The organism is Streptomyces sp. HUAS TT7, from assembly GCF_051550175.1.
Taxonomy (GTDB): domain Bacteria; phylum Actinomycetota; class Actinomycetes; order Streptomycetales; family Streptomycetaceae; genus Streptomyces.
Genome location: NZ_CP196175.1, coordinates 5,548,920 through 5,606,590 on the forward strand (window position 1 = coordinate 5,548,920; position 57,671 = coordinate 5,606,590).

Here is a 57,671-nt window from a genome sequence, read left to right on the forward strand (position 1 = left end):
GACTCCCGACCCCTCCCGATGGTTACCTCAAAACCTCTGTGATCTAGATCTCTTTGTGGAGGTCAGGTGAAGGAACGCAACCGTAGGCTGTTGGTTACCACGAACACCGACGAGAACGCCATAGCCGCACCCGCGATCATCGGATTCAGCAGGCCCGCGGCGGCCAGGGGGACGGCGGCCACGTTGTAGCCGAATGCCCAGAAAAGGTTGCCTTTGATCGTGGCCAGGGTCCGGCGGGACAATCGGATCGCATCGGCGGCAACCCGCAGGTCACCGCGTACGAGGGTGAGATCGCCGGCCTCAATGGCGGCGTCCGTGCCGGTGCCCATGGCGAGACCCAGATCGGCGACGGCCAGAGCGGCCGCGTCGTTGACGCCGTCCCCCACCATGGCGACGGTGCGGCCCTGCGCCTGAAGGCGCCTGACGACGGCGGCCTTGTCCTCGGGGAGGACCTCCGCGTACACATCGGCCGCCTCGATACCGACTTCCGCGGCCACGGTTGTGGCGACGCCGTGGTGGTCGCCGGTGAGCAGGACCGGGGTGAGGCCCAGCGCCCGCAGCCGGGCGACGGCCTCGGCGCTGGTCTCCTTCACGGTGTCGGAGACGGTCAGCACGCCCCGGGCGACCCCGTCCCAGGCGACGGTGACGGCGGTACGCCCCTGGGCCTCGGCGGCGCCCTTGGCCGCGGCGAGCTCGGGCGGCAGCTCCAGGGCGCCGTCCCGGCCCACGTACACGCGACGGCCCTCGACGACGCCCTCCACGCCCCGGCCGGGCAGCGAGCGGAAGTCCTCGGCCGGTGGCAGCACCCCGGCCCGGTCCTGGGCGCCGGCCGCGATCGCGCGGGCGATGGGGTGCTCGGAGGCGTGCTCCAGGGCACCGGCCAGGCGCAGGAGTTGCTTCTCGTCGATGCCCTCGGCGACGTGGACCCCGTACAGGCTCATGCGTCCGGTGGTCACCGTGCCGGTCTTGTCGAGGACGACGGTGTCCACCCGGCGGGTCGACTCCAGGACCTCCGGGCCCTTGATCAGGATGCCGAGCTGGGCTCCCCGTCCCGTACCGACCATGAGGGCGGTCGGGGTGGCCAGGCCCAGCGCGCACGGGCAGGCGATGATCAGTACGGCCACGGCCGCGGTGAAGGCGGCGGTGGCGTCGCCGGTGACCAGGAGCCAGGCGGCCAGGGTGGCGAGCGCGATGGCGAACACCACCGGCACGAAGACGCCCGCGATGCGGTCGGCGAGGCGCTGCACCTGGGCCTTGCCGTTCTGGGCGTCCTCCACCAGGCGCGCCATGCGGGCGAGCTGGGTGTCCGCGCCGACGCGGGTCGCCTCGACGACGATCCGGCCCCCGGCGTTCACGGTCGCCCCGGTGACGGGGTCGCCCACGCCCACGTCCACCGGCACGGACTCGCCGGTCAGCATCGACGCGTCGACCGCCGAGGCGCCCTCGACGACGGTGCCGTCCGTGGCGACCTTCTCGCCGGGCCGTACGACGAAGCGGTCCCCGGTACGCAACTGGCTTACGGGGATGCGCACTTCGGCCCCGCCGCGCAGCACGGCGACGTCCTTCGCGCCCAGCTCCATCAGGGCACGCAGGGCGGCGCCGGACTTCCGCTTGGCGCGGGCCTCCAGATAGCGGCCGAGCAGGATGAACGTGACGACGCCCGCGGCGACTTCGAGGTAGATCGTTCCGGCGCCGTCCCCGCGGCTGGTGGTGAAGCTGAACCCGTGCCGCATGCCGGGCATGCCCGCGGTACCGAAGAAGAGCGCCCAGAGCGACCAGCCGAACGCGGAGAGCGTGCCGGTGGATACGAGGGTGTCCATCGTGGCGGAGCCGTGCTTGAGGTTGGCCCACGCGGCCCGGTGGAACGGGAGGCCGCCCCAGATGACGGCGGGGGCGGCGAGGGTGAGGCTGAGCCATTGCCAGTTGTCGAACTGGAGCGGGGGAATCATCGCCAGCGCGACGACGGGCGCGGAAAGGATGGCCGATACGATCAGCCGCCCTCTCAGCGCGGCCAGCCGCGTCGTGCTGCGGTCGTCTCCCGGGTGCGGCCGGGTGGTGCCCCCTGGGGGCTCCGCCCCCAGACCCCCGTTCGCGCCTGAACGGCGCTCGTCCTCAAACGCCGGACGGGCTGAAGTTGCCGTGACCAGCGCTGAATCAGGTGAGGTGGGCTCCTCCACCTCCTCACGCTGTGGGCAATCGTTCCGCAGGGCGATTGGGGTCTCCCCCGGTCGAGCGAAGTCGAGACCTTGGGGAAGGGTGGGCACAGCGGACCCGTGGCCCGCAGTCGAATCTGCGCCGGGGGCCGGGGCGGAGCCCCGGGGGTTCAGGGGCTCGGCGGTGTACCCCGTTTTCACCACCGTCGCCACGAGGTCGCCCACCCCCACCCCCTCGCCGCAGGCGACCCTCGCCTTTTCCGTGGCGTAGTTGACCGTGGCGGAAACCCCCTCCATCCGGTTCAGCTTCTTCTCGACGCGGGCCGCGCACGCCGCGCAGGTCATTCCGCCGATGGCGAGTTCGACCACGTGGGACGGGGTGGTGGTTGGCACGATGGGGCTCCAGAAAGCGGGCCGGGCCGCACGGTACCGGCGGGAAGCCGGCCGGGTGCGGCCCGACGGGGGAGAAGCGGAGGGGATGCCCTCCGGGTCAGGCGCGGCCGACCAGTTCGTAGCCCGCCTCGTCGACGGCCGCACGGACCGCCTCCTCGTCGAGCGGCGCCGCCGAGACGACGGTGACCTCGCCGGTCGCGGCGACGGCCTTCACCGAGCTGACGCCCTCGATCTCGGAGATCTCATCGGACACCGCGCCTTCGCAGTGGCCGCAGGTCATGCCGGAGACCTTGTAGACGGCGGTGACGGCGCCCACCTGGACGTCGGTCGCCCCGTCACCCTGGCAGCCTCCGGCGGGCGAGCAGCAGGAACCGGTCGCTACGGGGGTCTCGATCTCGGCGGTCATGGCGTTCTCCTCTTCGCGGGCGTACGGATCCATGGTGCATCAGGGGGCCAAGGGGGGACCGAGGCGCCCTCACACACTGCAGACTATACCCCTAGGGGGTATTAGGCGAGCCTACTCGGACGCGGTTGGGGTGATTCGGGGTGATAACGATGGAACCGCCCGCATCGGTGCGCCCGGGTCACTTCGCGCGGCGGCCCCTGTTGCCGGGCCGCTGGGCGACCCACGCCCGGATCGTGTCCGCGAACCAGTACGGCTTGCCGTTCTCCACCAGGTCCGGCCCCGGCAGGAGTCCGTGTTTGCGGTAGGAGCGCACCGTGTCCGGCTGTACCCGGATGTGCGCGGCGATTTCTTTGTAGGACCAGAGCCTTCGGTCGGTCATGCGGGGCACCTCCCTGCGTACGCCGCAGCGGCGACCGGAAGGCCGTCGGGGGAGCTGCGACGCGAACGCTTGGCGATCACTCAGCCTGTGCCCGTTCAACGACGGAGAGTGAGGCCGGGGGAGCCCCTGTCGACCGCCTGTGACGCAAGACCCGTGTAATCGAGACATGTGTGACGGGAGCCGGATGCTTGTAACGCATGCGATGAACAAGGGTGGTTGGGGCAGATGGGTGACATCCCCGGCCGGCGGCCGCTACTTGTACAAGGGCGGGCGCTCCGGCAGCTCCACCGCGACCCGCCCGCCCGACTCCTGTGCCCGCACCCCCGCCTCGCAGACCAGCGCCGCCGCACAGCCGTCCCAGGCGCTGGCTCCCTCGGTGCGGCCGTGCCTCGTCGCGTCCACCCAGGCCTGCACCTCGCGGTCGTACGCCTCGGCGAACCGGATCGTGAAGTCCTGCGGGACGTCGTGGGCCGCCCGGCCCGCCGCCCGCGTGACGAGCCCGCCGCTCTCGCCGATCGAGGCGGTCCCGCGCTCGCACACCGCCTCGCAGCGCACCTCGTACCCGAAGCCGCAGTTGACGAAGATCTCGACGTCCACGACCGCGCCGCCGGACGTCTCGAAGAGGACCAGCTGGGGATCGCCGAGGCCTTGCGGGGCGTACGAGGTGGGGCGCGGGCGCAGGACCTGAACGGCGGTGATCTCCTGGCCGAGCAGCCAGCGGGTGGCGTCCGCCTCGTGCACCACCGAGTCGCGGATCAGCATCTCGGTGGTGAAGAAGGAGGGCGATTGGGCGTTGCGGTGGCGGCAGTGCAGCATCAGCGGGCGGCCCAACTCGCCCTGTTCGAGGGTGAGTCGGAGTCGCTGGTACTCGGCGTCGTACCGGCGCATGAAGCCCACCGTGACCAGGCGGTGGCCCAGGCGCTGCTCGGCCTCCATGACGCGCAGGGTGCCGGCCGGGTCGGGGGTCAGCGGTTTCTCGCACAGGACCGGCAGGCCGCGCGCGAAGGCTTCGAGCAGGGCCGCCTCGTGGGCCGGGCCCGAGGAGGCGATGAGGACGGCGTCCACGCCGGGCGCGGCCATCGCGGCCGCCGGGTCGGTGTGGACGGCGCACCCCTCGATGCCCGCCGCCACCGCGCTGGCGCGCTCCAGGTCCAGGTCGGCGACGGCGGCCACGCGGGCGCCGCCGATGACGGAGTCGATCCGGCGCACATGGTCGGCGCCCATCCGGCCGGTGCCGATGACGGCGATGCCCAGGGCCATGTCAAGCCCCGCACGAGCGGAGGAACGCGCGGGTGCGCTCGGCGATCGGCAGGGGCTTGTCCGGATCGCAGGGGTACATGTCCTGCTCGACGATCGCGAACAGGTCGACGTCCAGGTCCTGGGCCGCGGCCAGTACCGGTTCGAGCGCGGGCACGCCGTGCGGCGGCTCGCACATCACGCCCTGCGCCACGGCCGGCCCGAACGGCGTTCCGGCGGCGCGGACTTGGGCAAGGACCCCGGGGTCCACCTGCTTGAGGTGGAGGTAGCCGATCCGCTCCCCGTACGTCTCGATCAGCTTGACGCTGTCGCCGCCGCAGTACGCGTAGTGCCCGGTGTCGAGACACAGCGAGACCAGGTCGGAGTCGGTGGCGTGCAGGAAGCGGGCCACGTTCTCCTCGCTGTCGATGTGGGTGTCGGCGTGCGGGTGCACGACGACGCGCAGGCCGTACCGGTCCCGCACCTCGCGGGCCAGGCGCTCGGTCTGACCGGCGAGATCGCGCCACTGCGCGGCGGTCAGCGTGCTGTCCTCCAGGACCTCGCCGCTCTTGTCGTCGCGCCAGAAGGAGGGGATGACGACCAGGTGCCGGGCGCCGGTGGCCTGTGCCAGCGCGGCCACGTCCGACACGTGCGCCCAGGTCTTCTCCCACACCGCCGGGCCGTGGTGCAGCCCCGTGAAGACGGTCCCGGCCGAGACCCGCAGATCGCGTGCGGCGGTCTCTTCGGCGAGGCGCGCCGGGTCGGTGGGGAGATAGCCGTACGGTCCGAGTTCGATCCATCGGTAGCCCGCGCCCGCGACCTCGTCCAGGAAGCGCTGCCAGGGGACTTGGCGAGGGTCGTCGGGAAACCAGACGCCCCAGGAGTCGGGGGCCGAACCGATCCGGATGCGGGTCTTCGCCGTCGTCATGGGGGCCAGCCTTCCGGGGGCGCGGGAGGAGTGTCAAGGCCACGTCCGAATGTAAGGACAAAAGATTGACAGGGGTGGTGGGCGACGGCTAGACCTGGGGTCATCGGCGACGCGGCGACCCGAGGGGACGTGCATGGACGAGGCTTCGTACGGCAGCGAGAACGGCCACGGGTACGACTCTGCGTACGGCGCCGAGCGCGACGCTGCCTACGACCTGATCACCATGGGGCGGATCGGCGTCGACCTCTACCCCCTGCAGACCGGGGTGCCGCTGGCGAAGGTCAGCTCGTTCGGGAAGTTCCTGGGCGGCTCGCCCTCCAACGTGGCCGTCGCCGCGGCCCGGCTCGGCCGCCGCACCGCCGTCGTCACCCGCACCGGGCGCGACCCCTTCGGCGAGTATCTCCGTACGGAACTGGGCGAGTTCGGGGTCGACGCGCGCTGGGCCACCCCTGTGGACGGGCTGCCCACGCCGGTCACCTTCTGCGAGGTGTTCCCTCCGGACGACTTCCCGCTGTACTTCTACCGACTGCCCAAGGCGCCCGATCTGGAGCTGCGGGAAGGGGAGTTGGACCTTGCGGCGATTGGGGCGGCGCGGATTTTCTGGGTGACGGGGACGGGGCTGTGCGCGGAGCCCAGTCGGAGCGCGACGCTGGCGGCGTTGGGGGTGCGGGTGGCCCCCGGGCGGGTGGCCACCGTGTTCGACCTCGACTGGCGGCCCATGTTTTGGGAAAACGCAGCCTGGGAAGCCCCCGAAGTCGCCCGCACCTACTACCGCGAGGCCCTGCGCCACGCCACCGTCGCCGTCGGCAACATCGACGAGTGCGAGGTTGCCACCGGCGAGCGGGAGCCCCGGGCCGCGGCTGACGCGCTGCTTGCCGCCGGGGTCGAGCTCGCCGTCGTCAAGCAGGGGCCCAAGGGTGTGCTCGCCGTGCACCGGGACGGGGCCGTCGCCGAGGTGCCGCCCGTGCCGGTCGACGTGGTCAACGGGCTCGGTGCGGGCGATGCCTTCGGCGGGGCGCTCTGTCATGGGCTGCTCGCCGGCTGGGACCTCCTCCGTGTAGTGCGGTACGCCAACGCCGCCGGGGCCATCGTCGCGTCCCGGCTCGCCTGCTCCTCCGCCATGCCGTACCCCGCCGAGGTCGAGCGCGTACTGGAAGGCGGCCGGGTGTGAGCGCCGACCTCGGGCCCGCCGGGCTCGCGCGGCTGCGGGCCCGCCACCCCGAAGCCGTCGCCGAGGCCGCCGCCCGCCGGGTGCGCAGACCGCTGCTCCGCGGCGACGGCGGGCGGCTGATGGTGATCGCCGCCGACCATCCGGCCCGGGGCGCGCTCGGCGTCGGCGCCAACGGGCTCGCCATGGCCGACCGGGGCGATCTGCTCGACCGGCTCCGGCTCGCCCTGTCGCGGCCCGGCGTCGACGGCGTGCTCGCCAGCGCCGACGTCCTGGAGGACCTGCTCCTGCTCGGCGCCCTGGAGGACAAGGTCGTCATCGGCTCCATGAACCGCGGCGGCCTCGCCGGAGCCGCCTTCGAACTCGACGACCGCTTCACCGGCCACCGCGCCCAGGACCTGGAGCGGCTCGGCTTCGACGCGGGCAAGCTCCTGCTCAGGATCGACTACGAGGACGCCGGTTCGCTCGACACGCTGCACGCCGCCGCCCGGGCCGTCGACGAGATGGCCGAGCGTCAACTCCCGGTGTTCGTCGAGCCGTTCATCTGCCAGCGGCGGGAAGGGCGGATTCGTCATGATCTCTCCGCCGGGGCGGTCACCCGGTCCATCGCCATCGCCTCGGGCCTGGCCGGCACCTCCGCCTACACCTGGCTGAAGGTGCCCGTCACCGAGAACCCGGACGACATGGCCGAGGTCATGGCCACCAGTACGCTGCCCGCGGTGCTGCTCGGCGGCGACATAGGGGACGACCAGGACGCCGCCTTCGAGAAGTGGCGCGGAGCGCTGCGCCTGCCCACCGTGCAGGGCCTGGTCGCCGGGCGCTCGCTGCTCTACCCGGCCGACGGCGATGTGGCGGCGGCCGTCGACACCGCCGTCGGACTGCTGTAGGGGATAGGAGCCGGACATGGATCACCAAGGACTGCTCGTACGGGCCGGGGACGCAGCCCGCGATGCGTACGCCGTCGACATCGACCCCGAGCGGGCGGGGTGGAGCTATTCCTCCCTGCGCGTGCTCACCCTGCCGCCCGGCGGCTCGCACCTGCTGGACGCCGGGGACAGCGAGTGGCTCGTGGTGCCGCTCAGCGGTGGTTGTACGGTGCGCACCGATGGCCTGTCTGCCGAACTGCACGGTCGCAAGGGCGTGTTCGACGGGCCGACCGACTTCGCCTATGTGCCGCGTGACGCGCACACCCAGATCACCTCCGGCGCGGGAGGCCGTTTCGCCCTGGCAGGAGCGCGGTGCGAGCGACGACTCCCCGCTCGCCGCGGCCCCGCGCCGGAGGTACCCGTCGAAGCCCGGGGCTCCGGAAACTGTTCCCGTACGGTGCGCAACTTCGCCGCCGCGGACGCCTTCGCCTGCGACCGGCTGATCGCCGTCGAGGTGATCACGCCCGGCGGCAACTGGTCCTCGTACCCGCCGCACAAGCACGACGAGCAACTGCCGGGCAAGGAGAGCGAGTTGGAGGAGATCTACTACTTCGAGTTCGAGCGGCCCGGCGGCTACGGCTACCAGCGGATCTCGCCGTCCCGCGACGGCGGTGCCGACCTCCTCGCCGAGGTGCGCACCGGCGACGCGGTGCTCGTTCCGGACGGCTGGCACGGGCCGTCCATCGCCCAGCCCGGCAACGCCATGTACTACCTGAACGTGATGGCGGGCCCGGGGCAGGAACGGGAGTGGAAGATCTCCTTCCACCCCGATCACGTGGAGGGATACCAGTGACCGGTACGACGCGCCGCCTCACCACCGCACAGGCGCTGATCGCCTTCCTGGCCCGCCAGTACACCGCCTGCGGCGGGGTCAACCACCGCCTGATCGCGGCCACTTGGGGCATCTTCGGACACGGCAACGTCGCCGGATTCGGGCAGGCGCTCCTCGAATCCGGGCCCGACGCCATGCCCTTCCACCAGGGCCGCAACGAGCAGGCCATGGTGCACGCCGCCGTCGGCTACGCCCGCCAGTCCGGCCGGCTCTCCGCCCATGCGGTGACCACCTCCATCGGGCCCGGTGCCACCAACCTCGTCACGGGCGCGGCCCTGGCCACCATCAACCACCTCCCGGTGCTGCTCCTGCCCGGCGACATCTTCGCCGGCCGCCCCGCCGACCCGGTGCTCCAACAGCTCGAAGTCCCGTACGCGGGCGACATGTCGGTCAACGACTGCCTGCGCCCGGTCTCCCGCTACTTCGACCGGATCACCCGCCCCGAGGCGCTGATCCCGGCCGCCCTGAACGCGATGAGCGTCCTCGCCGACCCCGCGAACACGGGCGCGGTCACGCTCGCCCTGCCGCAGGACGTCCAGGCGGAGGCGTACGACTGGCCGGAGGAGTTCTTCCGCGAGCGGGTGTGGCCGGTTCGGGCCCCGGTCGTCGACGCCGATGAACTGGCGGGCGCGGTAGGGGAGTTGAGGCGGGCCGAGCGGCCGCTCGTCGTCGTCGGCGGCGGGGTGCGGCACGCCCGCGCTCAGGACGTGCTCGGCGCGTTCGCCGAGGACACCGGCATCCCGGTCGCGAGCACCCAGGCCGGCAAGGGCGCGCTGCTCCACGACCACCCCCGCGATGTCGGCGGCATCGGCCACACCGGCACGGCCGCCGCCGACCAGCTGGCCCGCACCGCCGATGTGGTGCTCGGCGTCGGCACCCGCTGGACCGACTTCACGACCGCCTCCGCCACCCTCTTCCAGAACCCCGACGTCCGCTTCGTCAACCTCAACGTCCGCCCCGCCGACGCGCACAAGATGGGCGGCCGGCAACTCGTCGGCGACGCCCGCACCGGCCTCGCCGCGCTGCACGAGGCGCTGAAGGGATACCGAGTACCGGCCGCGTACGAGGCCGAGTGCGCGCGGTTGAAGGGGGAGTGGGAGGCGCGGGTGGACGCCGCCTACACCCCGGTGTCCGACGGTGCCCGCCCCACCCAGGCCCAAGTCCTCGGCGTACTCGACACCTTGGTCACCGGGGACGACATCCTGATCAACGCGGCTGGCTCGCTCCCCGGCGACCTCCACAAGCTGTGGCGGACCCGCTCACGCGACCAGTACCACGTCGAATACGGCTACTCCTGCATGGGCTACGAGATCCCCGCGGCCATCGGAGTCGCCCTCGCGGCACCCGGGCGGCCGGTGTGGGCGCTGGTCGGTGACGGTACGTATCTGATGAATCCGACCGAAATCGTCACCGCCGTGCAGGAGAACATCCCCATCAAGGTGGTGATCCTCCAGAACCATGGGTACGCCTCGATCGGCGGGCTCTCGGACGCGGTGGGAGGTGAGCGGTTCGGCACGGCGTACCGGTTCCGCGCGGCGGACGGGACGTACGGCGGCGATCCGCTGCCGGTCGACCTGGCGGCCAACGCGGGCTCGCTCGGGATGCGTGTACTTCGCGCCGAAACCGTGCGTGACCTGCGAGAAGCCCTCGCCGAAGCGCGCCGGGCCGACGTCCCCACATGTGTCTACGTGGAGACCGAAACGCCCGACACAGTGTCGGGCCCGCCCCCGGCCCAGGCGTGGTGGGATGTGCCCGTGGCCGAGACCGCGACCCGCACGTCGGCGGTCGCGGCCCGCGAGGAGTACGCACGGCACGTCACCGCCCGACGCCGTCATCTGTGAAGGAGCACTTGGACATGACGAAGACCGTCCACCACTGGATCGGTGGCAAGAGCGTCGAGGGCACGTCGGGAAGCTTCGGCCCGGTGACCGACCCGGCGACCGGCGCGGTCACGACGCAGGTCGCCTTCGCGTCGGTGGAGGAGGTGGACCAGGCCGTGGCCACCGCGAAGGCGGCGTACGCGACCTGGGGCACGTCCTCGCTGGCCCAGCGCACCACCGTCCTTTTCAAGTTCCGGGCGCTGCTCGACGCGAACCGGGACGCGATCGCCGAGCTGATCACCGCCGAGCACGGCAAGGTGCACTCGGACGCGCTCGGCGAGGTCGCCCGCGGTCTGGAGATCGTCGACCTGGCCTGCGGCATCACCACGCAACTGAAGGGTGAGCTGTCCACGCAGGTATCCAGCCGGGTGGACGTGGCCTCCATCCGCCAGCCGCTGGGCGTCGTCGCGGGCATCACGCCGTTCAACTTCCCGGCGATGGTGCCGATGTGGATGTTCCCGCTCGCCATCGCGTGCGGCAACACCTTCGTCCTGAAGCCCTCGGAGAAGGACCCGTCGGCGTCGATGAAGATCGCCGAACTGCTCGCCGAGGCGGGCCTGCCCGACGGCGTCTTCAACGTCCTGCACGGCGACAAGGTGGCCGTCGACGCGCTGCTCGCCCACCCGGACGTCGCCGCGGTCTCCTTCGTCGGCTCGACCCCGATCGCCCGCTACATCCACACCACCGCCTCCGCCAACGGCAAGCGGGTGCAGGCGCTCGGCGGCGCCAAGAACCACATGCTGGTGCTGCCGGACGCCGACCTGGACGCGGCGGCCGACGCCGCGGTCTCGGCCGCGTACGGCTCGGCGGGCGAGCGCTGCATGGCGATCTCCGCGGTCGTCGCGGTGGGTGCGATCGGTGACGAGCTGGTGGAGAAGATCCGCGAGCGCGCCGAGAAGATCAAGATCGGCCCCGGCAACGACCCGTCCTCCGAGATGGGCCCGCTGATCACCGCGGCCCACCGCGACAAGGTCGCCTCCTACGTCGCGGGCGCCGCCGCCCAGGGCTCCACCGTCGTCCTGGACGGCACCGGCTACACGGTCGAGGGCTTCGAGGGCGGCCACTGGATCGGCCTGTCCCTCCTGGACCACGTGCCGACCTCGGCGGACGCCTACCGCGACGAGATCTTCGGCCCGGTCCTGTGCGTGCTGCGCGCCGAGACGTACGAGGAGGGCCTGGCGCTGATCAACGCCTCGCCGTTCGGCAACGGCACCGCGATCTTCACCCGGGACGGCGGGGCGGCCCGCCGCTTCCAGCTGGAGGTCGAGGCCGGCATGGTCGGCGTGAACGTGCCGATCCCGGTGCCGGTGGGCTACCACTCCTTCGGCGGCTGGAAGGACTCGCTCTTCGGCGACCACCACATCTACGGCAACGACGGCACGCACTTCTACACCCGCGGCAAGGTCGTCACCACTCGCTGGCCGGACCCGTCCGAGGCCCCGGCGGGCGTGGACCTGGGGTTCCCGCGGAACCACTGATCGCCCGATCCGCCACGGCCGCCGTCCGCCCCCGAAGGAAGGGGTGCGGGCGGCGGCCGTCGCCGTACCCGGCCGAATCGAGCGGCCCCGGAGCCTCCGCACACGTCCGTACGCGTCCGTACCGCGGAAAGTTGCCGACGAACTTCGGCCCGCGCGCTGCGGTTCCCGTACCGGGCGAACTCCATGGCTTGACACGTCCTTAACGCCGAAAACCGGCGTACTCCCGCGCCGGATCTTCGGATTCCGCAGGTAACCCCCTATTGACCTGCGGTTCTCCGAAGGATTCCATGACGTCCACCCGGGAGCCGCCGCATCACTTTCACCACCCCGCCTCTGGAGGCGATACCGCTCCCGCGCTTCACAGCCGCACCAGTCGATCGGAACCGCACGATGACGGAAACGCTCAGCGCCCCTCAGGCGCTCGCCCCCGCGACCGGCCCCACCCCGCAGAAGCTCAAGCGTTCCATCGGCGTCGTGGGCGGCACCCTCCTCACGCTGTCCTGCGTGACGCCCGCCTCCACCCTGTTCGTCGTCGTGCCCGACCTCTTCGCCACCCTCGGCACCTACACCGCCCTCACCATCGCGATCGGCTCGCTGCTCTGTATCGGCGTCGCGTTCTGCTACTCGGAGCTGGGCACCCTCATCCCCAGCGCGGGCGGCGAGTACGCCATGGTGTCGACGATGGCGGGGCGGCTCGCGGGCTGGCTGGTGTTCGTGCTCTCGCTGCTCGTCGTGATGATCGTGCCGCCCGTCATCGCGATGGGCACCGCCGACTACCTCGCGCCGATCGTGCACATCCCGGCGCCGCTGGCCGGCGCCGGCGTCATGCTGCTCGCCACCCTGGCCGGCCTGCTCGACCTGCGCGCCAATGCCTGGATCACCGGAATCTTCCTCGTACTGGAGGTCGTCGCCGCCGGTGTAGTGGCCCTGCTCGGCTTCGCCCACAGCGAGCGCGGCGCCTCGGCCCTCGTACACGGCTCTGTCGCCACCGACAGCGGTACGCCCTCGACGGTCACCGCCATGATGGTGATCTCCGGACTCGCCATCGCCCTCTTCATCACCCAGGGCTTCTCGACCGCCGTGTACCTGTCGGAGGAGCTGGAGCACCCGCGGCGCAACGTCGCCCGCACCGTGCTCGCCACCCTCGCCATCTCGACCGCCGTGATCCTGGTGCCCGTCGTGGCCATCACGATGGGCGCCCCCGACCTCGCGGCCCTCACCAGCGGCAACCTCAGCGAGATGGTCACCGCGTGGTCGAACTCCGCGGTCGGCACCTTCGTCAGCCTCTGCGTCGCCCTCGCCATCATCAACGCGGGCATCGTCATGGTCATCCAGAACTCCCGCGTCCTGTTCGCCTCCGCCCGCGACAAGGCCTGGCCCGAGCCCGTCAACCGGGGCCTGTCCCGGCTCGGCCGGTTCGGCTCCCCGTGGGTGGCCACCCTCCTGGTCGGCGTCCCCGGCGCGGCCCTGTGCTTCGTCAAGCTCGACACCCTCTACGGCGTCACCGGCGTCTCCGTCACCGCCATGTACCTCCTGGTCGCCGTCGCCGCCCTGCTCTGCCGGCGCGGCTCGCACAAGGACGTCCCGGCCTGGCGGATGCCGCTGTGGCCCGCGGTGCCGGTCCTCCTCATCGCCGTACTCGCCTACATCCTGACCCAGCAGGAGACCGAGTACCTGCTGTGGACCGGCGGCATCACCGCGGTCGCCACCCTGTACTGGGCGCTGTACCTGCGGCCGCGCCGCGAGACCCGCTGGCTGGTCAGCATCCCCGAGGACGCGCAGGCCTGAGGCGGTGCACAGGGGTGTCCAGCGGGTCGTGACCGGGGTCCCCTAGGGTGGCTCCATGACCCTTGAACATGCGACGTACTGCGACGAACTCGTCCGCCAGACCGCCGAGTTGAGGTCCCACCTGTCCGGTGCGGACCTCTCGGCGAAGGTGCCGACCTGTCCCGACTGGACGCTGCGCGAACTCGCCACGCACGTAGGCGGGGCCCACCGCTGGGTCCACCACATCGTGAGCACCAAGGCCATGGAGCCCGTCTCGCCGAAGCAGGTGGCCGGCCGCGGGCCCGAGAGTGACGACCCGGCCGCCCTGGACGCCTGGCTCGCCGAGGGCGTCGGGCTCTGTGCCACCGCGCTGCGGGACGCCGGGCCCGACCTGGAGGTCTGGTCCTGGGCAGGCACGACGACCGCCTCGTTCTGGTCGCGCCGGATGGTCCACGAGACCGTCGTGCACCGCGCGGACGCGGCAGGCGCGGTGGGCGCGGCGTACACGCTGCCCGCCGACGTGGCGGCCGACGCCCTCGACGAATGGCTCGGCATCATCGACTTCGCCCGGGCGTTCAAGCGCTCCGAGACCCCGCTCGGCGAGCCCGGCCAGTCCCTGCACCTGCACGCCACGGACGCCCCCGGCGCCGAGTGGCTCATCGAGATCGGCGAGGCGGGCTTCACCTGGCGCCGGGCCCACGACAAGGCGACGGTCGCGCTGCGCGGCCCCCTCGCCGACGTCCTGCGTGTCTTCTACCGCCGGCTGCCCACCGACCACCCGACCGTCGAGGTCCTCGGCGAGGCGGCCGTGCTCGACCAGTGGCTGAGCGCGGCCTCGTTCGGCTGAGCCCGGCCCGTCAGCCGGCCAGGGTGCCCTGCTTCTTCACCGCGTCGGTCATGTCCGCGGTGTCCGAGGCGGCCGGCACCCGGACCGGCTTGGCGGCCCCGAACTGCTTGAAGTCCATGGCCACCCTGGCCTCGCCGAACTGCTCGTTCACGCGCACCGGAAGGTCGCGGCGCTCACCGCGACACCCCCCGGCCGGTCAGGCGAAGGGCCAGGTCAGCATCGCGAAGGGGCCGTCGTCCTGCGCGCCCGCCGCGCGGTACGCGGCGAGCGCCGCGTCGTTGTCGGTGTCCACGCCCACCCACATGTCGTAACAGCCGCGCCCCCGCGCGACGGCGGCCAGCGCGTCGACCAGGGCGCGCCCGATGCCCCGGCGGCGGTGCGCCTCGGCCACCGCCAGCTCGTACAGGCACATCTCGCTGCCCTTGTCCGGGTGCAGCATCTCGATGCCGGAGACGAAGCCGACCGGGGCGCCACCGGCGTACGCGATGAGCATCACATGGCCCGGCGCGGCCAGGAACCGGGCCGCCCACTCCTCGCGGGCGGGACCGTCGTACAGGTGCTGTGCGGCGGTCAACTCGGCCGTGGTGGTGGCGCGGTGGATCTCGTACGGACTCCCCATCACGGGTGCTCCCTTCTCGTGCGGCGTGTCCATGGCGGCCTCGTGCTTCTCGTGGGGTGGGTGCGGGACGGCCTCGTCCTTCTTGCGCGGCTGTCCCCGGCGGGCCCGCCCTTCTCCCGCGGTGTGCGTACGGCGGGCCCACTACTCCCGCTGCGGTACGGGACGGTGCGACCGTACTCCCCGGGTACAGCAGGCACTTCCACCCAGCGGCAGGCTCGGTTGTCGGTGCGGGCGCATACCGTTGGGGGATGGAGATCAGCATGCGCAGACGCCGATGGCGGGTGGCCGCGGGGGCGGCCGCCCTTGCCGCGCTCGCCGGGGCCGGTGTCTGGAGTGCCGCGGGCGCCTCGGGCGCCCCCGCCGTGCACCGTGAGGACCGGGTGCTCGACATGCCCGGAGCGAAGATCGACACCTCGTTCTTCACGGCGGGCAGCGCCCAGGACAAGCGGCCCGCCGTGCTGATCGGACACGGCTTCGGCGGCAGCAAGGACGAGGTGAAGGGCCAGGCCGAGCAGCTCGCGCGCGACGGGTACGCGGTGATGACCTGGTCCGCGCGCGGCTTCGGCAAGTCCACCGGCCAGATCGGGCTCAACGACCCGCAGTTCGAGGTCAAGGACGTGTCGCGGCTCATCGACTGGCTGGCCGAGCGGCCCGAGGTGCGGCTGGACGGCGCGGGCGACCCGCGCGTCGGCGTGACCGGGGTGTCGTACGGCGGGGCGATCTCGCTGCTCGCCGCCGGGTACGACAAGAGGGTCGACGTGATCGCCCCGGAGATGACGTACTGGAACCTGTCGGACGCTTTCTTCCCAGACGGGGTCTACAAGAAGCTCTGGGCGGGGATCTTCGTCTCCACGGCCGGAGGCTGCCAGAAGTTCGAGCCGGGGATCTGCGCGATGTACAAACGCGTCGCGACCGCCGGGCAGCCGGACGACGAGGCAGAGAAGCTCCTCGCATCCAAGAGCCCGTCCGCCGTGGGCGACCGGATCAAGGTGCCCGCGCTGATCATGCAGGGCCAGACCGACTCGCTGTTCCCGCTCGGCCAGGCCGACGCCATGGCGAAGCGGATCGCCGCCAACGGCGCCCCCGTCTCCGTCGACTGGATCGCGGGCGGCCACGACGGCGGCGACCGCGAGACCGGCCGCACCCGGGCCCGCGTCACCCGGTGGTTCGACCGGTATCTGAAGGACGACAAGGGCGCCGACACCGGGCCCGCCTTCCGTGTCACCCGCACCGGAGGCGTCAACTCCACTGATGGCGCGGCCCAGTTGAGGGGTGCGAGCAGCGGCAGCTACCCCGGCCTGGAGAGCGGGCGGCAGACGATCGCGCTGACCGGCCGCGAGCAGAGCTTCGACAACCCGCCGGGCGGAGCACCGCCCGCGATCTCGGCGGTGCCCGGCCTCGGCGCGGGCCTGTCCAGCCTCTCCTCCCTCGGTGTCGGCCTCTCCCTCGACTTCCCCGGCCAGTACGCCCGGTTCGACTCCGCGCCCCTGAAGACCGGCGTCCACGTCACCGGCTCGCCCACCGTCAAGCTCAAGGTGAAGTCGAGCGGCGACGCCGCCGTGCTCTTCGGGAAGGTGTACGACGTCGGCCCCGACGGCAAGCAGCAGGTGCTGCCCTCCCAACTCGTCGCCCCGATCAGGGTCGACGGAGCGAAGGAAGGGAAGACCGTCGAGCTGACCCTGCCCGCCGTCGACCACAACGTCGAGGCCGGCCACCGGCTGCGCCTCGTGGTGGCCGCCACCGACCTCGGCTTCGCCTCCCCGGCCGGGCCCGCCACGTACACCGTCTCGCTGGACGGCGGCGGCCTGAGCGTGCCCACCGTGCCCGCCGCGCGCACCGCCTCCGCCGGTCTCTCCTGGTGGGTGTGGGGCCTGCCGCTCGCCGGAGCAGTGATCGGCGGCGCGCTCCTGGTCACCCGGCGCACCCACACCCCCGAGCCCGACCCGGAGCTGGCCCAAGTGCCGCTCCAGATCACGGACTTGACCAAGAAGTACGCCAAGTCCAGCGACAGGTACGCGGTGCGCGAGCTCTCCTTCCGGGTCGAGAAGGGCCAGGTGCTCGGACTGCTCGGGCCCAACGGCGCGGGCAAGACCACCACCCTGCGCATGCTCATGGGGCTGATCCGGCCCGACGGCGGCGAGATCCGCGTGTTCGGCCACGCCATCCGGCCGGGCTCGCCCGTGCTTTCGCGGGTCGGCGCGTTCGTCGAGGGCGCCGGCTTCCTGCCGCACCTGTCGGGCCGGGAGAACCTGGAGCTGTACTGGGCGGCGACCGGCCGCCCCGCCGAGGACTCCCGCATCGAGGAGGCCCTGGAGATCGCGGGCCTGGGCGACGCCCTCCAGCGCGCGGTCCGCACGTATTCGCAGGGCATGCGGCAGCGGCTCGCCATCGCGCAGGCCATGCTCGGCATGCCGGACCTGCTGATCCTCGACGAGCCGACCAACGGGCTCGACCCGCCGCAGATCCGCGAGATGCGGGACGTGATGATCCGGTACGCCGAGGGCGGCCGCACCGTGATCGTCTCCAGCCACCTCCTGTCGGAGGTCGAGCAGTCCTGTACGCATCTGGTGGTGATGGACCGGGGCCGGCTCGTCCAGGCGGGTCCCGTCGCCGAGATCACCGGCGCGAGCGACACGCTGCTCGTCACCACCGCCGAACCGGTCGCCGAGGCCGTCGTGGACAAGGTGGCCGCCCTGCCCGGCATCGGCTCGGCGCTGCGCACCGACGAGGGCCTCCTGATCCGTCTCGAAGGGGCGACCACCACCGAGCTCATCGCCGAACTCCTGCGCCTGGACGTGCAGTTGACCGGCGTCGGCCCGCACCGCCGCCTGGAGGACGCGTTCCTCACCCTGATCGGAGGTTCCGCATGACCACGCTGATGGAGTCCCCGTCGGGCGAGACGGCCCCCGGCTACCGGGCCCGGCGCACCCTGCCGCTGCGCGTCGAGGCCGTACGGCAGCTCAAGCGCCGGCGCACCCTGGTCATGGGCGCGGTGCTCGGCGCGCTGCCGTTCGTCCTGATCGTCGCCTTCGCCATCGGCGGCAGCCCGAGCAGCCGCAACGGCCGCATCACGCTGATGGACACGGCGACCGCGTCCGGCGCCAACTTCGCAGCGACCTGCCTGTTCGTGTCGGCCGGGTTCCTGCTCGTGGTGCCGGTCGCGCTGTTCTGCGGGGACACCGTGGCTTCGGAGGCGAGCTGGTCGTCGCTGCGGTATCTGCTGGCCGCGCCCGTGCCCCGGGCCCGGCTGCTGTGGTCGAAGCTGGCGGTGGCGCTCGCCTTCAGCGCGGCGGCGATCGTGCTGCTTCCCGTGGTGGCGCTCGCGGCGGGCACGGCGGTCTACGGCTGGGGGCCGCTCCAGATCCCGACCGGCGGCTCGCTCGGCTCGGGCCAGGCCCTACCCCGGCTCGCCATCGCGGTCGCCTTCGTCTTCGTGTCCCAGCTGGTCACGGCGGCGCTCGCGTTCTGGCTCTCCACCCGCACGGACGCCCCGCTGGGCGCGGTCGGCGGCGCGGTGGGCCTGACCATCGTCGGCAACGTCCTGGACGCGGTGACGGCGCTCGGTGACTGGCGGGACTTCCTGCCCGCGCACTGGCAGTTCGCCTGGGCCGACGCGCTCCAGCCGCACCTGGAGTGGGGCGGCATGCTGAAGGGCTCGGCGGTGTCGGTGGCGTACGCGCTCGTCCTGTTCGCGCTGGCCTTCCGCGGGTTCGCCCGCAAGGACATCGTGTCGTAGGCCCGGGCTCGTATCCCCGGATACAGGGAGGCCGCCCGCACACCCTCGGCGTGTGCGGGCGGCCTCCCTGTATCGGTTCGTCCGGCTCAGGCCGCGAGGAGCTTCTCGTACCCCACGAGCCGCACGCAGGCCGTGAGGCCCAGGATCGCCTGCTCCAGCTCCGCCGGGCCCGGGTAGCTGGGCGCGATGCGGATGGTGGCGTCCTTCGGGTCGTTGCCGTACGGGTGCGTCGCACCGGCCGGGGTCAGGACGACGCCCGCTTCGCCGGCCCGCGCCACGACCTCCTTCGCGCAGCCCTCGGGGACTTCGAGGGTGACGAAGTAGCCGCCCTTGGGGACCGTCCAGCTCGCGAGGCCGGTGCCGCCGAGCTCGCTCTCCAGGATCCGCTGGACGATCTCGAACTTCGGCTGGAGCAGCGCGCGCTGGCGCTCCATGTGGGCCCGCACGCCGTCGGCGTCCTGCAGGAACAGGACGTGGCGCAGCTGGTTGATCTTGTCGGGGCCGATCGAGCGCTTGGAGTTGTTGGCGAGCAGCCACTGCACGTTGGCGGGCGAGGAGCCGAAGAAGGCGACGCCCGCGCCCGCGGCGGTGATCTTCGAGGTGGAGCCGAAGACGAACGCGCGGTCCGCGTGACCGGCCGCCGCGCAGGCGCCGAGCAGGTCGGCGATCTCGGCGGGCTCGTCGGTGAGGTGGTGGGCGGCGTAGGCGTTGTCCCAGAAGATCCGGAAGTCGGGGGCCGCGGTCTCCATGCGGGCCAGGCGCGCCACGGTCTCGTCGCTGTAGCTGATGCCGCTCGGGTTGCTGTACTTCGGCACGCACCAGATGCCCTTGATGCCCGCGTCCTCGGCGACCAGGCGCTCCACGACGTCCATGTCCGGACCCGCGTCGGTCATCGGCACCGGGATCATCTCGATGCCGAACCGCTCGCACAGCGAGAAGTGCCGGTCGTAGCCGGGCACCGGGCACAGGAACGCGAGGCGCTCCTGGTCCACCCAGTGGGACTCGGCGCCGGGTACGACGCTCAGCATCGCGTGCACCAGACAGTCGTGCATGAGCTCAAGGCTGGAGTTGCCCAGGGCGAGCAGCTGCCCGGCCGGCACCTGGAGGACTTCGGCGAAGATCTCCCGGAGCTCGATCAGGCCCTGGAGGCCGCCGTAGTTGCGTACGTCCGTGCCGTCGGCGGAGGTGTAGCGGCCGCCGGGCAGGCTGAGCAGGTCCTCGGAGAGGTCGAGCTGCTCGGGCGCGGGCTTGCCCCGGGTGAGGTCGAGCTTGAGGCTGCGGGCCGCAAGTGCCGCGTAGTCCTGCCGGGCCTGGTCGAGGAGCCCAGCCAGGGCGTCGGGGCTCAACTCGGTGGTCATGGTGATTCCTCTCGCGGGGCCGCGCGCGTGTGGAACGGCATGGGGTGGGTGCGCCCTGTCGAGCTTACAAAGAGCCCCCTGAGGCCCGGACGACCGGCTTCCTCCCCGCCCGCACGGAGGCCCGTACGCAGGAGGAATGCGGGAGAATCGAGGGGCTGGAACTTCGCAGAGTGACAGAAGGGGAGCTGAACGCCACGTGAGGTATCGCGAGCTTGGCACCGGGGGACCGACCGTCCCGGCCGTGGGCCTGGGGTGCATGGGCATGTCGACGGCGTACGGGGTGGCGGACGACGCCGAGTCCGAGCGGGCCCTGGACCGGGCGCTCGACCTGGGCGTCACGCTACTGGACACGGCGGACGCGTACGGCCGCGGCGCCAACGAGGAGTTCCTCGGCCGCTGGCTGCGGCGGCGCGCGGCCGACCGGGAGCGCTTGGTGATCGCGACGAAGTTCGGGCTGCGGCACGACCCGGACACGGGCCGGGTGGACCGCGTGGACACCTCGGCGGCCCACGTCCGCAACGCCTGCGAGGCCTCGCTGCGGCGGCTGGGCGTCGAGCACATCGACCTGTACTACGTGCACCGCCGCGCCCCCGCCACCCCCATCGAGGAGACGGTGGGCGCGATGGCGGAACTGGTCGCCGAGGGCAAGGTCGGCCACCTCGCGCTGAGCGAGATCAGCGTCGGGACGCTGCGCAGGGCGCATGCCGAACACCCCATCGCCGCCGTCCAGTTGGAGTACTCGCTGTTCACCCGGGACGTCGTCGAGGGCGCCGTGCTGGACGCGTGCCGCGAGCTGGGGATCGCCGTGGTCGCGTACAGCCCGCTGGGCCGCGGCATGCTCACCGGCAGCATCACCTCCACGGCCGACCTCGACGGTGGTGACAACCGCAGGCGCTGGCCGCGCTTCGCCGAGGAGAACTTCCCGCACAACCTGGCCCTGGTGGACGCGGTACGCGCCGTCGCGGCCGAGCTCGGCTGCACTCCCGGGCAGGCGGCCCTGGCCTGGCTGCTCGCCCAGGGCGAGGACATCGTCCCGATCCCCGGCACGAAGAAGCGCCGCTACGTCGAGGAGAACGCGGCGGCGGCCGAGCTGACCCTGACCGCCGAGCAGGCAGCCCTGCTGACCCGTGCCGTCCCCGAGGGTGCGGTCGCCGGGGGCCGCTACCCGGACGCGGCGCTGGCCAGGGTGGGGCACTGAGGCGGCGGCCGGGCCTGTGGCTCCGGGTGGTGCGGGCGGGCCGGATGTCGCGGCGGTGCCGTTCCGGTCGCTCCGGGTGGCGCGGCTCGGCCGGATCTCGCCGTGCCGCGCCGCAGGTCGCACTGTCCAAGCCGGGCTGATCTCTCTACCGTGGGCTGTCTACCGGTGTGACCTCGGTATCTCTGTCCATCTGCGGCATCTCCGTTCGCGGGCACGACACAAGGGGGCTCTGTGGAATTCGAGTTGGCGGCGCTCGTGGGAACGGCGGTGACCACGCTGATGGGGCTCATGGTCTCGGAGTCCTGGACGCAGGCGCGGGCCCGGGTGGCGCGGTTCTTCGCCCGCAGAGGCCCGGGGGAGAACGGCTCGGGGGAGGATGAACTCCCGGGTTCTCGCGAGGAGTTGACGAGCCTGGTCCGTCGGACCCTGGAACAGGACCCGGACGCCGTGCAGGAGCTGCGTGTCCTGCTCGCCGAGCTCACGGGAGCCGCCGGGTTGGCTCTCGCGGGCGCCGACGGGGGCGAGCGGGCTGTCCCTGGGCGCCACGCCGGCATCACGTCAAACCCGCGGTCGTCGTCCGAGGATCGCCCCGACGGGGTACCGGCCCCGCGCGCCGGGTTCTTCAACCGTACGGAAACGCTCGCGACCCTTGACGGCGCCCTTTCCGCCGGGGCGAGCGAGGCCGCGCACGTTGGCGTGTTCGTGTTCGCGGGCCCGCCCGGGGTCGGCAAGAAGGCGACAGCCCGCCAGTGCGCGTACCGCTCGCGCGCGTACTTCCCGGACGGGCAGGTCTACGTCGACTTCGCGGAGCTGCGCGGCCAGGCGGGCGGCGCGGACGTGTCCGCCGCCCTGGGGATGTGTCTGCGCTCCCTCGGCGTGAAGGAGCACTACCTGCCGCGCACCCTGCCCGAGCAGGCCAGGCTGCTGAGGGAGCGGACCGGCAGGCGGCGGCTCCTTTTCGTCCTGGACAACGTCGACGCACCGGCCCAGGTGCGGGCCCTCGTGCCGAACGGGCCGGGCAGCGCCGTGCTGGTCACCAGCAGCACATCCTTGCGCGAACTGGTCATCGACGGGGCTGAGTTGATGTCCCTGAAGCCGCTGAGCCCGCACAGCGCCCTGGAGCTGCTCGCCGACCGCTGCGGCCAGGAGGCGGTCGACGCCGACCGGGCTGCGGCCGAGCGGCTCGTCGAGCTGTGCGGCGGACTGCCCGTCGCCCTGCACGTGGTCGCGGCCCGGCTGCTCGCCCGGCGCCGCCTGACGATGGCCGCCCTCGTGGCCGAACTGTCCGACGAGAACCGCCGGCTGTCCGCGATGTCCCTGGGAGGGGAATACCCGGTGTCCGCAGTGTTCGACGCGTCCTACCGGCGGCTGAAGCCCGAAGTGGCCCGCTGCTACCGGCTGCTGAGCTGGATCCCCGGCCGCACCTTCGAGACGGGAACGGTCGCCGCCGCCCTCGGTGCGGACCGGTTCGCCGCCGGGTCGCTGCTCGACGAGCTCGTGGGGGCGAGCCTTCTGGAGGAGACCGGCGAGGACCGCTACCGCTTCCACGAGCTCGTACGGCTGCACGCTCGCGAGTGCGCGGAGTCGGAGGAAGTGGACGGTGGCCAACTGGGCGTCGTGGAGCGGGTGTTGACGCACTACCTCGCCCTGACGGCGTTCGCCGACCGCGCCGTACGGCTCGACCGGCTGCGCATCGCGGACCTGGCTGAGCTGCTCGCCAACAACCCGGACCCGTTCGCGGCCGATGACGCGCCGGACCCGCTCGACTGGCTGGAGGCGGAGCGTGCCAACATCCTGGCCGTGCTGCGCGAGGCCGGCGACCACCGCCTCTACATGAAGGGCTGGCAACTGGCGGAGGGATTCACCGTCCTGTTCCTGCACCGCAGGTACGTCGCGGACTGGAAGGAATCGCTGGAGCTGGGAGCGGCCTACGCGTCCGCCGTTCTGGAACCGGCCGCCGAGGCGCGCCTGCGCAGCCTCCTGTCCCGCCCGCTGATGGACCTCGGTGAGGACGAGCGCGCCCGTACGGAATTGAACACGGCACAGGCGTGTGCCGAGGTGGCCCATCACACGGAACTGCGGGCATCGGTCCTGGAGTTCCTCGGCCGGTACTGCGACCGCTTCGAGACCTCCCGGGCCATCGAGGTGTACGAGGAGTCCCTGCGTCTCAACACCGAGGCGGGCCAGCTGCGGGGTGCGGCCATCGTGACCTTCTTCCTCGGCTGCGCGCAGGATGCGGCGGGCGACTCCGCCCTGGCCCTGGACACGCTGAAGCAGGCCCACGAGGCGCTGCTCGGCCTCGCGGATCCCGATGTGCGGATGGCTGCCCGCGCGACGGCCGCGATCGGGCGGGCCCACGATCACCTCGGTCAGCGCGCGGAGGCGGACCGCGAACTGCGCGAGGCGGTACGGGTCCTGCGCGAGGCGGACGCGACCCACTACGAGGCCCAGGCCCTCCTGGAACTGGCCGACATCGCCCAGCGCGACGGCGGCGACCGCACCCACCTGCGCGCCGATCTGTCCCGCGCGCTGGAGATCCACGAGGCGGGAGGCAGCCCGCTCGCGGAGGAGATCCGGGCGCGATTGGGGGAGCTGGACGGGGAGGAGTGAGTCCCGCTCAGCCGGAGTGGCCGGCCGCCCGCAGCCGCAGGGCGACATCCTCCGTGCGGGCGGCGCCGATCCGCAGCGTGACCAGGGCGTCCGCCGGCTGCTGCCCCGCCCGTAGGCACGCGTAGACGACGGCAGCCGCGAGACCCGGGTCCGCGGCCGGCCCGGTCGAGGTGGCCTCGACGACTCGGCCGTCCCGCAGTCCGACGAGAACGCTGCCGGTGTGCAGGGCGACGGCGGTCAGGAGACAGCCGGGAAATCGCTCCAGCGTGTCGGCGATCCAGCGCAGGGCGCCAACTGCCGTGGGCGCCCCGCCTTGCCGGACGATCACCGACGCGCTCTCGGCCAGCCGCCGGTCCGGCTCGTCCTCCGCGCAGGCCAGGTGGGCGAACGTATCGGCGCCCTCCTCGACGGCGCCGGACACCGGAGCGGGATGGCGCCGGACGGTGGTGACCGGCCCCGATTCGTCGGTGGACACGACGGTGGAGACCCACCACGACCTGCACGGGACGGTGTCGATGTCCGCGCCGCTCAGGGGAGGGGCGTACGGCGCCGCGGCGGCCGGCTCGGGCAGTTCCATCAGGCGATACAGGGCGCTGCGAAGCCGGGCATGCGCCTGCCCCGGGTCCGCGAAGGCGCGCTCGGCCACAGGGGAGTAGCGATTCGGCGTGTGGGCGCGGACTGCCTCCTCGACCTGCTCGGCCAGGTCGGCGCGCGGGTCGAGGCGCGGCGCCAGCCGGGCGAGGTCGAAGGCCGCCGTGCCCGGCACCGCGTCGGTCCCGAACGCCGCGAGCAGTACGGGAATGTCGAGGCAGGCCCCGTACAGCGTCACCGATCCGTGGTCGCCGATCACCACGTCCGCGGCGACGAGCGCGGGCCGCCAGGCGTGCACCGGCGGCACGAGCAGCAGCCCCGCGTCGCGGGCGGCCGTCTGAAGCGTGCGGACCTGCCAACTCCCGTGTGACGCCGAGATGTTGGGGTGTCCGACGAGAGCCACCCGGTACTCGTCGTACGGCAGCGCGGCGAGCAGTCTGGCCGGCAGCTCCGGGTCCTGCCCGATGAGGGAGGTGTCCTTCCAGGTGGAGCTGATCAGGACGAGCCGCCTCCCGTCCTCGACCCCCAAGTCCTTCCGAAACACGGCGCGTTGACGCATTCCGGCGAGGAGCTCGTCGAAGCACGGGTCGCCGACCGGGAGCGTGCGCCCGGCGGTCTTGGGGTGGGCGGCGAGCAGCTGCTCCTCCTGGTCGGGATGCGAAACGGCCAGCCAGGCCCGTCCGGCCTCCAGCAGCGCATCCGGTACGAGCCCGGAAAGGCGCTCCCGCGCGCTGCGGGAATCGGGCACCAGCTTCTGGAACCCCACCCCGTGCGGCAGCACGAGCACCGGGCAGTCGCCGTCCGGCACGTCGATGTTCTCGCTGGCGGTGACGATGAGGTCGGGGCTGATGCGGCCGAGCTGCTCCCAGGGCATGACCCGGCACCCGGCATCGTGGAGCAGCTGCAGCACGCCGTCGCTGAAGGCGGACGTCGGATCGTAGGCGAAGACGACGGAGACACGGCTGTCGTCGCGCACCAGGGTGGGCAGGCACTCCAGGACGCGGACCGTCGACGTCACCGTCCGGGCGGCCACGACCAGGGTCTTCTCGGCACGGAAGGTGCGCCACCGGTGGGCGTCGGGCCCGACGGGAACGCGAAGGGGCTGGCTAGCGTGCATGGCCACCCCGAAAAGCTACGCGCCACCCGTTCGCGGTTCGCGGTTCGCGGTTCGCGGTTCGCGGTTCGCGGTTCGCGGTTCGCGGTTCGCGGTTCGCGGTTCGCGGTTCGCGGTTCGCGGTTCGCGGTTCGCGGTTCGCGGTTCGCGGTTCGCGGTTCGCGGTTCGCGGTTCGCGGTTCGCGGTCATCGTCGCCTTATCGTCTTTCAAGTTGCGCTACAACCTTTCGGACGGACCCCGGCCGCACGGGCGCGTCTGACTCACCATCAACTGGCGCATGCTACCTGTCCGTCCTGCGAGGCACCCGCCCACCTGGCGCGACTGCCGGGGAAAGCCCGCTGCCGTCAGGCGGCCCGCACGCCCCGCGCGACCGGGTGCAGGGCCGCGAACTCCAGCGGGGCGGACGGGTCGATGGAGACGTACAGCGGGGCCGGCTCGGCGCCCGCGCGGACCAGCAGGTCGCCCACCGCGGCGATCATCGCGCCGTTGTCGGTGCACAGGCCGAGCGGCGGGACGCGCAGGGTGATCCCGGCCGCCGCGCAGCGCTGCTCGGCCAGGGACCGCACGCGGGAGTTCGCGGCGACCCCGCCCACCACGACCAGGGTGTCGACCCCGTGCGTCCGGCAGGCGTCCACCGCCTTGCGGGTCAGTACGTCGGCGATCGCCTCCTGGAGGGCCGCCGAGCCGTCGGCAACGGGGAGTTCGGTGCCCGCGTGGCGCTCGGCCCAGCGTGCGGCGGCCGTCTTGAGCCCGGAGAAGGAGAAGGCGTACGGGTCGTCGCGCGGCCCGGTGAGCGGCCGGGGGAACGTGACCGCGTCCGCGTCGCCGCCCCGGGCCGCCCGGTCGATGGCGGGGCCGCCGGGATAGGGCAGCCCGAAGACGCGGGCGACCTTGTCGAAGCACTCGCCCGCCGCGTCGTCGAGGGTGTCGCCGAGGTGGGTGATCGGGTCGCGGGCCAGGTCCCGTACGAGCAGGAGCGAGGTGTGGCCGCCGGACACGATCAGCACCATGCACGGGTCGGGCAGCGGGCCGTGCTCCAGGGTGTCGGCCGCGACGTGCCCGGCCAGGTGGTGGACGCCGTACAGCGGTACGTCCAGCGCGTACGCCAGTCCCTTCGCGCCCGCGAGGCCGACCTGGAGGGCGCCGGACAGGCCGGGTCCGGTGGTCACGGCGATCGCGCCGATGTCGGACATCCGCAGCCCCGCGTAGTCCAGCGCCCGGTGCACGACCGGGGTGAAGGAGTGGACATGGGCGCGGGCGGCGATCTCCGGCACGACCCCGCCGTAGCGGGCGTGCTCGGCCATGCTCGACGCGACCGCATGGCCGAGCAGCCGCCCGTTCCGCACGAGACCGGCCCCGGTCTCGTCGCAGGACGACTCGATTCCGAGCACCACTGGACAGCCCACCCCGAACACCCCTTCTGCCTGGTCTGACGCTATTGCAACTACTTCGCAATAAGCATAGGGGTGCCGGGGACGGGTGGGGGCCGAGCTTAAGTGGGGAACTTTCCCCGGTTAGTATGCGGAGGTCGGCACGGGAGTGGAGCGGTCAGTACCTGCCGACGTCCGACGTGCGCGTCTTCAGCGAGGGCGCGCTGGAGCGAGGGGGTTCGGGGTGGCAGGGCGTGGAGAGCGGATCGCCGACTGGGCGGACGGGCGGGTGGGCCTGCACCGGCTCGCCAAGAGCAACATGCGGAAGATCTTTCCGGACCACTGGTCGTTCATGCTGGGCGAGATCTGCCTGTACAGCTTCGTCGTCATCATCCTGACCGGCGTCTATCTGACGCTGTTCTTCAAGCCGAGCATGGTGGAGGTCGTCTACGACGGCTCGTACGTCCCGCTCAACGGCCAGAAGGTCTCCGAGGCCTTCGACTCGACGATGCACATCAGCTTCGAGGTGCGCGGCGGGCTGCTGATCCGGCAGATCCACCACTGGGCGGCGCTGATCTTCATCGCGGCGATGTTCGTGCACATGATGCGGGTGTTCTTCACCGGCGCCTTCCGCAAGCCCCGCGAGGTCAACTGGCTGTTCGGCTTCGGCCTGTTGTTCCTCGGCATGCTGGACGGCTTCTTCGGCTACTCGCTCCCCGACGACCTGCTCTCCGGTACGGGCATCCGCTTCATCGAGGGCGTGATCCTGTCGGTGCCGGTGGTCGGGACGTACATCCAAATGTTCCTGTTCGGCGGGGAGTTCCCGGGCACGGACATCATTCCGCGCTTCTACAGCCTGCACGTCCTGCTCATCCCGGGCATCATGCTGGGCCTGCTCGTGGCCCATCTGATCCTGGTCTTCTTCCACAAGCACACCCAGTTCGCCGGGCCCGGCCGCACCGAGAGGAACGTGGTCGGCATGCCGCTCCTGCCGGTGTACGCGGCGAAGGCCGGCGGCTTCTTCTTCCTGGTGTTCGGGGTCACGGCGGTGGTGGCCGCGATCGCCTCCATCAACCCGACCAGGTCTCCACCGGCGCCCAGCCCGACTGGTACATGGGCTTCGCGGAGGGCCTGATCCGGGTGATGCCGGGCTGGGAGGTCAACGCGTGGGGCCACACCCTGGCCCTCGGGGTGCTCATCCCCTTCCTCCTCTTCCCGACGATCCTCGGCCTGATCGCGGTCTATCCGTTCGTGGAGGCGTGGATCACCAAGGACCGGCGCGAGCGCCACCTCCTCGACCGGCCGCGCAACGCCCCCGTACGCACCGCCCTCGGCGCGGCCTGGATCAGCCTGTACCTGGTGACGCTGGTCGGCGGCGGCAACGACCTGTTCGCCACCCACTTCCACCTCTCGCTCAACGCGATGACGTGGACGGTGCGGATCGGCTTCTTCGTGGTGCCGGTGCTCGTCTTCGAGATCACCCGCCGCTGGTGCCTCGGCCTCCAGCGGCGCGACCGCGACCTGGTCCTGCACGGCAGGGAGACCGGCCGCATCAAGAAGCTGCCGCACGGCGAGTACGTCGAAGTGCATGAGCCACTGCCCGCGGAACGGCTGCACACCCTGACGGCGCACGAACAGCCCGAACCGCTCGCCGACGGGAAGTCGCTGCGGGCCCGGCTGTCCCGCGCGTACTTCGGCGAGGGCGGGCAGGTCGCGAAGGCGACGCCGGAGGACCGCGAGAGCCTCGCGGCCGGCCACGGGGGTGCCGGGCATTGAACGGGGTGCGGATGTCGACGCGAACCGGGGCCGGTCAACTGGCCGATGCCAGGCGCCTGTTGGTGACCACGTACGGTCCGGGCGGCGCGCCGGTGACCGAACGGAGGTGGGTGATCCGGGACGGAGGGTCGGCCCTCGGCATTCTCACGCCGAAGAGCTCGTCGCTCGCCGGGCGGCTGCGCGCGGGCTCCGGGATCCTGATCGGGGCTGCCGCGCTGAGGGCGAGAGCGGCGTTCCTCGACGAGGAGTCCACGGTGTGCTATCGGACCGCCCTGATCGACAAGTACGGCCTGGCGGCGGTGGTGATGCTGGCCCGCGCCCGGCTGCGGCACGGGCCGGCCGGGACGGTGGGGGTCCGCCTGGTCGTCGGCGCCGGCGACCGGGGCCTGATCGGCAGGGCCTGGCAGCCGGACTGGTCGTACAGCATGAACTGAGGCGGGGGGCCGTGACGGCCGGGCCGGGGACGGGCCCGGCAACCGGGGAGGGGTCCTCGCTTGCCGATATAGGGTCTGGCCCCATGGCCCCGCCGGAGAATCAACAGCAGAACCGTCACCACCATCAGCAGAACCATCAGCAGCCGAACAAGAAGAAGCCCGCGCCCCTGCGGCGCGACGCGCTGCGGAACCGGGATCTGCTGGTGGCGGCGGCGCGGGAACTGTTCGCGGAGCAGGGGATCAACGTCCCGCTGGACGAGATCGCGAAGCGCGCGGGGGTGGGCAACGCGACGCTGTACCGGCGCTTCCCGGCCCGGGGCGACCTGGTGGAGGCGGTCTTCCACGACGACCTGGCGGCGGTGATGGCCTCCGGCGAGAGGGCGCGCCTGGAGGGCGACGCGTGGGGCGCGCTGACCACGTACCTGGAGGGCGTGTGCGCGCTGCTGGCCCGGGACCGGGGTGTCAGCGACCTGATGACCACGGGCATCGAGGGCGCCCCGACCCTGGACGCCATCCACGTCCACAATCACGCGACCCTGAGCGGGTTGATGCGCCGGGCCGCCGAGGACGGCGAGCTGCGTACGGACGTGGTCACGGAGGACCTCCTCTTCGCCCTGAGCGCCCTGGGCGCCTCGCTCCCCGCGATCGAGTCCATCCGCCCGGGCTCCTGGCGCCGCCCCCTGGCCCTCCTCCTGGACGGCTTCCGGGCCACGGCCCAACGCCCGCTGCCGGAGCGTGCGTTGACGGCGGAGGAGACGGATCTCGTACACCGGGAGCTGGGCGGAGAGCCACCGGAGGCGTGACGGCCCCACCCTGCGTCGCCGTGCCCCGCCCCGCCGCGGCGATGGCGCGGGCGGTGGTGGGAAGCTCCCGGATCCCCCTGCCGTACACCCCCTCCACGGGGGAGTGCCGCTGTGCTCGGAGGCGGGCGAGCACGGCGGTCGGCGCTGGCGGCGTCCTGCGGGCCGTTGCGCACGGGCGGGAGGAGGCAGGGCTCATGCGGCGAACCCAGCGGTGCCCGGGGTGCGGGTGCCGGTGCCGCGCCGGCGGGGCGATGACGAGGGCGCGGTGCGCCGCGAGCACGCCGTGCCCGTCGATGCCGCGACGGCGAGGTGCCCGTATCCGCCCACCAGCGGACCGGCCAACCCTTACGCCCGTTCTACCTGGCTCTCGCTAGCCTCCCCCCACCAGCAAAAAGGCCCTCCCGAAGGAGGGCCGGACGCCCGGTGGACCTGGGCGCCCCCGGCAGGACTCGAACCTGCGGCCAAGCGCTTAGAAGGCGCCTGCTCTATCCACTGAGCTACGGGGGCCGGATGGGGCCTCGGTGGCCTGGAGCCCCGGGCGGGCAAGGGCGGAGGTCCGGGACGGGTCCCGGGCCGATGACCTTGCCGGGGACAAGGATAGGGCTCCTGTCACCTCGTCCCGGTTGCTTCACCTGCGTGGCACGATGTGGAGGTTCGGTGAAGCGAACCGATAATCGCAGGTAGGTGCGAATCACGCAGCGCTTTTGACGCTCGCGGCGCAGGGTGTTGTGCACTCGTTATGCCTGCGCCCCACTCGTCCCGTGTGTCCCATGTGTCCGTTCGGTATGTCCCGGCGGCCTACGGACGCGCGCGGAAGTGGCCATACGCTTCAAAAAGGCGCCAAAATTGGGCATTCTTCGCATGTGGTGACCATGGACGTACGGCCTCAGCTCATCGACGCACTCTCCGCCCTGCGCGACAGTGTCGCCGCCGTGCGTCTCCCGCTGCCCCTGCCGGGTGCTCCACGCGCCCGGCAGACGCGCAGCGAGCTGCTCGCACAGCTTGACGATTATCTGCTGCCCCGGCTGAAGGATCCTGAAGCCCCTCTGCTGGCTGTCATTGGCGGGTCGACCGGTGCCGGGAAGTCCACGCTCGTCAACTCCCTTGTGGGGCGGCGGGTCAGCCAGGCCGGGGTGCTGCGGCCCACCACCCGTACTCCTGTGCTCGTATGCCACCCCGATGACAAGGACTGGTTCGCAGGGGTGCGGGTGCTGCCCGGACTCACCCGCGTATGGCTGCCGCAGCAGCAGGACGACGCCGAGGGGGACGAGCTGCCCGGCGGGGACGACGACGGGGCCGTGCGTGTCGAGACCGCCACCACGCTGCCCCGCGGGCTCGCGCTCCTGGACGCCCCGGACATCGACTCACTGGTCGTCAGCAACCGGATTCTGGCCGCCGAACTCATCTGCGCCGCCGACGTGTGGGTCATGGTCACCACCGCCTCCCGGTACGCCGACGCGGTGCCCTGGCATCTGCTGCGTACCGCCAAGGAGTACGACGCCACGCTCGTCACCGTGCTCGACCGGGTGCCGCACCCGGTGCTCGCCGAAGTGTCCCGGCAGTACGGGGCGTTGCTCACCAAGGCCGGGCTCGGGGACGTGCCCCGGTTCACCGTGCCCGAACTGCCCGAGTCCGCCGGGGCCTCGCACGGGCTGCTGCCCGCCACCGCGGTCGCCGCGCTGCGTGCCTGGCTCCTCCACCGCTGCCAGGACCCGGCCGCCCGCCAGCAGGCCGTGGCCCGGACCGCGTCGGGCGCGATCGAGTCGCTCAACGCGCGGATGCCGGAGCTCGCTTCGGCCGTCGCCGCCCAGTACGCCGCCGCCGTACGCCTCACCGGCGCGGTCGAGGACGCGTACGCCAAGGAAGGCGCCCGGGTGCGGCGGCGGTTGCAGGCCGGCGGGGTGCTCGCCGGGGACGCGCTCACCCGCTGGCGCGCCCACCCCAGTGGCGCCTCGTCCGCCGAGCTCCTGGACGCGCTGGTGGACAGCCTCGCCGAACTGCTGCGGTGCGCGGCGGCCGCGGCGGACGAGCGGGTCAGGGAGGCGTGGGCGCGCGAGCCGGCGGCGGGGCGGTTCGGCAACGGCGTGCCCCACGCGGACCCGGAGGACCGGATCGGGCTCGCCGTGCGGCGCTGGCGGCGGGTGCTCGAAGAGCTGGCCGAGGACGAAGTGCGGGAGATGGAACGCTCGCTGGCCCCCGATCCCGAGACCGTGGCGGCGCTCCTCGCGGCCGCGCTGCTCGGCGGGCGCAGGGCCGGCCGGGCGGGCGAGCGGCTCGCCGAGCGGATCGGCGCCCAGGGTGCGCTGCGGCTCCGCGACAAGGGCGGCGAACTCGTCGCCACATACATCGACCAGGTGCTCGGCGCCGAACGCGAGCGCCGGCTCGCGCCGCTGGACGCCCTTGAGGTGACGCCCGAGCCGCAGGCCGAGCTGATCGCCGCACTGTCCGCGGTGCAGAAGGAGAGGAAAGCGGCATGACGCAGCAGGTCGAGGACCAATGGGCCGACGGGTTGATCGCGCGGCGCGCCCCCGAGCCCGGCGAGACGACCACCCCTGAGGACGAGGAACCACAGGAGGACGACCTCGATTTCGAGCCCATCGGCGGGCCGTACGTCGGTGCGGTGCGGGGCCGGCTCGACGCGCTGCGCGAACTGGTCGGGCTCTCCCGCACCCGGATCGACGCCCAGGCACTCGCCGAGGCCGGGCGGGTGCTCGACGAGGCGTCCGCACGCCAGCGGCTCTCCGCCCGGCACACCGTCGTCGCCATCGCGGGCGCCGCCGGAAGCGGCAAGTCCACCCTCTTCAACTCCCTGGCCAAAAGCCAGATTTCGGACACCGGACTGCGCAGGCCTACCACCGGCGCGCCCATCGCGTGCAGCTGGACCGACGGCGCCGCCGGGCTGCTCGACCGGCTCGGCATCCCCGGCCGGCTGCGCCGACGGCCGCTCGACAGCGCGGGCACCGACCTGGAGGGCCTGGTCCTCGTCGACCTGCCCGACCTCGACTCGGCGGTCGTCTCGCACCGCCAGGCGGCCGACCGGGTGCTCGCCCTGGTCGACGCGATCGTGTGGGTGGTGGACCCCGAGAAGTACGCCGACGCCGTGCTCCACGAGCGCTATCTGCGGCCCCTCGCCGGGCACGCGGAGGTCAGCTTCGTCGTGCTCAACCAGGTGGACCGACTCCCCGGCGAGGCCGCCGACCAGGTGCTCGACGATCTGCGCCGGCTGCTCGACGAGGACGGCATGGCGCTCGGCGAACACGGCGAGCCCGGCGCCTCGGTGCTCTCCGTGTCCGCGCTGACCGGCAAGGGCGTGGGGGAACTCCGCGAACAGCTCGGCCGGTTCGTGCAGGAACGCGGCGCCGCCGCCCGTCGACTGTCCGCCGACGTGGACGCGGCCGCCGCCGAACTGCGTCCGCTGTACGTCGCGGACGGCCGGTCCGGGCTCGACGAGCGGGCCCGCAAGGACTTCGCGGACCGCCTCGCCGCGGCGGTCGGCGCCTCGGCCGCGGGGGAGGCAGCCGAACGCGAGTGGCAGCGCAACGCCCAGCACGCGTGCGGGACTCCGTGGCTGCGGCTGTGGCGCTGGCTGGACCGGCTCCGAAGCCCGGCCGCGCAGCGGACCCGCGCCGACGCCGAGGTCGAGGAGGAGGTCACCGCCCGTCAGCGGGTCGAGCAGGCGGTCCGTACGGTCGCCGACGAGGCCTCGGCCGGGCTGCCCGCACCCTGGGCGCAGGCCGTGCGGGAGTCCGCCGTGCGCGGCGCCGAGGGGCTCCCCGAGGCCCTGGACGAACTCGCGGTACGGGAGGAACTGGAGCGCGGCACCTCGCCCCGGCCCCCTTGGTGGCCGGCCGCGGTGCTGGTCCAGATGGTGATGACGGGCATTCAGGTCGCCGGTGGGCTCTGGCTGCTCGGCCAGATCATTGGGGTGCTGCGGCCGGGGCTCATCGTCCCCGCGCTCGTGATGCTGGGCGGCATCGTGGGCGGCCCGCTGGTGGAGTGGGCGTGCGCGGTGGCGGCCCGCGGGCCCGGCCGGCGCTACGGACAGGAGACCGAACGCAGACTCCGCGAGGCGGCGGCCGGCTGCGGCCGGGCCAGGGTCCTGGACCCGGTGGCCGCCGAACTGCTGCGGTACCGGGAGGTGCGGGAGCAGTACGCGGCGGTGGCGGGGTCGGCGTGATCCGGGGCGGCCGCAGCGCCGGCTGAGGGGGCGGGTGAGCACGAAGGGCGCGGCCGGGTGGGCCTGAGCGGCGCGGCCGGGTGAGCGGGTTTTCCACAACCGGACGGTGGTCCACAGGCTCCGGCACAGACTCCCCGTCCGGTCCAGCATGGAGATCGACAGCGCAAGGGTTCGATCGAGTGCCGGGCCGGGCGGGGCTTTTCTTTGCCTCCTCCCCGCTCCGGCGTACGAGGGTTCGGGCCCACGGGTTCTACGGAGTACGGGGGTTGAGGGCAGTGAACGAGACGATGGTGACGCTGGTCGGCAATGTGGCGACGCAGGTGGAGTGGCGGGAGTCGGCGACGGGCGGGGCGGCCAGGTTCCGGCTCGCGGTGACCGCGCGCCGCTTCGACCGGGAGAAGCAGTCCTGGGTGGACGGGGCCACCAGCTTCTACACGGTGTGGGCGGCGCGGGCGCTCGGGATGAATCTGACGGGCTCGGTCGCCATCGGAGAACCGCTGGTGGTGCACGGCCGGTTGAAGGTGAGGGACGAGGAGCGGGGGGACGGGCCGCGGTGGTTCTCGGCGGACGTCGACGCCGTGGCGATCGGGCACGACATGTCGCGGGGGACCACCGCGTTCCGCCGGGTGTTCAAGGGCGAGGCGGCTCCGGTCGAACGGGCCGGGGTCCAGGGCGGGGAGGGCGGCCCGGCACCCGGCCGTGAACCGGCTGCGTCCGGGGCGGGCCAACCGATTTCGGCCAGAGGTGTCCCGACAGTGGTATGGGAATCGGCCACATCCGAGGCGGCGGCGACCGTACCGATGGGCGTCTAGCCGGGGGCACTTGAGGGAGCGGAGAGGGGGAGTGGAGGGATGGTTGAGCAGTAAAGGTGTCCCGAAACTCCCTTTCTGTACCGGAGATTTGTCGATAAGGCCAGGTGGCGCGCGCGTTCCGGGATAACGATTCCGAATCAGAATGCTTATCTGATGTCATCGCAGCGGATCGTCGACTTCCGTATCCCTAGGATTCCCGCGTACTCACGGGGCACTTGAGTCTGCCGGTGAGGCACTTCCCCCACGCGCACCTCTAGTGCACGCGCACCACATGCGAAAGTGCCTCGCCCGAAGGGGAATTCTGTGTTTTCAGCCGTTCACGGGCGTACCGCCCGCAAGCGGGGTGCTCTGCGCCTCGCCACCGCCACAGCCGTCTCGGGACTCGTCGCGGCCGGAGCGATAGCCGGCGCCGGTGCGGCCGTCGCGGACACGCCTGACCAGCAGGGCCAGGGCGGCGCGACCGCCACCATCCAGGGCCTTGAGCCCGGCTCGTTCGCCGACGCCGTCATCACGGGCGACAACGGCCACAAGGAGCAGGTCTCCGCCGGTCTGTTCCGGATGAACGTCGACGGTGGCGGCACGCTGCGCACGTACTGCATCGACATCCACAACCCGACGCAGCGCGAGGCCCAGTACCGCGAGACGCCGTGGAGCGGCACCTCGCTGGCGAACAACAAGGACGCCGGCAAGATCCGCTGGATCCTGGAGAACTCCTACCCGCAGAAGAACGACCTCGGCCAGCTGGCCAAGGACGCGGGCGTCACCGGCAAGCTCAGCAACGCCGAGGCGGCCGCGGCCACCCAGGTCGCGATCTGGCGCTACTCGGACCACGTCAAGGTCGACGCGGCCGGCAAGGACGCGCAGACCCTGGCCGACTGGCTGTTCAAGAACGCGAAGGTCGTCGAGGAGCCCAGGGCCTCCCTGACGCTCGACGGCGCCTCGGTGGCGGGCAAGGCCGGTCAGAAGCTCGGCCCGGTCACGGTGCACACCAACGCCGACAAGGTGACGGTCACGCCGTCCCAGGAGCTCCAGGCCGCCGGCGTCAAGATCGTCGACAAGGCGGGGAAGACCGTAAGCTCCGCCGCCAACAACAGCCAGCTCTTCTTCGACGTGCCCGCGGCTGCCCAGCCGGGCTCCGGCTCGCTGCGCCTGTCCGCCACCACCCAGGTGCCGGTCGGCCGTGCGTTCGCCAGTGACTCCAAGAGCCAGACGCAGATCCTGGCCGGCTCCAGCGACTCGACGGTCAACGCCGAGGCCAAGGTGACCTGGGCCAAGCAGGGCGCCATCCCGGCCGTGTCGGTCAAGAAGGACTGCGCCAAGGGCGGCGTGGACATCACCGTCACCAACAAGGGTGACGAGGCCTTCCCGGTGACCGTCGGTGGCAAGACCATCGCGACGGTTCCGGCCGGCGGCTCGAAGTCCGTGCTGTTCCCCGTCGCCGAGGACGAGAAGTACGACTTCACCATCGCGGGCCAGCACTTCTCCGGTGTCCTGGACTGCAAGACGGCGGGCACCGGCCCGGCCCCGTCCTCGAAGCCCAGCCCCGCCTCGGCCGGTGGCAGCTCGACCGGGACCAACGGTGGCACCAACCTGGCCGAGACCGGCAGCTCCAGCGCCACCCCGATGATCGCCGGTGCGGCGGTCGTCCTGGTGCTGCTCGGTGGCGGCGCGGTGTTCTTCCTCCGCAAGAAGAAGACCGCCGGTCAGTAAGCGAGCAGCACGGCAGTACATGAGCTCGAAGTGAGCGCCCGGTGACGGGCAGCGGCCCCGGTACGCGATCGCGTACCGGGGCCGCTTCGTCGTGCGGGGCAGCTTCCGGGCCACGCGGGCCCGCCGGGCGGGGTCGATGCCGACACCCTGTGACAGATCGACTACGGCGGGGTGACCTGAAGGTGGGCAGGTCAGGGGTGCCGCGCGATACGGGTTTCCCCCCAGGGGTAGCCGTCAGGCAAGATGGGGTGTATCTGCCCACCCATCGATCTGCCGGACGGTTTCTCTTGGCTGAGTTCATCTACACCATGCGCAAGACGCGCAAGGCGCACGGCGACAAGGTGATTCTCGATGACGTCACCCTGAACTTCCTGCCCGGCGCGAAGATCGGTGTGGTCGGCCCGAACGGTGCCGGTAAGTCCACCGTTCTCAAGATCATGGCGGGCCTTGAGCAGCCCTCCAACGGTGACGCCTTCCTGTCGCCCGGGTACAGCGTCGGCATCCTCATGCAGGAGCCCCAGCTCGACGAGTCCAAGACCGTACTGGAGAACGTCCAGGACGGCGCCGCCGAGATCATGGGCAAGCTGAAGCGCTTCAACGAGGTCGCCGAGCTCATGGCGACCGACTACTCGGACGCGCTGATGGAGGAGATGGGCAAGCTCCAGGAGGACCTGGACCACGCCAACGCCTGGGACCTGGACGCCCAGCTGGAGCAGGCCATGGACGCCCTGGGCTGCCCGCCCGGTGACTGGCCGGTCACCAACCTCTCCGGCGGCGAGAAGCGCCGCGTGGCGCTCTGCAAGCTGCTCATCGAGGCCCCGGACCTGCTCCTCCTCGACGAGCCCACCAACCACCTCGACGCCGAGTCGGTGAACTGGCTGGAGCAGCACCTCTCGAAGTACGCGGGCGCCGTCGTCGCGGTCACTCACGACCGGTACTTCCTGAACAACGTCGCCGAGTGGATCCTGGAGCTCGACCGCGGCCGCGCGCTGCCGTACGAGGGCAACTACTCCACGTACCTGGACAAGAAGGCCGCGCGCCTCAAGGTCGAGGGCCGCAAGGACGAGAAGCGCGCCAAGCGCCTCAAGGAAGAGCTGGAGTGGGTGCGGTCGAACGCCAAGGGGCGCCAGACCAAGTCCAAGGCCCGTCTCGCCCGTTACGAGGAGATGGCCGCCGAAGCCGACAAGATGCGGAAGCTGGACTTCGAGGAGATCCAGATCCCGCCGGGCCCGCGCCTCGGTTCCATCGTCGTCGAGGTCGAGAACCTCTCGAAGGCCTTCGGCGACAAGGTCCTCATCGACGACCTCAGCTTCACGCTGCCGCGCAACGGCATCGTCGGCGTCATCGGTCCGAACGGTGCGGGCAAGACCACGCTGTTCAAGATGATCCAGGGCCTGGAGACGCCGGACAACGGCTCCATCAAGGTCGGCGAGACCGTCAAGATCTCGTACGTCGACCAGAGCCGCGCCAACATCGACCCGAAGAAGACGCTGTGGGCCGTCGTCTCCGACGAGCTCGACTACATCAACGTCGGCCAGGTCGAGATGCCGTCCCGCGCGTACGTCAGCGCCTTCGGCTTCAAGGGCCCGGACCAGCAGAAGCCGGCCGGTGTCCTGTCCGGTGGTGAGCGCAACCGCCTCAACCTGGCGCTCACGCTCAAGGAGGGCGGCAACCTGCTGCTCCTCGACGAGCCCACCAACGACCTCGACGTCGAGACGCTGTCCTCCCTGGAGAACGCGCTCCTGGAGTTCCCCGGCGCCGCCGTCGTGATCTCCCACGACCGCTGGTTCCTGGACCGGGTGGCCACCCACATCCTCGCCTACGAGGGCGAGTCCAAGTGGTACTGGTTCGAGGGCAACTTCGAGTCGTACGAGAAGAACAAGATCGAGCGCCTCGGTGCGGACGCGGCCCGCCCGCACCGCGCCACGTACAAGAAGCTCACCCGGGGCTGAGTGTCAGTGACGCGTCATATCTACCGCTGCCCGCTGCGCTGGTCGGACATGGATGCCTTCGGGCACGTCAACAACGCGGTCTTCGTCCGATACCTGGAGGAAGCCCGCATCGACTTCATGTTCCGGCTGCAGCCGGGCGACGGGTCGCCGTCGTTCAAGGGCGGGTCTGTCGTGGCCCGGCACGAGATCGACTACAAGCGGCCCCTGGTCCACCGGCACGAGCCGGTGATCATCGAGTCGTGGGTGACGAAGATCGGCGCGGCGTCAATGACCATCTCGTACGAGATCAAGGAGCCCGGCGAGGGCGGCCTGGTGTACGTCGCCGCGGCCACCGTCGTCGTGCCCTACGACCTGGCGGCGGGCCGGCCTCGGCGGATCACCGCCGAGGAGAAGGCCTTCCTCAAGGAGTACCTGGACGACGGCTCGTGCGACGACGGGCGGGAGCGGGCCGCGGCATGAACGCCGTGCTGCGGTTCGACGATGCCAGGGAGGCGGCGGACCTCGCCGCCTTCCTCGGCCGGCTGATCCACTACGACCGGGCCGCCGCGGTCCGCCTCCAGGCGGGCGGCGGGGCCCTTGCCGTGTTCGGCCGGCCGCCCTCCTTCGAGGTGCTCGCGATCCGCACGGCCCGGCTCCAGGACGACTCCGTCGCCCTGGACGTGACCGTCTCCGCCGGTGAACTCCTCGAATCCCTCGACGAGTCGAGTGCCAGTACGAGCGTGCCCGAGGCCGTCACCGGGCCGCCGTGGGCCGGGGTGCTTCCGCCGCGCGGCGGCTGGCAGCCGGTGCCGGGGCTGCCCGAAGCCGAACAGATGCGGGGCGCGGTCGCGGCCGCCGTCGCCGAATTCCGTGCCCGGGACGAGGCGCTGCCCGAAGAGCGGCGCACCCGTGCCGAGCGCGATCTGATCGGGCGGGAGATCTGGTCCCGCACGCTCGGCTCCACCGAACTCCCGCTGCGTGCCGTGCACGCGGCCCAGTCGCTCGGCTTCCTGCGGCCGGTCCGTGCGCTCGCCTCGGCGGGCGCCCCCTCCGTGCCGGAACCGGTGGCGCTGTTCGCCTCCGGCCCGTGGCTGCGGCTTCGCGCGCCGTACGGGTCCGTGGCGCTGCGCAGGGCCGGCCTCGGCGGGCTGGGCGTCACACCCGCCTGACCCGCACCCCGAGCGCCGCGCCCGGCGGCCCAACTGCCGTGTCCCGTACGGCAGTTACTGCTCGTCCGGCCAGATCTGGATGTGGTCGGTCTCCAGCTCCAGGGCCACCCGGTGCTCCATGTTCAGGGCGCGGGTGTACTCCGCCGGGAGTTGCAGGCGCCCGGCCCGGTCGAGCATCGCGTACTCGCGGGCGACCAGGGACTCCTCGCCCGTGGTCTCGTCGACCTGGGTGCGGCGCAGGACCTCCGTCGAGGTGCGGCCGTCGCGGATGGCCACCGTGCGGCGGACCTCGCTCGCCACGGCCTGGTCGTGGGTGACGATCACGATGGTCGTGCCCAGCTCCTCGTTGGCCGTGCGGAACGCCGCGAAGATCTGCTCGCCGGTCGCCGAGTCCAGCTCGCCCGTCGGCTCGTCGGCGAGCAGGACGGACGGGCTGTTGGCCAGCGCCACCGCGATCGCGACGCGCTGCTGTTCGCCGCCCGACATCTGGTGGGGGCGCCGGTCGCGGCAGTGCGCGACGTCCAGCATCGTCAGGAGCGAGTCGGCCCGCTCGGCCTTGCCGCGCTTGGACAGGCCGCGCTTGAGCTGCATCGGCAGGGCCACGTTCTGGATCGCCGTCAGATACGGCAGCAGGTTGCGGGCGGTCTGCTGCCAGACGAAGCCCACCACGTCGCGGCGGTAGCCGAGCCGCGCCCCGGAGTCCATCGCGAGCAGGTCGCGGCCGGCCACCCTGGCGGCGCCCGCCGTCGGTACGTCCAGGCCCGCCAGGATGTTCATCAGCGTCGACTTGCCGCTGCCCGACGCGCCGACCAGCGCCATCAACTCACCGTCGGTGACCAGGAGATCGAGGCCCTGGAGGGCCTGCACCTCCACGCCGTCGGTCGTGAAGACCCGTACCAGGCGGTCGCAGGCGATCAGGGCGTCGTGGCCGTAGGCGGGCTGGTCGCGGTGGGCCGTGGCCCGGCGCTCCAGGTCTTCGAGCGATGTGGTCATCGAGCGTCTCCTGCCCTGAGTTCGGTGATGGATCCGCGGCGGCCGCTCCACCAGGCCTGCGCGGTCGCCACAAGCGCCGCGAGCAGCACCACGCACACGGCGGGCAGCAGCAGCGACAGCGGGTCCGCGCGCAGCTCGGAGCCGACCGGCGCCAGACTGCCGCTCTTGGCCAGCGCCAGGCCCGCCAGGTCGATGCCGGGCGCGAGCAGCGCGATCGACGCCCAGCCGGTGAGCGCGCCGCCCGCCGCCGCGAGGAACGCCGGCGGCAGCGCCTCCAGGACGAGCAGCGTGCGGCCCTGGCGGCGGGTGAGGCCCATGGTGCGAAGGCGGGCGAGCAGCGCGGAGCGTTCGGGGGCGCCGCGCAGGAGCGAGAGGAGCAGCGCGAGGACGGCCAGGCCCGCGCCCGCGGCGACGGCCGCCGCGTAGATGCGCCCGGCACCGGTCTGGAGCGGGGAGTCGGCGAACTCCTGCCGCGCCTCGGATTGGAGCCGCACGCTCACATGGCCGCTCACGGCGGCCTTGCGCAGCGCCTTCGCGTCGATGGAGGTGCCGCCGACGAGCAGCGCGGTCGGGTCCTTCGGGCCGAGGCCGGCGGTGTCCACCAGGATGAAGTCGCTGGACGGCACGGCCGCCGAGCCGTCCTGGGTGGCGACCACCCTGATCGTCACGTCGTAGCCCGCGACGCGCAGCTTCACCGGCTCCTTGCCGAGGCGCTGGGCGACCGAGGGCGAGGCGACCGCGGGCAGAACTACCTTGCCCTGGGGCCCTGTTGGCGCCTTGAGCCGGTCCGCCGGGACGCTGAGCGCGGTGCCCGCGGTCAGCTCGGCGTACGTCTTGGGGTCCACGCCCGCGAACGCGGTGGTGTCGTTGTCCGGCAGCCGCACCGCGTACTCGATGTGCACGGGTGAGACGCCCCGGACGCCCGGGACCTGCGCGACGCGGCCCGGCAGGTCCCCCGGCAGCGACAGGTCGCTGTCGATGCGGGCGTCGGTGCCGGTCGCGTACAGTGCGGCCCGGTCGCGGGCGTCGTCGGCGCCGGCCAGGACCGAACCGCCGAACGCGGCCGTCGTCAGCGCCGTGAGCAGGGCGAGCAGCGGAAGCACGCCGCCGCCCGGGGCGCGTCCGGCGCGGGCGAGCGACAGGAAGCCGACCGTGCTGCGCAGCCGGGCCGCCGGGCGGGCCGCCCAGCGCAGCGGCAGCGGGTAGAGGCGGATCAGGACGAACGCCGCGATCACCCCGACCAGCACCGGCGCCGCGCTGACCAGCGAGTCGGCGGAGCCCCCGCCGGTGCCGCGGCGGCGCAGCGCGAACACCGCGCCCGCCGCGAGCACGAGCAGCGTCAGCTCGGCCACCGTGCGCCGCGCCGAGGGCTTCTCCCGTACGAGATCGGCGCGTTCGGCGGCCGAGCGGACCGTGCGGTGCGTCAGGGCCGCGCGCACCGGCAGGGCGAGGCAGCCAAGGGCCGCGACCCCGCCCGCCGCGGCGAGCGCGGGGCCGAGGCGGCCGTGCGGCACGGCGAGCACCGCGAGGAGCAGGCCGAGGGCCGCGGCCGGGACCACCACGACCGCGCTCTCGGCGAGCAGCCGCCCGGCGATCTGGCGCAGCGAGCCGCCGCGGGCCCGCAGCAGGGCGAGCTCGGCGGCGCGGCGGGCGGCGGCGAGCCCGCCCGCCATCAGGAGCACCACGGCCGCCACGGTCGCGGTGCCGAAGCCCGCGACCGCGACCACCGGGGTGATCGAGTCGCGCACCGTCGCGTACGAGAGGAGCACCCGGTCGAGTTCGGTGTAGACGCTGGTCGAGATGGAGAAGGAGGTGCGGATCCGGGAGAGCGCGGGACCGTTCTGCAGGCCCGCGACCGACGCCTTCAGGCCGTCGAGCTGACGGGCATTCAAATGTGCGCTGTCAGGGGCGAGTTGGGCGTACGTCTCGGGCTTGCTGTCGGTCGCGAGCAGGGCCGGGGCGGCGCCCGGGGCGAGCAGCAGACCGCCGTGCCAGTACTTCGGCGGATCGGGCTGGCTGGAGGCGGGCAGCAGTTGCGGGGTGCGGAGCACCGGCAGGACCGACCAGTAGCCGGCCTCCGCAAGCAGCGGCTCCACGATGCCGGTCACCTTGAACGCGAGCCGCGGGCCGCCGACCGTGGCCACGTGCAGCACCGAACCCGCCTTGATGTTCAGGGTTTTGGCGGTGGCCGTGGTGACGGCGGCCTCGGCCTCCGCGGACTTCTGGTCGGCCGAACCGGCGGGCAGCCGGCCCGACACCACGCGGGCGTGGGCGGCCAGGTCGGACTGGGTGGCCACGGTGAGCCGCGGCGGCAGCCCGTACGGCCGGGCCAGGTACGGCTCGTCGGACTCCAGCTTCTGGGTGGTCCGCAGCCCGTACGCAGACTGGGAGAGGTCGGTCGTGAGCGGGGCGGGCACGTTCTGCACGACCGACTCGAAGCGCCGCTTCATCTCCTGGGGGGAGACCATCGCGGCCCGCTGCTCGTCGGGCAGGGCGAGGCCCGGTGACCCCGCCGCGAACTGGAGCGCGGTGCGGCCCGGCGCGGCCGTGGCGACGGCCCGGCGCAGCCCGTTGTCCTCGTATGTGTCGATCGCGCGCGGGTAGGCCGCGGCCGGCCACGCGGTCAGCAGGACCAGGAGGGCGAGCGCCGCCGCGGCGCCCGGCGCGGTCCGCAGCCGGGTGCGCACCCAGGGCGCGACTGCCTTGCCGGACATGTCAGTTGCCCCCTTGGTGCCGCAGTGTGACGGCCGGATCGGTGCGGCGCAGCGCGATCGCCGCGACGATGAGCAGCGGCACGGCGGCCACCCCGGCCAGCAGCAGCGCCACCCGGCCGGCCGGAAGCTCGACCAGGACCGCGGGCACCGGCTGGGTCGCCTGGTCGGTCAGCACGATCAGCGGCACCACCGCTCTGGTCAGTACTTCGCCGAGGCAGAGCCCCGCCAGCAGGGCGATCGTGATCAGCACGCCCTGTTCGGCGGCGATCAGCCGGGCGAGCTGGCGGCGCGGGGTGCCGAGCGCGCGCAGCACGCCGAACTCCTGGCCCCGCTCGCGCAGCGACCCGGCGGCGCTCACCGAGAAGCCGACCGCCGCCAGTGCCGCCGCCACGATCGACACGGCCGCGAGCGCGGACTGCGGGCCCGCGCCCAGCGGATCGTCGCCGAGCTCCTTGGCGATCTCCGCACGGGACACGATCTGTGCGGGGTCGGCGTCGGGGCGGGCCTTCAGCGCCGCCACGGCCGCGGCCGAGCGGTCCGGCGCGGCGGTCAGCCACCACTCGGTGGCGGTCAGGCCGTCGCCCTTGTCCTGGAGGACCCGGTTGACGGCCCGCAGGTCGACGAGCAGCCCCCCGCCGTCGGAGGCGACGGCGCCGGTGGGCGCGGCGGCCGGGCCGACCGCGCCGCTGCCGGTGGTCGGCAGCTGCCGCACGCGGGCGACGAGCTTCACCTTCACGCTCTGGCCCGCCAGCGGCACGTCGATGGTCTGCCCGACCTCGCTGCCGCTGGACTGGAGGAACCTGTCGTCGGCGACGGCGGTCGGTGCGGGCGGCGCGGTGCGCGGCGCGGTGAGCCGCACGGTGCGGGTCACCGACGAGGCGCCCGTCTCCCAGTTCGTGTCCTTGGCGCTGTCGGTGCCCGCCTTCCACCGGCCGGCCGACGGCACGGCGACGGCGGTCTCCTTGCCGCCCGGGCCGGTGGCGCGCAGCCCGTCCAGGGCGATCGCCCGCGGCTCGGCCGCGCCGTCGGGCAGCTCGCTCACCGCGTCGAGGCCGGTCAGGAGCAGGGGCTCGGCGGGGTGTCCCGTCGGGCGGCCCGCGGCGGCGGCCAGGTCGAGGCCGAGGGGGTGGGGGCGGCCGTCCGGGGCCAGCCTGCCGAGGGTGAAGCGGAACTGCTCCCCGAAGCGGTCCTCCAGCGTGGCCGTCACCGTGCCGGGCGGCCCGCCCGGGGCCCCGCCGGTCAGCCGCAGGTCGAGGCCGATCCGCTCGGTGTCCTTCGGGAGCGTGACACCGGCCGGGGCGTCCTGCTGCGGCGTGAGGGCTGCGAGCAGGTCCTTGGCGGACCGGCCCGCGAGGTCCTCGCGCAGCAGGAAGCCGTCCGCGTGGCGGGTGTCGAGGGCGAGCACCGTGCCGGAGCGGCCGCCGCTCAGCGGCATCGAGCCGCGCGAGGCGGGGGCGACCGCGTCGACCCCGGGGACCGCGTCGTACGAGCCGGCCTGGCCGAAGGGGCTGAGGGTGGAGCCGAGCACCCGGATGTCGGTGCCCGCGCGGAAGTCGGCCTGGTCGCTCTGCGAACGGTTCCAGGTGGCTGCCTGGCCGAGGGTGAGCAGCCCCATCGCGATCGCGAGGATGAGCAGCAGCACCGGGCCAGCGCCGCGCAGCGGGCGGCGGCTGAACTGCCAGCCCGCCAGCGCCGTCGGCAGCCCGCGCCCGCCCGCCGCCCGCCGCTCGGCGAGCCTGGCCGCGGGCGGCAGCAGCCGCAGGACCAGGACGGTCCCGGCGAGCAGGGCCAGCGCGGGGGCCGCCACGAGGAGCGGGTCGACGCCGAGCCCGCCCGAGGCGTCGGTGTCGATCGCGCCGGAGCCGGAGGTCTGCCGGTCCAGCTGCCAGTAGGCGACCCCGGCGATCACCAGGAGCCCGATGTCGGCGCCCGCCCGGACCGGCGCGGGCAGCGCGCCGTCCCGGCCGCCCCGGCCGAGGCGGCCCGCCGACAGCGCGGGGGCCACCACGGCGGCCGCGCAGCCGAGCGCGACCAGGACGGCGACCAGCCACACCGTGGAGGTGGCCGAGGTGTCCAGGTGGAGCCCCGCCCGCGCGAGCGCGCCCCGCCCGGCGAGCAGCCGGGTCAGCGGGCCCGCGAGCAGCGGGGCGACCAGCGCGGCTGGCACCGCGAGCAGCAGCGCCTCGGCGGCCGCGAGCCAGGTGATCTGGCCCCGCGATCCGCCCCGGGCCCGCAGGAGTTCGGTCTCGCCGGACCGCTCGCTGCTCAGCAGCCGGGCCACGAGCAGCAGCGCGTACCCGGCGAGCAGCACCAGCTGGACCGCCACGATCAGCAGCGTCGAGCGGGACACGAGGAGGGAGCGCTCGGCCCGGTCGAGGATCTCCGGCAGCGATGTCACCGCGGTCGCGTTGCCCCCGAACACGGGCTGCTTCACGAGGGACTTGGGCCCGTCGGTGGCGGCCGCGCGCAGCCGGTCGATGCGGTCGACGCCGGTCCTGGAGAAGTCGGCGGAGGCCAGCCAGGCGCTCTGGCCCGCGCTGACCCGGCCGCCCGCCAGTACCGAGTCGTCGGCGAGCAGCGGCCCGTAGGTGGTGAAGTCGAGCTTGCGCATGCCGCGGCCGCCGAGGTCGTCGAGGCGCCAGTACGCGTCCGAGACGTCAACCGCCCGGTAGACACCGGTGATCCGGGCGGTGACGGGCGGGCCGTCGAGCCGGTCGGTGAGGGCGAGCGTGGCACCCGGGCGCAGATCGAGGCGTCCGGCCGCGGACTCGGGCAGCGCGACCTGGATCTCGGGCGAGCCGCCGGCGGCCGGCCAGCTGCCCGCGGTGAGGCGGACGCGCGAGCGGTCGATCGCGGCGAACAGGGTGAGGTCGGGGTCGCCGCCGCGGGCGTCCGGCGGCTGCAGGGAGCGCGGCAGGGCGTACGGTCCGGATTCGGTCAACTCCCTTGTGGTGACCGGGAGTTGGTCGAAAATGGCGCGGGCTCCGGTGCGTACCGCGTCCGCCGCCGCCTTGCGCCGGTCCGGCTTGACCTCGGACTTGACGGCGAGGGCCGCGGGCGCGGCGGACCGGGTGGCCAGTGTGTGGCGCAGCGCCGCGTCCCCGACGGACCCGGAGAACGTCGCCAGGGCGGCGAGCACCGAGGTGGTGAGCAGCACCGCGAGCAGCGCCGCGACCAGCAGCAGCCGGTGCGCACGCACCCGCAGAAAGACGAACCCCGGCACGCGTCCCCCTCGGCGGCTTTCAGGCCAACCCCCCGAAATGTGCCCAGATGCTTTCAGAGGGCATGGGGCCGTGGAAACCGCTTGCCGTATGAACTTGCCCGATCGTGATCGGAATGCGACCACGGAAGACCGAATTCCGGTCGCGGGGGCAGTATTTGGGGGTGCTTTCGGGCAGCCCCGGGGGCTGTGGGGCGGCTCAGCCCTCGGAGTTGACCATCGAAGCGGCCGCGTACGTCAGGTAGTTCCAGAGCGTCTGCTCGTGCTCGGGGGACAGTTTCAGGCCGTCCACGGCGGTACGCATGTGGCGCAGCCAGGCGTCGTGCGCGGCCCGGTCGACCGTGAACGGCGCGTGCCGCATCCGCAGGCGCGGGTGCCCCCGGCCGTCGCTGTAGGTGCGCGGGCCGCCCCAGTACTGCATCAGGAACAGGGCGAGGCGCTCCTCGGCCGGGCCCAGGTCCTCCTCCGGGTACATGGGACGGAGCAGCGGGTCCTCGCGGACGCCCTCGTAGAAGAGGTGCACGAGGCGCCGGAACGTCTGCTCGCCGCCGACCTGCTCGTAGAAGGTCTGCTCCGGCAGCGTGCCGCGCGGAATCTCGGTCACGTAGAACACCCTCGCAATGTCATGTGGGCCTGCCCCGGAACGCGGCCCGGGGTCCAGGGGCCGTCCCCCGGGAAATGCAGCACGCTTCCATGGTCTCAGACCCGGTGGCCGAGGACCTGGGGCGTAGGACCGCTCGCCTCCTGAGCCCCGGCGCAGCACAGTGGACGTATGAGCGCGGACCTGGCACTGAGGCGGGCCCTGGTGCGCGAGATCGCGGCCGGCGGGGAGCTCGCCGACCCGGCCTGGCGGGCCGCCTTCGAGGACGTGCCGCGCCACCTCTTCGTGCCGTACTACTACGAGGGCGCGCCCGGCGGCCATGTCCGGCTGTGGGGCGAGGACCCCGACCCCGAGCGGCGCGAACGCTGGCTGACCGGGGCGTACGCGGACGCCCCGCTGGCCACCCGGATGCGCGACGGCGACCTCGTCTCCTCCTCCAGCCAGCCCTCGCTGATGGCCCGCATGCTGGAGGCGCTGGAGATCCGGGACGGGGACGAGGTCCTGGAGGTCGGCGCCGGGACCGGGTACAACGCGGCGCTGCTGTGCCACCGGCTCGGCGAGGAGAACGTGACCACCGTCGACCTCGACCCCGAGATCACCGAGTCGGCGCGGGCGCATCTGGCCGCGGCCGGGTACCACCCCGCAGTGATCACTGGGGACGGGGCGCGCGGCGCTCCCTCGCGGGCGCCGTTCGACAAGATCATCGCGACCTGCACGGTGGGCTCGGTGCCGTACGACTGGCCCGCCCAGTGCCGCACGGGCGCGCTGATCCTGGCCCCGCTGGCCACCGGCCTGATCCGGCTGCGGGTGACGGGCCCGGGCCACGCCGAGGGGCGCTTCCTGCACACCCCGGCCTATTTCGTGCCGCTGCGCGGTACGGGCTCCCAGAACAGGCCCGTCCCGTACGCGGGCGGGCTGCCGCGCGCGAGCGTGGCGAACGAGCTGTTCCGCTTCCTGCTCGAACTGACGGCGGGCAGCCTCGACCCGTACGAGGCGCACGCGCTGTGGCAGCGTGAGCAGCGGCCCCGCCGCGAGCGGTTCGGGGTGACCGTGGACGACGGCACCCAGTGGGCGTGGCTGGACGATCCGCAGGGGCCGTACGCCTGGCCCCTGCGGGAGTGGCCGGTCAGCCCCGGCGCACGGTGATCGTCGTCCAGGCGCCCACGTGCACCCGGTCGCCGTCCTGCAGCGGCACCGGGACGTAGGGCTGGATCGGCTCGCTGGAGCCGTTGACCGTGGTGCCGTTCGTCGAGTTCTGGTCGACGACCGCCCAGGTGCCGTCCGGCTGCTGCACGAGCACCGCGTGCTGGTGCGAGACGCCCGGGTCCTCCGGCGGCACCGACAGGTCGATGTCGGGCGCCTCACCGGTGGAGTGGCGGCGGCGGCCGATGGTCACCTGGTTGCCGGACAGCGGGCGCTGCTGCTCGGGCGAGAACGCGGGCAGGTTGAGCCCGGCCGCTTCCGGGCCGCTGCGCTGCATCATCGCCAGGAAGTAGTCCCGGTCCGGGCCGATCGTGATCGCCCAGCCGGCCGGCGCGGGCGGCGGCACGGCCTGAGGCCAGTCGTCACCTTGCTCCGGGTTGGACTGCGGCCAGTCGTCGCCGCCTCGCTCGGGAGTCTGCTGCGGCCAGTCGTCGCCCCGGTCCGGCCCGGTGGGCTGCGGCCAGTCGTCGCCGCGGTCGGGCGCGGGCTGGCGGCCGGTGCCCTGGACGGGCTGGGACGGCGGCGGCAGCATCCAGTCGTCGTCGGCCTCCGGCTGCTGGGCCGGCGGCGCGGCCGGGGGCGCCTGCTGGAAGGCGGGCGGAGGCGGGGGCGGCCCGCCCTGGCCGGGGCTGAAGGGCCCCGGGGGCGGGGGCGGCGGCTGCTGGAACGCGTTCGGCGGCAGCTGCTGCGCGGAGCGCTGCGAGGGATCGGCGGCCAGCGGCTCGGCGGGCCGGTTCACCTGCGAGGGCCGGGAGCTCTGGTACTCGTACGGGTCGCGCGGCGCGGGCGGCGGCGGGCCCTGCTGGAAGGCGGGCGGCAGATTCAGCCCGGAGCCGGGACCCTGCGCCGCAGCGGGACCGGGGCCGTTCGCCGGGGCGGGACCCTGGTTCGGCATCGGGTGCTGCGGGGCCAGCGGCGTGTACGAGGTCGCCGTGTTCGTGAGGAAGTTCCAGCGGCACTCCTCGCAGAAGGGCGCCCCGGCCTCGCGCGGGGTGCGGCACTGCGGGCAGAGCTCGGCCTGGGCGGTGGCGTTCGGATCCCCGGGGCCCGGGTAGCCGTACGCGGGCGGAGGCGGGGGAGGCGGCGGCACGGCACCCATGCGATGGCCGCAGATCTCGCACCAGTCGTCGGAACCCGACTGGTGTCCGTTCGGGCAGGTCGGCATGGAGTCGCTTCCCCCTCTCGTCGTCCGGCCCGGTGGGCCGCGGTATTTCGGCGGTTCTGTGTACGTGACGTACTTGGGTTTGTCTCTCGGTACTTCTCGGTACTTCTGCGCGTAACCACGCCTATTCGGGCACGGCCACTTCTTATTCGCTTCCTGCTACTTCTTGACGCGAACGGTCTTGGTGGAGCGCGTTTCGAGGGTCATCTCGTCCGCTTCCGCGACCTTCGCCTTCAGTCGCACAGTACCCGTCGCCTCGTCGACGACGTCCACCACCTTCGCAAGGAGTTTCGCGGTATCCGCGTTCCCCGAGGCGGCGGCCAGTTGCACCGCCCGGCCGAGCTTGGCGGTCGCCCCGTCCACATCGCCCGACTTGCGGGCATCCAGACCCTGTTGGATGACCTGTGCCAGTTCGGCCTGACCCGTGTAGTGCGCGACCTGCGGGTTGATGGAGGTGGAGGCCGCCATGTCGTCGGTCCACACCGCCCGCACCAGGCCCTGCGAGAGGACCTGAGGCGCCCCGCCCTCGCGGTCGGGCACGATCAGCGAGACGCGGGCGGCGAGCATCTCCTGGCCGATTCCGGCCTCGGGAACCTGTACGCACACGTGGTAGTCGCGGGACTCGTCCCCCCAGGAGCCGGTCGGGTAGTCCCCGGCGCGCGGACCCGACTCGGTGCGACGGTCCGTCAACTCCTCGACGGTGGGCGCCACTTGCTTGACGAACTTGATCTCCACGCCGACCGGGGTCCACAGGCGCAGAGCCACGTCCGCGACCTCCTTGCCCATCGCGTTCTCCATCATCTGCGTGAAATCCGCCGCCAGATTGGCCGGATCCGCGACGATGTCCGCGGTGCCGAGCAGCGCGGAGGCGATCGAGGTGACCTCCTTGACCTCCCAGTCGGTCCCCACGCCCCGGGCGTCACAGGTGAACCGTCCGGCGCAGGCCGTCAGGGTGGAGCGCAGGTCCTCGGGCGACTCGTGCTCGTTGCGCCCGTCGGTGAGCAGGATGCCGTGCCGGATCGGGACGTCGGCCGCCCCGAGCAGCCGGTCGGCGAGCCGCAGCCAGGTGCCGATCGCGGTGCCGCCGCCCGCGCTCAGCTTGCGCAGTGCCTCTTTCGCCTGCGTACGGGTCTGGCCGCCGGCGGTCGCCAGGCGGCCGTTGCCCGGGTAGATCTCACGGGCGATGTGGGTGCCGCCGACGACCGCGAAGGCGACCCCGTCGCGCAGGGTGTCGATGGCGGCGGCCGTCGCGTCGCGGGCGTTGCGCATCTTGGTCGGCGGGTAGTCCATCGAGCCCGAGCAGTCCACCATGATCACCACGGCCGCGGTGGGCGGCTGGCCGGGTATGTAGGACGGCGCGGCCGTGGCCGCAGTGAAGGGGGCGCCGCCCAGGGTGCCGCCGCCGGTGGAGGCCACCGTGACGATCGCGTTGACCTCGCGGCCGCCCTCCGGCAGGAACTCGTTCTGGTACACCTCGACGGAGAACTGCGGCACGTTGGACTTGGAGAAGTTGGCCATCGGAAAGGCTCCTTGAGGCTCCATGGACCTGAAGTGAAAGAAGTGAGAGAAGCGACGCAATAGGGCTGCAATAGGGACGGAGGCCTAGTTGTAGGCGGATCCTGCCCCTTGCTGCTCCACTGCGAACGGCAGCACGGCCACCGTTACGTTGTCGTGGCCCCCGCCGTCCAGGGCGTGCCCGACGAGCACCTGGGCGCTGTGCAGCGGCCGTTCGGCGGCGTCCGCCGGGATGACGCGGGCCATCTCCTCGGCGGCCTCCGCGTAGTTCCACAGGCCGTCCGTGCAGACCACCACCACGCCGGAGCGGTCCGGCTTGAACGAGGCGGTGTGCGGGTCCAGTTCGTACGCGTCGGCCCCCAGCCACCCCGTGATGGCGTGGGCGCGCTCGTCGGCGTAGGCGTCGGCCTCGCTCATCAGGCGGGCGGCGACCATCTGCGCGGCCCAGGAGTCGTCCTCGGTGAGCCGGGCCGGGGCCGTCGCGCGGTCGTCCGGCACCCAGTACGCGCGGCTGTCGCCGACCCAGCCCACCACGAGAAGCCCGCCCGCCGAGACCGCCCCCACCAGCGTGCAGGCCGGCGCGTTCTGATGGCGGTGCGGATCGTCCCGGTGCACCTGACCGGGCTCGGCGGCAAGGGAGTTGACGGCCTCGGCGGCGGACAGGATCGCGTCGTGCATGGCCTGCTGGGGGTGGGTGCCCTGGGGCAGGGCGGCGAGCAGCGCCTCGTTGGCGGCGGCGGCCGCCGCGGCGGACGCCTCGTCGGGACGGGTCGCCGACGACACCCCGTCGCAGACGATCGCCACGACGGCGGGCGAGCCGTCGGGCAGCGCGGTCGAGGACAGCGCGAAGGAGTCCTCGTTGCGGTGGTGGCGCAGCCCCCGGTCGCTCACCGCGGAGACCGAGCCGAGCTCCTGCTCCATGTGGTCGCGCTCGCGCGGCTGGGCGTGCCCGCAGTTCTCGCAGTACCCGTCGTCGTCGACCCGGCCGGCCCGGCACGCCACGCACACCTTGGCGGCGGGCGCCGGGGGCCGGGCGACATGGGTGTCCGGGTCGGGCTCGGCGGCGCGCGGATCGGGCGCGGGGTGGGGGTGCCCCCGGTCGAGCGAAGCCGAGACCGGGGGAGGGTACTCGTCCACCCCGTCGCCCCCCGCCACCGGCTCGTCCGTCCTTGTGGCGTACGGGAGTTGGGGATCCGGCGCCGCGGCGGCCGGGGATGCCATCTCGATGGTCGGATGGTCGAGCGGCGGCTCGGGCACGGCCGACAGGTCGTACCCGCAGGCCCCGCAGAACAGGTCCCCCGTCTCCAGCGGCTCTTCGCAGCCGGGGCAGGCGGCCGGCTGATGCGTCTGCGACATCGTCACACCCAGGTCCGGGGGCGGAATCGGTTGGCCCGTTCCACCAGGTCGATCCTTTCCTCGCCACGCTGTGCGAGCCGGGCGAGCACCCGGTACGAACGTTCCAGACCGAAGCGCAGGCCCCGCTCGTCGACTTCGCTGCCGAGCAGTGCGGTCTTCGCCTGCCCGGCGCCGGTGCTCCCCGACAGTACCCAGTCCAGGGCGGTGCCCAGGACCTCGGTCGCCAGCTGTTCACGCCGCACCGCGTCCAGACCGAACCCGTCGAGCGCCTCCACCTGGGCCGCGGCGGCCGACAGGTCCTCGATCAGCGGGTCCTGCGGGGCCCGGCTGCGCAGCCGCGCCCGCACCGCCGCGACGCGCGCCGCCGTGTAGTGGATGGAGGCCTCGGGCACCGACTCCAGGGTGCGTACGGCGCTGGTGCGGTCCCCGGCCGCGAGCTGCACCCGGGCCAGGCCGAAGGCGGCGCTCACATAACTCGGGTCGGTCGTCCACACCAGGCGGTAGTACTCGGCCGCGTTGTCGAGCTGGCCCAGCACCTCCGCGCACACGCCGAGGGCGAGCTTGGGGGCGGGCTCGCCGGGGAACGCGTCGTAGATCGCGTCGAAGGACAGCGCCGCGTTCTCGTTGTCGCCCGCCGCGAGAGAGGCCAGGCCCCGGTACCAGACCACCCGCCAGTCGTCCGGGTGGTCCATCTCCAGGGATTCGAGCGCCTTGGCGGCGGAGACCCGCTCGTTCATGTCGAGCCGGGCGCGCAGCTCGCGCAGCCGGCGCTCGATGGAGTCGGCCGGGGCCGAGCGCAGCGCGGCGATCAGCTCGGCGGGCGCGGCCGCCATCAGGCCCGCGAGGAACCCGGCGTTGGGGTCGCTCGGGTCCACGTGCGGCACGGGCAGCGCGAGCGAGGTGCCGCGCGGGTCGAGCGGCGCGAGCAGCGGCGAGGCGTGCCCGCCGCCGGTGGTGCCCTCGGCACGCGGCACCGGGATGGCGCCCTGCGTCGCCGGGTGCGGCAGGTTCGGGGTGCTCGGGGCGACGGCCGGGACGGGCGGGGCGCCCGCCGGAACAGCGGCCGGTGCCGGTGCCGGGGCGGCCGCGAGCGCCTTGCGGGCGCGTCTGCCCACCGGGGCCACGCGGGCCCCCAGCCGCGAGACGTCCCCGCTGTGCTCGGCGAACAACTTCGTGTCCGTGACCCGCAGTTCGGCGCCGAACAGCGTGGAGAGCGCCGGCCGGGGACGGCCCGTCTGGAGCGCCACGACCTCGCGCAGGACGCCCGTCAGCTGCTCCGCCATCTCCTGCGCGGAGGCGAACCGGCGCGCCGGGTCCGGGTCGGTGGCCCGCACCAGGAACCGGTAGAACGACTCGTACTTGCGGAACACCTCGATGTTGTCGGGGTCCGGCAGGCTGTCCGCGTAGACGTTCGTGTAGCCCTGGAAGTCGAAGGTGAGGACGGCCAGGGTGCGCGCCACCGTGTACAGGTCGGAGGCGACCGAGGGGCCGAGCTCGGCGACCTCGGGCGCCTGGTAGCCGACCGTGCCGTAGATCGCCGACTCGTCGTCGTCCATGCGGCGCACCGCGCCCATGTCGATCAGCTTCAGCTGGTCCTCGGTCTGGATGGCGTTGTCGACCTTGAAGTCGCAGTACAGCAGGTTGCGGCTGTGCAGATGGCCGAGCGCCTCCAGGGCCTCGATGCCGTACGCGCAGGCCTGCTCGACGGGCAGCGGGTCACGCTTGCCGGCCGTCGTGCGCCGCTCGTTGGCTATCTCCTTCAGCGACTTGCCGCCGACGTACTCCATGACGATGTAGCCGTCGAGCGAGCCGGTGCGCTGGTCCAGGTGCTCGACGAAGTTGTAGATCCGCACGATGTTGGAGTGCTCGATCTCGGCGAGGAAGCGCCGCTCGGAGATCGCCGCCGCCATCGCGTCCTGGTCGCCGGTGTCGAGCAGGCCCTTGAGGACCACCCAGCGGTCCGAGACCGCGCGGTCCACGGCGAGGTAGACCCAGCCGAGCCCGCCGTGTGCCAGACAGCCCACGACCTCGTACTGGCCGTGCACGATGTCGCCGGTGTGCAGCTTCGGCACGAAGGAGTACGGGTGGCCGCACTTGGTGCAGAAGCCCTCGGTGCGCCCGGGGCGCTCGCCGCGCGAACGGCCCACCTGCGCCCCGCAGTCCGAACGCGAGCAGAATCGCTTCCGCTCGGGGACCTCGGGGCGCTCCATCACCGCCGAGCGCGGATCGGGGCGCGGCACCTCCGGCACCGACACCAGGCCCGCGCCGAGCCGGCTGCGCGCCGAGGAGCTCGCCGCCTTGCCCGAACTGCGCACCGACACCGACCGCGAGGTGCTGCCGCCGGTCAGCGAGGACAGCCGCCCGGAGACCGAGCGCCGCGACGTCGAGGACCGGGAGGTGGAGGACCGCGACGAGCGCGAGGACGAGCGCGAGGACTGCGAGGCCGAGCCGTGCCCGCCGCCGGTGATCCCGGTGGGCGGCGACGACACCAGCCCGTTGGGCGACACGACCGGCGCGAGGCCGCACGTGTCGCAGTACAGCTCGCCGCCGCCCATGTCCTCGTACGAACCCGCGCAACCGGGGCGCTGGCACTGGGTGTTCTCGCTCACGATTCCCCCTTCTGGTCAACGGGCCCGGGATGTCTCGGGACCAGTACGTCGGCCGCCGCCCGCTGATAGCGGAGCACCGCCTCTTCGGCGACGCGCAGATCGCAGGGCGCGGACCACAGCATCCGGCGGGCCGCGTCGTACCGCTCGATCAGGAGCGGATCCTCGGCCATGCCGTGCCGGGCGACCTTCGCCTTGTACGCGTCGAGGCGCCCGCGCAGCTCCGCGCGGACCGCCAGCGGCGCGGTGACCGCCGTCAACGACTCGCGGGCGCGCAGCAGTTCGTCCTCGGCCTTCTGCTCAAGCGATTCGAGCAGCGGCGAGAGCCGGTGCCACTGCGCGTGCCTGCGGTACTCGGCGGCGGTCGCCAGCTGTTCCTGGAGCGCGATCGACGGGCCGCTCACGGCGGGCACCTCGCTCGCGGCGATCTTCGCGAGGACCTCGCCGCGCGCCGACCGGGCCTCGGCCAGCGTGCGATCCGCCCGCGACAGTACATCCCGCAGCCGGACCAACCGCTGCTCGGCGTCCTGCCGGACCGTCAGGACCGCGTCAATTTCGCGGCGTACGTCCTCCAGGGCGCGGGCCGCCCGGTCGTAGCGCCCGGTGTCGGGGCGGCCGCCGCCCGGCGCGGAGCTGCCCGGCGCGGGCACCCAGAACGCCAGTGGGTCGGAGATCACCTGGGTGCGCAGGCCGGTCAGCTCGGCCGTGATCGACTCCAGGTCGTCGCCCGAGGGGTGCTCCCCGGGCCGCACGCCCACCGAGTGCGCGAGGCCCCGGGTGCGGTGCAGCTCGGCGGCCAGGAGGTCTATCCGGGCGGGCAGCGCCGACCACACCGCGTCGGCGGCCACGACCAGGTCGAGCGAGTGCGCGTACAGCTCGTTCATCCGGTTCACGAGCTCGCCGAGCGTGAACCGCTCGGTCAGCCGCGCCGGGCCCCCGGCCAGCGTCGGGGCGCCGTGCAGGGCCGCGCCCGACAGCGTCACGGACTCGCCGCGCAGCCGCTCGGTCAGCTCCACCAGATCCTCCCGGCCGAGCCAGCGCCGCCTCGCGCGCAGCTCGCGGGCGGACTCAAGGGCCGCCGTGTACGCGTCGAAGTACGCCCAGAGCAGGGAGATCGACTGCTCGGTGGACGCCCAGCGCTCCTTGGTGACGCCGGTGAGCCCGGCGCCTTCGAGGAGCCGGCGCCCGGCATGGTCCTGGAGGGCGAGCAGCGAGGTCTCGATGGCCTCGTGCTCGGCGCCGAGGCGTGCCAGCGCACGGTCCACCTCGTCCCGGTCCATGACCGGCTCCGGGGATCCCCCGGTGGAGCTGGGGGAGGGTCCCGCGCCCATCGATCACCTCTCCGCTCTGTGGTACGACGCCGCCGTCAACTCGCTCATCCTGTCCGGTACTTGGGTGCCGGTGGCCCGGATATGCCGGGCAGGTCGGCGGCGAGCCACTTGCGGTACGCCGTCATCCACGGGCTGCCGGCCCCGCCGTTGCGGTAGTCCACCAGGACCTGGTTGATCCGCTGCACCAGGTCGGTGTTGCCGAGCTTGACGGCGGCGCCGTAGTACTCGGTGGTGAACGGGCTGCCCTTCAGCTGGACCGCCGGGTCCTGGGCGGCCTGGCCCGCGGCGAGCGCGTTGTCGGTGACGACCGCGTCCACCAGGTTCTGCTGGAGGCGCACCAGGCAGTCCAGCTGGTTGGGGACCGTGAAGTCCTGGTAGTCCGCGCCGTGCGGGTTCGCCTTCAGGGCGTCGAACGCGGTGGAGCCGGCCGCCACACAGACCCGCTTGCCCTTCAGCGAGTCGTCGAAGCCCGTGATGGCGGAGGCCTTGGGGGCGAGCACCTGCTGGCCCGCCTCGAAGTAGGCGGTGGAGAACGAGGCCTGCTTGATGCGGGTGCAGTTGACGGTCATCGTGCGGACGACGACGTCGACCGTGCCGTTCTGGAGTGCGGGAATGCGCTGGCTGGTGGGGATGGCGCGGTAGATGACCGCGTTCTCGTCGCCCAGGATGTTCTTCGCGATCGCCTTCACCAGGTCGATGTCGAAGCCTTCGAGGGTGCGCGTCGTCGGATTGCGGTAGCCCCAGCGGAAGCTGTTCTGGTCGACGCCCGCGATCAGCTTGCCGCGCCGCTTGACGGCCTCGATGTTCGGCCCGTCCGCCGAGGACGGGGCCAGGCTCGCCTCCGGGTCCTTGCAGTCGTCGGCCTTGGCCTGGACGCCCTGCGCGACGCCGGGGCCCGCGACGCTCGCCGCCGCGTCCTCGCCGCCGTGCCCGGTCAGCGGGACCAGCGCGCCCGCGGCTACCGCGAGCGCGAGGGCCATCCCGGCGACGCCGCCCCAGCCGCGCAGCCGCCCGGCCCCGCGCCGCGTGCGCAGGGCCCGGCCGGGCAGGCCGGGGCCGGGGGCGGCCGGGTGTGCCGGATCCACCGAGCCGTTCGCGCCGCTCATCTCGACCCCTCTCGCCGATCCGCCGCCGGTGGTGCGTCCGTTGCCGCTGTCCATGCCGCTCA

The 57,671-nt window shown here is 72.8% G+C and carries 42 protein-coding genes, 1 tRNA gene and 1 pseudogene (1 of these 44 only partly in view); 22 read left to right on the top strand and 22 right to left on the bottom strand.

The genetic code is table 11. The features are described 5' to 3' along the window. Positions 1–62: 62 nt before the first annotated feature. The 5 genes from ACSHXC_RS25090 to ACSHXC_RS25110 form a co-directional block, all read right to left on the bottom strand. Positions 63–2,498: a heavy metal translocating P-type ATPase gene (locus ACSHXC_RS25090; protein ID WP_438296808.1), complete on the bottom strand. Its 2,436-nt coding sequence runs from the start codon at positions 2,496–2,498 to the stop codon at positions 63–65. 145 nt (positions 2,499–2,643) lie between these two features. Next, complete coding sequence (locus ACSHXC_RS25095) at positions 2,644–2,952, bottom strand: heavy-metal-associated domain-containing protein (RefSeq protein ID WP_438293748.1); 309 nt, start codon at positions 2,950–2,952, stop codon at positions 2,644–2,646. Positions 2,953–3,130: 178 nt separating this feature from the next. Then, positions 3,131–3,331, bottom strand: a complete 201-nt coding sequence (locus ACSHXC_RS25100) for a MarR family transcriptional regulator (protein ID WP_438293749.1) — start codon at positions 3,329–3,331, stop codon at positions 3,131–3,133. Positions 3,332–3,583: 252 nt separating this feature from the next. Next, positions 3,584–4,591 (bottom strand): Gfo/Idh/MocA family protein, encoded by a 1,008-nt coding sequence (locus ACSHXC_RS25105; protein WP_438293750.1) that lies wholly within the window; start codon positions 4,589–4,591, stop codon positions 3,584–3,586. Position 4,592: 1 nt separating this feature from the next. Then, positions 4,593–5,495, bottom strand: coding sequence for a sugar phosphate isomerase/epimerase family protein (locus ACSHXC_RS25110; RefSeq protein WP_438293751.1), 903 nt, complete (start codon positions 5,493–5,495; stop codon positions 4,593–4,595). Between the two features lie 133 nt (positions 5,496–5,628). On the opposite strand from ACSHXC_RS25110, the gene iolC reads away from it, so the two are divergent. From iolC to ACSHXC_RS25145, 7 genes are all read left to right on the top strand, one after another. Then, positions 5,629–6,666 (top strand): 5-dehydro-2-deoxygluconokinase, encoded by a 1,038-nt coding sequence (gene iolC, locus ACSHXC_RS25115; protein ID WP_438293752.1) that lies wholly within the window; start codon positions 5,629–5,631, stop codon positions 6,664–6,666. Then, positions 6,663–7,550 carry a Cgl0159 family (beta/alpha)8-fold protein gene (locus ACSHXC_RS25120; RefSeq protein WP_438293753.1) on the top strand — a complete coding sequence of 296 codons (888 nt, stop codon included), beginning with the start codon at positions 6,663–6,665 and terminating at the stop codon, positions 7,548–7,550. The genes iolC and ACSHXC_RS25120 overlap by 4 nt, the downstream gene beginning before the upstream one ends. Positions 7,551–7,566: 16 nt before the next feature. Then, complete coding sequence (iolB, locus tag ACSHXC_RS25125; protein WP_438293754.1) at positions 7,567–8,382, top strand: 5-deoxy-glucuronate isomerase; 816 nt, start codon at positions 7,567–7,569, stop codon at positions 8,380–8,382. Further along, the gene (iolD, locus tag ACSHXC_RS25130; RefSeq protein ID WP_438296810.1) at positions 8,373–10,262 is read left to right on the top strand and encodes a 3D-(3,5/4)-trihydroxycyclohexane-1,2-dione acylhydrolase (decyclizing); all 1,890 of its coding nucleotides are present in this window, start codon (positions 8,373–8,375) and stop codon (positions 10,260–10,262) included. Before iolB ends, iolD begins: the two co-directional genes overlap by 10 nt. A gap of 14 nt (positions 10,263–10,276) precedes the next feature. Further along, positions 10,277–11,779 carry a CoA-acylating methylmalonate-semialdehyde dehydrogenase gene (mmsA, locus tag ACSHXC_RS25135; RefSeq protein ID WP_438293755.1) on the top strand — a complete coding sequence of 501 codons (1,503 nt, stop codon included), beginning with the start codon at positions 10,277–10,279 and terminating at the stop codon, positions 11,777–11,779. A gap of 390 nt (positions 11,780–12,169) precedes the next feature. Then, positions 12,170–13,567 (top strand): APC family permease, encoded by a 1,398-nt coding sequence (locus ACSHXC_RS25140; RefSeq protein ID WP_438293756.1) that lies wholly within the window; start codon positions 12,170–12,172, stop codon positions 13,565–13,567. 55 nt (positions 13,568–13,622) lie between these two features. Continuing rightward, positions 13,623–14,393, top strand: a complete 771-nt coding sequence (locus ACSHXC_RS25145) for a maleylpyruvate isomerase family mycothiol-dependent enzyme (protein WP_438293757.1) — start codon at positions 13,623–13,625, stop codon at positions 14,391–14,393. 10 nt (positions 14,394–14,403) lie between these two features. On the opposite strand, the gene ACSHXC_RS25150 is transcribed toward ACSHXC_RS25145, so the two are convergent. Together ACSHXC_RS25150 and ACSHXC_RS25155 are read right to left on the bottom strand one after the other, a co-directional pair. Beyond that, entirely contained in the window at positions 14,404–14,544 is a 141-nt protein-coding gene (locus ACSHXC_RS25150) for a hypothetical protein (protein ID WP_438293758.1), read from the bottom strand. 45 nt (positions 14,545–14,589) lie between these two features. Further along, positions 14,590–15,045 (bottom strand): N-acetyltransferase family protein, encoded by a 456-nt coding sequence (locus ACSHXC_RS25155; RefSeq protein ID WP_438293759.1) that lies wholly within the window; start codon positions 15,043–15,045, stop codon positions 14,590–14,592. A 227-nt stretch (positions 15,046–15,272) separates the two neighbouring features. Here ACSHXC_RS25155 and ACSHXC_RS25160 point away from each other — a divergent pair, with 227 nt between their 5' ends. Continuing rightward, a complete protein-coding gene (locus ACSHXC_RS25160) occupies positions 15,273–17,882 on the top strand; it encodes an alpha/beta fold hydrolase (protein ID WP_438293760.1) in 2,610 nt (869 codons plus the stop codon). Beyond that, positions 17,879–18,748, top strand: coding sequence for an ABC transporter permease (locus ACSHXC_RS25165; protein ID WP_438293761.1), 870 nt, complete (start codon positions 17,879–17,881; stop codon positions 18,746–18,748). The genes ACSHXC_RS25160 and ACSHXC_RS25165 overlap by 4 nt, the downstream gene beginning before the upstream one ends. Positions 18,749–18,834: 86 nt before the next feature. Here the strand turns inward: ACSHXC_RS25165 and ACSHXC_RS25170 are convergent, their stop codons facing one another. Continuing rightward, entirely contained in the window at positions 18,835–20,106 is a 1,272-nt protein-coding gene (locus tag ACSHXC_RS25170) for an aminotransferase class I/II-fold pyridoxal phosphate-dependent enzyme (protein WP_438293762.1), read from the bottom strand. A 196-nt stretch (positions 20,107–20,302) separates the two neighbouring features. On the opposite strand from ACSHXC_RS25170, the gene ACSHXC_RS25175 reads away from it, so the two are divergent. Together ACSHXC_RS25175 and ACSHXC_RS25180 are read left to right on the top strand one after the other, a co-directional pair. Beyond that, positions 20,303–21,304: an aldo/keto reductase gene (locus ACSHXC_RS25175; protein ID WP_438293763.1), complete on the top strand. Its 1,002-nt coding sequence runs from the start codon at positions 20,303–20,305 to the stop codon at positions 21,302–21,304. Between the two features lie 231 nt (positions 21,305–21,535). Beyond that, on the top strand, positions 21,536–23,914 hold the full coding sequence (locus ACSHXC_RS25180) for an NB-ARC domain-containing protein (RefSeq protein ID WP_438293764.1): 2,379 nt from the start codon (positions 21,536–21,538) through the stop codon (positions 23,912–23,914). A 7-nt stretch (positions 23,915–23,921) separates the two neighbouring features. On the opposite strand, the gene ACSHXC_RS25185 is transcribed toward ACSHXC_RS25180, so the two are convergent. Both ACSHXC_RS25185 and tsaD read right to left on the bottom strand, forming a co-directional pair. After that, positions 23,922–25,622: a CDP-glycerol glycerophosphotransferase family protein gene (locus tag ACSHXC_RS25185; protein WP_438296812.1), complete on the bottom strand. Its 1,701-nt coding sequence runs from the start codon at positions 25,620–25,622 to the stop codon at positions 23,922–23,924. Positions 25,623–25,964: 342 nt separating this feature from the next. Continuing rightward, the gene (gene tsaD, locus ACSHXC_RS25190; protein ID WP_438293765.1) at positions 25,965–27,026 is read right to left on the bottom strand and encodes a tRNA (adenosine(37)-N6)-threonylcarbamoyltransferase complex transferase subunit TsaD; all 1,062 of its coding nucleotides are present in this window, start codon (positions 27,024–27,026) and stop codon (positions 25,965–25,967) included. 208 nt (positions 27,027–27,234) lie between these two features. Between tsaD and qcrB the strand changes: the two are divergent. The 3 genes and pseudogenes from qcrB (at position 27,235) to ACSHXC_RS25205 (ending at position 30,003) form a co-directional block, all read left to right on the top strand. Continuing rightward, positions 27,235–28,766 (top strand): annotated as a pseudogene (qcrB, locus tag ACSHXC_RS25195) (cytochrome bc1 complex cytochrome b subunit). Between the two features lie 11 nt (positions 28,767–28,777). Further along, positions 28,778–29,200 carry a PPOX class F420-dependent oxidoreductase gene (locus ACSHXC_RS25200; RefSeq protein WP_438293766.1) on the top strand — a complete coding sequence of 141 codons (423 nt, stop codon included), beginning with the start codon at positions 28,778–28,780 and terminating at the stop codon, positions 29,198–29,200. Between the two features lie 83 nt (positions 29,201–29,283). Further along, positions 29,284–30,003, top strand: a complete 720-nt coding sequence (locus ACSHXC_RS25205; RefSeq protein ID WP_438293767.1) for a TetR/AcrR family transcriptional regulator — start codon at positions 29,284–29,286, stop codon at positions 30,001–30,003. Positions 30,004–30,437: 434 nt separating this feature from the next. On the opposite strand, the gene ACSHXC_RS25210 is transcribed toward ACSHXC_RS25205, so the two are convergent. Continuing rightward, positions 30,438–30,510: transfer RNA gene (locus tag ACSHXC_RS25210), tRNA-Arg, on the bottom strand. A gap of 365 nt (positions 30,511–30,875) precedes the next feature. On the opposite strand from ACSHXC_RS25210, the gene ACSHXC_RS25215 reads away from it, so the two are divergent. The 7 genes from ACSHXC_RS25215 (at position 30,876) to ACSHXC_RS25245 (ending at position 39,802) form a co-directional block, all read left to right on the top strand. Continuing rightward, entirely contained in the window at positions 30,876–32,480 is a 1,605-nt protein-coding gene (locus tag ACSHXC_RS25215; protein ID WP_438293768.1) for a dynamin family protein, read from the top strand. Then, entirely contained in the window at positions 32,477–34,180 is a 1,704-nt protein-coding gene (locus ACSHXC_RS25220) for a GTPase (RefSeq protein ID WP_438293769.1), read from the top strand. The genes ACSHXC_RS25215 and ACSHXC_RS25220 overlap by 4 nt, the downstream gene beginning before the upstream one ends. A 275-nt stretch (positions 34,181–34,455) precedes the next feature. Continuing rightward, positions 34,456–34,992, top strand: a complete 537-nt coding sequence (locus ACSHXC_RS25225) for a single-stranded DNA-binding protein (RefSeq protein WP_438293770.1) — start codon at positions 34,456–34,458, stop codon at positions 34,990–34,992. Between the two features lie 303 nt (positions 34,993–35,295). After that, complete coding sequence (locus tag ACSHXC_RS25230; RefSeq protein ID WP_438293771.1) at positions 35,296–36,702, top strand: Cys-Gln thioester bond-forming surface protein; 1,407 nt, start codon at positions 35,296–35,298, stop codon at positions 36,700–36,702. Positions 36,703–36,989: 287 nt separating this feature from the next. Then, positions 36,990–38,654: an energy-dependent translational throttle protein EttA gene (ettA, locus tag ACSHXC_RS25235; RefSeq protein WP_438293772.1), complete on the top strand. Its 1,665-nt coding sequence runs from the start codon at positions 36,990–36,992 to the stop codon at positions 38,652–38,654. 6 nt (positions 38,655–38,660) lie between these two features. Next, entirely contained in the window at positions 38,661–39,113 is a 453-nt protein-coding gene (locus tag ACSHXC_RS25240; protein ID WP_438293773.1) for an acyl-CoA thioesterase, read from the top strand. Continuing rightward, positions 39,110–39,802, top strand: a complete 693-nt coding sequence (locus ACSHXC_RS25245; RefSeq protein WP_438293774.1) for a hypothetical protein — start codon at positions 39,110–39,112, stop codon at positions 39,800–39,802. Before ACSHXC_RS25240 ends, ACSHXC_RS25245 begins: the two co-directional genes overlap by 4 nt. A 54-nt stretch (positions 39,803–39,856) precedes the next feature. Here the strand turns inward: ACSHXC_RS25245 and ACSHXC_RS25250 are convergent, their stop codons facing one another. The 4 genes from ACSHXC_RS25250 to ACSHXC_RS25265 form a co-directional block, all read right to left on the bottom strand. Next, a complete protein-coding gene (locus ACSHXC_RS25250; RefSeq protein ID WP_438293775.1) occupies positions 39,857–40,795 on the bottom strand; it encodes an ABC transporter ATP-binding protein in 939 nt (312 codons plus the stop codon). Then, a complete protein-coding gene (locus ACSHXC_RS25255; protein WP_438293776.1) occupies positions 40,792–43,509 on the bottom strand; it encodes an FtsX-like permease family protein in 2,718 nt (905 codons plus the stop codon). Before ACSHXC_RS25255 ends, ACSHXC_RS25250 begins: the two co-directional genes overlap by 4 nt. A gap of 1 nt (position 43,510) precedes the next feature. Next, positions 43,511–46,732 carry an FtsX-like permease family protein gene (locus tag ACSHXC_RS25260; protein WP_438293777.1) on the bottom strand — a complete coding sequence of 1,074 codons (3,222 nt, stop codon included), beginning with the start codon at positions 46,730–46,732 and terminating at the stop codon, positions 43,511–43,513. Positions 46,733–46,928: 196 nt separating this feature from the next. Further along, a complete protein-coding gene (locus tag ACSHXC_RS25265) occupies positions 46,929–47,333 on the bottom strand; it encodes a globin (RefSeq protein WP_399486131.1) in 405 nt (134 codons plus the stop codon). 168 nt (positions 47,334–47,501) lie between these two features. Here ACSHXC_RS25265 and ACSHXC_RS25270 point away from each other — a divergent pair, with 168 nt between their 5' ends. Continuing rightward, positions 47,502–48,476 carry a methyltransferase domain-containing protein gene (locus tag ACSHXC_RS25270; protein WP_438293778.1) on the top strand — a complete coding sequence of 325 codons (975 nt, stop codon included), beginning with the start codon at positions 47,502–47,504 and terminating at the stop codon, positions 48,474–48,476. Here ACSHXC_RS25270 and ACSHXC_RS25275 read toward each other — a convergent pair. From ACSHXC_RS25275 to ACSHXC_RS25305, 7 genes are all read right to left on the bottom strand, one after another. Next, positions 48,457–49,698 carry an FHA domain-containing protein gene (locus tag ACSHXC_RS25275; RefSeq protein WP_438293779.1) on the bottom strand — a complete coding sequence of 414 codons (1,242 nt, stop codon included), beginning with the start codon at positions 49,696–49,698 and terminating at the stop codon, positions 48,457–48,459. The two genes, ACSHXC_RS25270 and ACSHXC_RS25275, sit on opposite strands and share 20 nt — an antisense overlap. A gap of 156 nt (positions 49,699–49,854) precedes the next feature. Next, complete coding sequence (locus ACSHXC_RS25280) at positions 49,855–51,213, bottom strand: vWA domain-containing protein (RefSeq protein ID WP_438293780.1); 1,359 nt, start codon at positions 51,211–51,213, stop codon at positions 49,855–49,857. A gap of 84 nt (positions 51,214–51,297) precedes the next feature. Continuing rightward, a complete protein-coding gene (locus ACSHXC_RS25285; protein ID WP_438293781.1) occupies positions 51,298–52,572 on the bottom strand; it encodes a PP2C family protein-serine/threonine phosphatase in 1,275 nt (424 codons plus the stop codon). After that, entirely contained in the window at positions 52,569–55,121 is a 2,553-nt protein-coding gene (locus tag ACSHXC_RS25290) for a tetratricopeptide repeat protein (protein ID WP_438296814.1), read from the bottom strand. The genes ACSHXC_RS25285 and ACSHXC_RS25290 overlap by 4 nt, the downstream gene beginning before the upstream one ends. A 50-nt stretch (positions 55,122–55,171) precedes the next feature. Further along, positions 55,172–56,452 carry a hypothetical protein gene (locus ACSHXC_RS25295; protein ID WP_438293782.1) on the bottom strand — a complete coding sequence of 427 codons (1,281 nt, stop codon included), beginning with the start codon at positions 56,450–56,452 and terminating at the stop codon, positions 55,172–55,174. Between the two features lie 95 nt (positions 56,453–56,547). After that, entirely contained in the window at positions 56,548–57,483 is a 936-nt protein-coding gene (locus ACSHXC_RS25300) for a glutamate ABC transporter substrate-binding protein (RefSeq protein ID WP_438296816.1), read from the bottom strand. 185 nt (positions 57,484–57,668) lie between these two features. Beyond that, positions 57,669–57,671, bottom strand: partial view of a hypothetical protein gene (locus ACSHXC_RS25305; protein ID WP_438293783.1) — the 3' end only. The gene runs 1,374 nt beyond the window's last position; 3 of the gene's 1,377 nt are visible here — the last part of the coding sequence; its start codon lies off the right edge, out of view; the stop codon is at positions 57,669–57,671.

Coding starts and splice junctions, on each gene's coding strand:
- ACSHXC_RS25090 (WP_438296808.1), bottom strand. CDS start 2,498: ATGACCTGCGCGGCGTGCGCGGCCCGCGTCGAGAAGAAGCTGAACCGG.
- ACSHXC_RS25095 (WP_438293748.1), bottom strand. CDS start 2,952: ATGACCGCCGAGATCGAGACCCCCGTAGCGACCGGTTCCTGCTGCTCG.
- ACSHXC_RS25100 (WP_438293749.1), bottom strand. CDS start 3,331: ATGACCGACCGAAGGCTCTGGTCCTACAAAGAAATCGCCGCGCACATC.
- ACSHXC_RS25105 (WP_438293750.1), bottom strand. CDS start 4,591: ATGGCCCTGGGCATCGCCGTCATCGGCACCGGCCGGATGGGCGCCGAC.
- ACSHXC_RS25110 (WP_438293751.1), bottom strand. CDS start 5,495: ATGACGACGGCGAAGACCCGCATCCGGATCGGTTCGGCCCCCGACTCC.
- iolC (WP_438293752.1), top strand. CDS start 5,629: ATGGACGAGGCTTCGTACGGCAGCGAGAACGGCCACGGGTACGACTCT.
- iolB (WP_438293754.1), top strand. CDS start 7,567: ATGGATCACCAAGGACTGCTCGTACGGGCCGGGGACGCAGCCCGCGAT.
- mmsA (WP_438293755.1), top strand. CDS start 10,277: ATGACGAAGACCGTCCACCACTGGATCGGTGGCAAGAGCGTCGAGGGC.
- ACSHXC_RS25140 (WP_438293756.1), top strand. CDS start 12,170: ATGACGGAAACGCTCAGCGCCCCTCAGGCGCTCGCCCCCGCGACCGGC.
- ACSHXC_RS25145 (WP_438293757.1), top strand. CDS start 13,623: ATGACCCTTGAACATGCGACGTACTGCGACGAACTCGTCCGCCAGACC.
- ACSHXC_RS25155 (WP_438293759.1), bottom strand. CDS start 15,045: ATGGACACGCCGCACGAGAAGGGAGCACCCGTGATGGGGAGTCCGTAC.
- ACSHXC_RS25160 (WP_438293760.1), top strand. CDS start 15,273: ATGCGCAGACGCCGATGGCGGGTGGCCGCGGGGGCGGCCGCCCTTGCC.
- ACSHXC_RS25165 (WP_438293761.1), top strand. CDS start 17,879: ATGACCACGCTGATGGAGTCCCCGTCGGGCGAGACGGCCCCCGGCTAC.
- ACSHXC_RS25170 (WP_438293762.1), bottom strand. CDS start 20,106: ATGACCACCGAGTTGAGCCCCGACGCCCTGGCTGGGCTCCTCGACCAG.
- ACSHXC_RS25185 (WP_438296812.1), bottom strand. CDS start 25,622: ATGCACGCTAGCCAGCCCCTTCGCGTTCCCGTCGGGCCCGACGCCCAC.
- ACSHXC_RS25200 (WP_438293766.1), top strand. CDS start 28,778: ATGTCGACGCGAACCGGGGCCGGTCAACTGGCCGATGCCAGGCGCCTG.
- ACSHXC_RS25205 (WP_438293767.1), top strand. CDS start 29,284: ATGGCCCCGCCGGAGAATCAACAGCAGAACCGTCACCACCATCAGCAG.
- ACSHXC_RS25215 (WP_438293768.1), top strand. CDS start 30,876: ATGGACGTACGGCCTCAGCTCATCGACGCACTCTCCGCCCTGCGCGAC.
- ACSHXC_RS25220 (WP_438293769.1), top strand. CDS start 32,477: ATGACGCAGCAGGTCGAGGACCAATGGGCCGACGGGTTGATCGCGCGG.
- ACSHXC_RS25245 (WP_438293774.1), top strand. CDS start 39,110: ATGAACGCCGTGCTGCGGTTCGACGATGCCAGGGAGGCGGCGGACCTC.
- ACSHXC_RS25250 (WP_438293775.1), bottom strand. CDS start 40,795: ATGACCACATCGCTCGAAGACCTGGAGCGCCGGGCCACGGCCCACCGC.
- ACSHXC_RS25255 (WP_438293776.1), bottom strand. CDS start 43,509: ATGTCCGGCAAGGCAGTCGCGCCCTGGGTGCGCACCCGGCTGCGGACC.
- ACSHXC_RS25270 (WP_438293778.1), top strand. CDS start 47,502: ATGAGCGCGGACCTGGCACTGAGGCGGGCCCTGGTGCGCGAGATCGCG.
- ACSHXC_RS25275 (WP_438293779.1), bottom strand. CDS start 49,698: ATGCCGACCTGCCCGAACGGACACCAGTCGGGTTCCGACGACTGGTGC.
- ACSHXC_RS25280 (WP_438293780.1), bottom strand. CDS start 51,213: ATGGCCAACTTCTCCAAGTCCAACGTGCCGCAGTTCTCCGTCGAGGTG.
- ACSHXC_RS25290 (WP_438296814.1), bottom strand. CDS start 55,121: ATGGGCGGCGGCGAGCTGTACTGCGACACGTGCGGCCTCGCGCCGGTC.
- ACSHXC_RS25295 (WP_438293782.1), bottom strand. CDS start 56,452: ATGGACCGGGACGAGGTGGACCGTGCGCTGGCACGCCTCGGCGCCGAG.
- ACSHXC_RS25300 (WP_438296816.1), bottom strand. CDS start 57,483: ATGGCCCTCGCGCTCGCGGTAGCCGCGGGCGCGCTGGTCCCGCTGACC.